This is a genomic window from Glutamicibacter halophytocola, assembly GCF_001302565.1.
GTDB classification, from domain to species: Bacteria; Actinomycetota; Actinomycetes; order Actinomycetales; family Micrococcaceae; genus Glutamicibacter; species Glutamicibacter halophytocola.
Genome location: NZ_CP012750.1, coordinates 3,709,880 through 3,767,186, shown reverse-complemented (window position 1 = coordinate 3,767,186; position 57,307 = coordinate 3,709,880). Strand labels below are relative to the sequence as shown.

The following is a 57,307-nucleotide window of genomic DNA, read 5'->3' as shown; positions in this document are numbered from 1 at the left end:
TGCCGATCACCGAACCGGCCCGGGGGCACGCCCTGCACGGGCTGGTGGTCGACACCGATTTCACCCTGGTCCAGCACGGCGATGATTTCGCGGAGTTCCGCACCATCATCACCCCGAGCGAGGGCTACCCCTTCGAGGTGCAGCTGGTGATCAGCTACCAGCTGGAGCCGCAAGGGCTGCGCACCACCGCCACCGCCACCAACCTCGGGGCCGAAGCGGCGCCTTTCGGCTGGGGATCGCACGCCTACCTGGTGGCCCCTGGCGGAAAGGCCGATGCCTGGACGCTGAGCCTGCCGGCGCACGAGGTCCAGCTCACCGAGGGCCAGCGCCTGCTGCCCACGGAGGTTGTCGCGGTGGCCGGCACCGAACTTGATTTCCGCACCCCGCGGACGCTGGGCACCACCTTCATCGACCATGCCTACACCGCCCTGGAATTCGACGGCGAGAAGCTGGCCAGGGCGGTTCTCACCGATGAGCACGGCGTGGGCTCGCAGATCATCTGGGATGGCACCTGCGGCTGGGTGCAAGTGCACACCGCCGACGGCGATGATCCGGCCCTGAACCGCACCGGCCTGGCCGTCGAGCCCATGACCTGCCCGCCGGGGGCCTTCAACTCCGGTGAAGGCGTGATCCGGCTGGAACCGGCCGCCACCCACCAAGCCAGCTGGCTGATTGGCCCGGCGCAGGCGAGCTGAGCTCGCCGGCCTGTTCCACACCACCGAACTGACGAACTATCTGGAGACATTGCCATGCCGCAGGGCAACGCAGCACATGAAGCAACCCACCGGGTCCACCACCTTGCCGATGGCCGCCAGGCAATCTTCTTCGCCGATGGCTCGGGCAGCGTGCCCGAAGAGGTGCATGACACCCGGGCCTTGGACCCGCGCGGCGAGCCAGGTGAACTGCGCTATGACAGGTTGACCGGCGACTGGGTGGCGGTGGCGGCCCACCGCCAGTCGCGCACCTACCTTCCGCCCAAGGACCAGTGCCCGCTGTGCCCGAGCGTTGACGGGCGGCTCAGCGAAATCCCGGCCGAAGATTTTGATGTGGTGGTTTTCGAGAACCGCTTCCCATCCCTCGGCCCGGCACTGGGGAAGATTCCGGAGCATGCCGCGGAACAGGTTCCGCTGCCAGCCTATGGCCGCTGCGAAGTCGTGGTGTTCACCCCCGACCATGCCGGATCCTTCGCCTCGCTGAATGACGAGCGCGCCCGCACCGTCGTGCAAGCGTGGGCCCAGCGCACCGAAGAGCTTTCCGCCATGGAGGGCATCGCCCAGGTCTTCCCATTTGAGAACCGCGGGCAGGATATTGGCGTGACCCTGCATCACCCCCACGGGCAGATCTACGCCTATCCGTACCTGACCCCCACGGCCCGCAAGATGGCTGATCAAGCGGTCAAGCATCTTGAATCCACCGGCCGAACGCTGATGGGCGACATCCTCGAATTCGAGCAGGCCGAAGGCACGCGCATGGTCGTGCAGGGCGAGCACTTCTCCGTTTTTGTTCCCTATGCAGCACGCTGGCCGTTGGAAGCCCACCTCGTCCCGCACCGGCATGTGCCGGATTTTGCGGCCTTGACCGAAGAGGAAAAAGACGAATTGGCGATCATGTATCGGGATCTGCTGCGCCGTTTTGACGCGCTCTATGACACGCCAACCCCATACATCGCAGCCTGGCACCAGGCGCCGCTGGCCGCCAGGGAACGCGCTGCTTCCCGGTTGCACCTTCAGCTGACCAGCCCGCGGCGAGCCGAAGACAAGTTGAAATTCTTGGCTGGATCCGAAGCGGCCATGGGCGCTTTCATCAATGACATTCCAGCCGAGGCAACGGCAGCACGACTGCGCGAGGTGACCCTGTGAGCATTAGCGACAGCAAAGACCACGCAGCGCGCGTCAGCGCACTGCGCGAGAAGTTCACCAAGACCTTTGGCCATCACCCGGAGGGCATCTGGCGTGCGCCGGGACGCGTGAACCTGATCGGCGAGCACACGGACTACAACATGGGCTACGTCCTGCCCTTTGCCATCGACAAGAATGCCCTGGTGGCCATCCGGCGCAAGTCCCAGCTGGAGCCGGAGAACACGTCGCTGGACTTCGCCTCGACCTATGGCGGCGGAGAATCCATTCCCGTCACCTCGATTACCATCGACGAGCTGGTGCCCAAGGCCGTGCCTGGCTGGGCTGCTTATCCTGCGGCGGTGGTGTGGGCGTTGAACCAGCTGGAAGGTGTCGAGCTGGCCGGTTTTGAGTTGCTGGTGGATTCTGATGTTCCGGTGGGTTCGGGGCTGTCTTCTTCCCATGCGCTGGAAGTGGGAACGATTGTTGCGCTCAACGACCTTTATGAGCTGGGGTTGTCGCTCACCCAGATGGCGCAGTTGACTCAGCGGGCTGAGAACGAGTTTGTGGGTGCTCCGACGGGGATCATGGATCAGAGCGCATCGCTGATGTCCCATGCGCAGCATGCATTGTTCCTGGATTGCCGTTCCATGGAAGCACAGGCCGTGCAATTGCCGTTGGCCCAGAATGATGCTGTGGTCTTGGTGATAGATACGCGGGTGGAGCATTCGCATGTTGATGGCGGGTATGCGGCCCGCCGGCGCAGCTGCGAGCAGGCCTGCGAAGTCTTGGGAGTGGATGCGCTTCGGGATGTGGACAGCGTTGAGGCGCTTGAAGCCATCGGAGATCCGGTGATCAAGCGACGCGCAAAGCACATTGTCACCGAGAACCAGCGAGTGCTGGAGACAGTCAAGGTCTTGGGCGAGGGAGACCTTAAGGCGGTCGGCGAGCTCCTGTACCAGTCCCACGTTTCCATGCGTGATGACTACGAGATCTCCAGCGAAGAACTTGATGCCGCGGTGGAAGCGGCGATGGAAGCCGGGGCGATCGGCGCCCGGATGACCGGCGGTGGTTTTGGCGGAAGCGCTATTGCACTGATTCGCCGAGAACAGGTGGAGCCGGTCAGCCAAGCGGTGCTGGCCGCCTTTGAACAGGCAGGTTATGTGCAGCCGAATATCTTCACCGTCGTTGCCGACGAGGGCGCTGGCCGAGCGTAGGCCGGCTGCGTCCTCGGCCAGAACCTCAGAGCAGCAGCTTGAGTCCCACATGGCTCTGCTCGTAGCCCAGGCGCGCATAGAACGCATGGGCTTTGAGCCTCGATGAATCGGTAGTCAGCTGTGCAAGCCGCGCCCCGCGGGCCCGGCCATGCGCATGAGCCCATTCGAGCATCGCCCGGCCGACGCCGTGGGACCTTTCGCTGGCAGCTACGCGCACGCCTTCGATCTGCAAGCGCGTGGTGCCCTTGCGGGACAGCCCAGGGATGATCGATAGCTGCATCGTTCCGATGACGGTGTCTTGTTCATCGCGGACCACCGCAAGATAGTTTGACCAGTCGCGGCTGATCTTGTCGAAGGCCCGTTCGTAGGCCACCAGTTCCTCGCCTTCGCGGGCGGCGCCCAACTCGTCATCGGAAAGCAATGCGACAATGGATGGTACATCGGAGCGCTCGGCACGCTGCACACGGTACCTGCGCTCGCCGAGGCGGAGCAATCCGCCCACCGATGCCCGGGCCTGGGAACGAAGCTTGAGGATCAGCGCATCCAGCCATCCGCCCACGTGCTCACGGCCTTCGGGAGTATCCGGGTAGCGGCACCGCAGGTGCAGTCCGGTGTCATCGAGGATGAACCACAGCATCACCCCGTCGGTGCGGATGCTGGCGCCAATGTACTGGGCTTCTAGGCCGATGGAATCAACTCGAACCGGAAGCCTGCGCAGGTCCAACCAGGAAATGGCGAACATGCCCGGCGCCTCGGGCATCCCGCCCCATGGTTCGAGTATTTCCTCCAATGGCCATGAGCCAAGCCGTACCGCTTCCTTGACTGCGGCTGCGCAGGCGAGCGGGGATGGATCTGCAGATTCGATGACGGCGTTGGTGATGAACCAGCCCACGGAGTTATCCCATTGGTGATCGTAGCGGCTGTGCACGGGGAAGACTGCCCGCAGCGGGGCCTGGGCGAGGTCCAAGGTCACCGAGGTCATCGCAGAGATGACAGCGGTCAGCGTGGAGACAGAATCCTCTTTGGCCTGGGCTGCAAAGGCGGCGCTGTCATCCACGTCCAAAACATCGCGGACCTCTACCCGTTCTGCGTGGGGCACTGGTTCGCCTAGCGGCAGCGGGAAGCGGGGCATGACCGAACCACTGGCATCCAGCACCTCTGCCCACCGCTGGTGGACCTCGCGAGGGGCGCGTTCGCGCTCGGCCAAGGCCCGGGTGTGCTCGGTGAAGCTTGCTGCGGCCAGTGGCTGTGGCACCACATCATCATCGGAGAGCCCCAATGCCCGCAGCAGGTCGCGCACGATGACCAGCATCGACCACATGTCCACATGCGAATGGTCCGAGGCGATGACGACCGTCGACTCCAACGCGGTCTCCAGCAGGCACAACCGATGGGACGGAGCATTAAACGGCGAGCAAGCCTGGTCAAAAACGTCCCGAAGCGCATCGTTCATCGACTGCCCGCTGGCTACCGGGTGCTGTGTCCACGCCCCGGGCGACACGTTGATCTCTTCAAGACGCAGCTCGCCCTGCTCATCCTGGCTGAAGGCAGAGCACAAGGTTCCATGGCGGTTGACGACTTCCAGCCACGCGGCGGCTAGCTCATCCAGCGCCACCTTGGCAGGCAATCGGAAGCTGATGGCCATCCATGATCCCGGGCGCTGGCCAAGCGAGACATGACGCCGCTGGTCAAAGGAAATCGGCAGCTCAACTCCGGTGCGCTGGACAGCGACGTCGTATCCGTGCAACTTTCCAAAGGGCAACCGTAACTGTGCGACGTTCGTCAGTCTCATGGCGTTATCCTATTACCCAAGATTGACTATGACGGAAGCGAACTTGGATTATGGCGACATTTAGTGTTCAAGGCGCTGATCTTGCAGTAGAACTCAGTGATGAAGGCGGGCATCCGGTAGTCCAGCTACATGGCTTGACCTCAAGCCGGGCACGCGACCGCTTGTTGAATTTGGATCTAGGCCGAGGGCTCAGCGGCACTCGGCTGCTTCGCTACGATGCTCGCGGGCACGGTGAATCTACTGGGCGTGCAATGGCTGAGGACTACGAGTGGAAGCACCTCGCCGATGATCTGCTGGATCTGCTGCACGAGTACTTCCCTGGCGAAAAAGTCTACGGGGTGGGCCCATCGATGGGTTGCGCCACCCTGCTATACGCAGCGATCAAGGATCCCGAGCGCTTCTGCGGATTGACGCTTCTGCTTCCGCCCACGGCGTGGGAGTCTCGCAAGGCGAAGTCGCTAGCCTATGCGAACCACGCCCGGGTACTGGAAACCGAGGGCTGGGATGCCTTCATCCAGGCGGATCTCAATCAGCCGGTCCCGCCAGCCACCATCGGGAATCCCGTGACGGTACCGGATAATGCTCCCGAGCTGCTGCCGGCCATTTTCCGAGGTGCTGCCGCCAGCGACTTGCCCCAGCTTGCGGACCTGGCACGCGTCACCGTTCCCACGCATATTCTTGCGTGGACTGAGGACCCCTCCCATCCGGTGGCTACCGCACAAGCCCTGTTGTATGCGCTGCCCCAGGCGAGGCTGCAAGTAGCGAGCACGCGCGGCGAAGTGAATGCCTGGCCGCAGATCTTGATGGATGATGTGGCCAAGCACGGCGCCCCGCATCCAGCGGAGCCGATCCACTAGCCTCTGCGAAGCTCGGCCGCGATGCGGTCCATGGTCTGCGCGATGGCCAGCGATTCATCAAGCGGCATGACAGGGGATTCGAGCAGGCCTTCACCGATGCACCGGGCAACATGGGCGGCTTCCCAGCCAAGGCCAGTAGCAGCAGAGTGCTCGCTGAATTCCTGGCTGTCGGCGATGCTGCCATCGGAGTTGCGCAGCACCAGCCGCGACCCGGAACTAATCGGGCGTTGCACTTCCAAGGTCGCTTCGGTTCCGGCAATCCAGGCACTCTGCGGTGAATCAGTTTCAATGCTGCTGAACACGCTAGTCGTAGACCCGTCCTCGTTGGCAAGCACTGCCGTGAACGATGCGTCGACACCCGTCTCGGTCATTCGCCCAGAAGCATGAAGCAGCTGCCGAACCGGGGAAACCATGGCACTGAAAGCGATCGGGTAGATGCCAAGATCCAGCAAGGCGCCACCGCCCAGGGCAGGGTCATAGATCCGTGAAGCGGGATCAACCTCAAACTTCGCTCCGAAGTCGGCGTTAATGGAAAGAACCTGGCCGAGCAGCCCGGACTCGATGACCTGCGCGATCACGTTGCCGACGGGCAAAAGGCGCGACCACATGGCTTCCATGGCAAAGACGCCTGCAGCCCTGGCCGCGGTGATCACCTGCTGGGTTTGCCCGGCGTTCAAGGTCATCGGCTTCTCCACCAGAAGATGTTTTCCGGCGTTGATGGCCTTGATGGCGAGTTCAGCGTGGCCGCTATGGGGGACGGCAATGTAGACAACATCTACCGATGGGTCGTTGAGCACCTGGTCGTAGGAATCGTAGGCGCGCGTATTGCTGTCGCCATGCCTCTGGGCGAACAGCGTGGAGCGCTCCTGGCTGCGCGAACCAACCGCTGCAATACGGCTCTGGGTCAGCGAATTCAGGGAGGTGGCAAATTGCTCGGCAATCCACCCGGGCCCCAAAATTCCCCAATTCAGTGCTGGTGCCGACGAGGGATGCTGCAGGGCAGGCTGGGGAAGTGCTAGGGACACGGAAACTCCTAAATATAGTCAGTGGGGCCGGATAGTATTCGCACTATCTCGGCCGGAGGCAAGGCAGCCCGAGCTGCCCCCGGGGGGATTGCTTGTATCTGCCGATGGCGGCGTCTCCAGGGACAGGGCATCCAGCTGTGGTTCGCGTGCTAAAGATCGACCGAATTGGCCAGCACCGGCAGTTGCCTGCGTGCTTCCTCGACCAACGCCAGATCCAGGTCGACCACGAGCAATTCGGGTTCGGCGCCAGCTTGCGCAATGATCTGCCCCAGCGGATTAACTACCACCGAGTACCCCACGCCCAGCGGCGCGGTGCCCGACAGCTGTTGCCCAACGCTCTGCGGGTCGGCCTGGTCAACGGCTACAACGAAGGTGGTTGAATCCAAGGCACGGGCCTTGGCGAGCGTTGTCCACTGTTCGGCCTTGCCTTCGCCTTGGCCCCAGGACGCGCAGACGACGTTCACGGTTGCTCCGGAATTGGCATGGTGGATGAACAGCTGCGGGAATCGCAGGTCATAGCAGGTGGCAACGCCCAGGATCTGCCCCTCGTGCTCAAAGCGCACTGGAGTGTTTCCGGGGGTCACCGCGTCGGATTCGGCATAGCCGAAAGCGTCGTACAGGTGGATCTTGTCGTAGTGGGTATCTGCCTCGGCACCGGCAATCAATAGGGTATTGCGGACCCGGCCCTCTACTCCGGGGGTAAACATTCCGGCGATGATGGTGATCCCGATTTCCCGTGCTTGCTGGCGGATCAGTGTCGCCCACGGTCCATCCAGCGACTGGGCGTTCCTGGCCAGGTCATTGCCAAATGCAACTTGCATCGCTTCCGGGAAGACCACCAGGGAAGCGCCGGCCTCCTTGGCCCGCTTCGCGTGATCCCGCACGATCACCAGATTGCGTTGCGGATCTGAGGTGCTGAGCACCTGAGCGAGAGCAATTTTCATGAGGCGGCTCCTTCCGAAGCTTTGATCACCAGAGTCACTAACAGCGTAAACCCTATGTTGTTTCCGGCTGCCCGAATGGAAACGGCCCGGGCCTACTGCGCGGGCCGTTCCAGCGTCACCAGATCTGATCGATCTTTACGGTCTTGCCCGTAGCGGCAGATTCTACTGCGGCATTAGCCAGCACCAAGGCGGCGAGCCCATCGGCAAAATCGGGCGTAGGAGACGATTCTCCACGGATGGCTGCGGTGAATGCCTGCAGCTCCAAACGGTATGCATCAGCGTAGCGTTCCAGGAAGAAGTTATAGATGGGATCTTTCAGCTCTGTTCCGGAAGCCGCGTGTTTTCTGACTGCAGTAGGTGTCAGATTTCGCGCTTCCAGCATGCCTTGTGCACCGAAGGCTTCCAACCGTTGATCGTAGCCATAGGAGCAGTGCCGCGAGTTCGTGATGGAGATCAGTTCTCCGCCGCGGCCTCGAAGCGTAAGGACCGCAGAATCGTAATCCCCGAGCTCTCGAATATCATCACTGAATTGGTTTGCGCCCACGGCGGTCACTTCGACAATATCGGGGACGAAGAACCGGGCCATGTCCAGATCGTGAATGGTCATGTCGCGGAAGATTCCACCGGAAGTCTCCAGATAACCGCGGGGTGCCGGAGCCGGATCCCGGCTGATGATGGTGAGTTGTTCCAATTTGCCGATCTCTCCGGAAGCCACGCGCGCATTAACGGCCGCGAACCCCGGGTCGAAACGGCGGTTGAAACCCAGCATGATTGGACTCGTCGAGTCCTTGATGTGGTCGCGGCAAGCCAGAACTGTAGACAGGTCCAGATCGATGGGCTTTTCGCACAGCACGGCGAGACCCTGCTTGACTGCCCTGGTCATCAATTCAACGTGGGTGTTGGTTGGCGAACCGATGATGACGCCATCCAGAGACGCATCGGCGAATACTTCATCAGGGTCTTGAACGGCCCGCGAGCCAGTGGCCGAGGCAAGTGCTGCAGCGCCGTCGATGAAGGGGTCGGCGATCATGACCAGATTGACGGATGGATCTGCGGCCAGGTTGCGAGCGTGGACTTGGCCGATGCGGCCGGAGCCGAAGAGCGCAAGGCGCAGGGGGCGAGTCGCCATGATAGTTAGGCCTTTCGGGAAGATGTTGCCAGTGAATGCGGAAAACTTGCTATGGCCGTGTCGAAGGCGTGCTGAAGGCCTTCGCGTACCGGAGTATTGCGGTGCACTTCGGAAATGACTTCAACACCCCACGGTCCCTGGTAGCCGGCCTCGATGGCACGGGCTATGAATTCTGCCGTATTGAACTCGCCTTCGCCGCAGTAGGTCCGGCGATTGATCGTATCTTCAAAAACGGTGCCTAGGGTCTGGAAATACCCATCGTCGATTTCTACCGCCGCGACCCGTTCCAGAGGCAGCATCCGCCAGAGTTCCTCATGGGAGAGCCCGGATTTTGCGGTGTGCCAAATATCGATCATGAGGCCGGCGGAGGGGCTGCCGCTGGCCATGACGACTTTGATTGCCTCCTCGGTTGTTCGAAGATTGGAGAACGGGGTGGCTTCAAGTGCCAGCTGGATTCCGTGCATGGCTGCGTCGTCTGCCAGTTCACCGAAAGCATCGGAGAGCAACTGGATCGGCAGCGGATGATCGGCATTGCCCGCGCCGACCTTGATGTGGCGTGCCTTGAGGGCGACAGCAGCTTCAAACAGGTCTGCACGGATCTGATCGGAGACCCGACGCTGTTGGCCTGTAGCCCACCAATCGTTGAGAAACTCCACTTCGATATGTTTCAAACCGGCTGAGCGGATCATTTCGCCCAGTGCTTGATAGCCAAGTGTTTCCTTGGCAATGACGAGATCTGCGTGAACCAGGCCGATTCCCGCGAAGCCGCTATCGGCTACCGCGCTAATGCGCTCAGCGATCTCGATGGGACTGGCTTCGCTGGGGCGCAATGGCGCGGCATCACCTGCACTAAGCCAGCAGGTGGCGATCAGCTCAGGGGTAGTGCGATGTGTTGTCATCTGTTCATTCCTATTTGCTGTAATCGACAACGGACAAGGCTGCGCAAGCCCCTTGATTCTTGCTTGATTCGTAGCAAGCTGCAACGATTCGGGCGACGTCTAGGGCATCCTGGACCGGGGCAAGGATCGGAGCTCCATTGCGGATTGAATCGACCCATCCCTGCATTTCGGTGTGGAAATTTGAGATGTTTTCAAGTTCGGGCAGTTCGGAGAACTTGTTCGATTCAGTTCGAGCGAAGGGTGGAGTGAAACGAGATTCAATCCATTCATTCCAACCTGGCATGAATCCGTCACGAGCCTGGTCAACGTGCACTCTCAGGGTTTGAGGCAGAACGCCGATCTCAAGCATGCCCTTGGTGCCGTAAACAAATATTCTTGAGCTTTCGAACCACTCCAGAGAGTCGTGCCCGTCGAAGCTGAAGGTAATTGATAGGTCCTCGTAGTTCAGCAAAGCCGAGGCTGAATCTTCACGGCTGCTCTCGTCGGAGAGCCGGGGAGATTTGTGGACGCGTGCATTAACGGACTGGGGCGTGCCGAAGATGCTGACCAGCGAGTCGAGCATGTGGCATCCCAGGATCCACAGTACGCCGCCCATGTCAGCTGGTTGCTTGAGATGTTCGGTGAGGTGTTCGCCGACCATGGCCGAACCACGTGCTGCTACGGTGACCACTTCACCGATCGTTCCCTGCGCGAGGAGCTGTTTTGCTCGTTCGATGCTCGGGGCAAGGCGAACGTTGTACCCTACCTGGATGACCTGATTAGCACCAGCAGCGGCTTCGGCCTGGAGGAGCTGTTCGAGATCCTCGACGGTTCCACCTCCGGGTTTTTCTACGACAACCGATTTCCCTGCCGCAATGGCACGTTTGGCATGTGCCAGCATGTCCTTGCTCTTCGAATGCACCATGACTGCGTTAATGCGCTCATCGTTGAGCAACTCATCAACACTGCAAGGGGCAACGTCATACTTGTCGGTGAAGTACGTCAAGCGCGGGTCGGTGTCAGCGGCTGCAACCACTTCCACTCCCTCAATGGCGCGCAGCGCGCGCACTCTGGCTGAAGCGTGCGGATGGGTGATACCCAGCAAGCCAACGACAATTTTTTCCATGTGCTGTCTCCCATAGATTTGTTGCGTGGGACGGTCTCGATGCGACCGGTGGTGGCAAGTTCTCTTGCCGAAATGCGGTGGTGAAATGTCGACTGTAATTTTCATACATTGGACAACCTGTCCAAAGTATTTCACGTCACACTAGTCCGGTCAAGTGCCTTGCTGGGAATCAAGAGTTCCGCGCTACCGAGGAAGCTGGCCTAGCATTCGAGGCGCGCGCCCAGGCGGCTGGAGAGCTCCCGCGCACCCTGGATCACTAGTTGTGCGGCGCTGGAATCCTCGCTCGGCGAGGCGAGGATCCCCTCGCGCAAGCCGCTGATCGATAGTGATGCAACCACGTGGTTGCGGTGATCGTAGATGGGGGCGCCAACGGCGGCGATGCCCGGGGTAAGCTCGTCGTCGCTCACCACATATCCTGCATCGCGGATGTCCTGGAGTTCAGCTAGGAGTTTGCTCTTCGAGCGCGCGCTGAAGCGTTCGTCGGGGCTCTGTGATAGGAGTGCCGCGTAGTCTTCCCACGCGGGGCGTTCTTCAAACGCAAGCAATGCCCGTGGCGCAGCGCCGACATGGAGCGGCAGAGAACTTCCTAGTGAGAGCAGGCGACTATTGACCCGCTTTCCTTCGATGCGCTCAATGCACACGGCTCGGGAATTGCGCCGTACGCACAGGAATACAGTCTCTCCCGTGGCATCGTGAATCGAGCGAAGAATCGGCAAGGAGGCCCTTCGCACGTCTAGGGAATTGAGCATATTGCCGGCCAGCGAGATCATTTTGCTGCCAATCCGGAAAGCGCCTCGATTGGCGAGTTGTTCGATCCAGCCAATATCCTGCAGCGTTCCGAGCATTCGGTAAACCGAGCTCGCTGGCTCATTGATCAACTCTGTCAGCCTGCTCGATGTGGCCACTCGCTCTGACGCCAAGGCGCTGATCAACGTGCCTGCCTTGGCTAGCACCGATCCCTGAGAATCCGGGGCATCGAATACGGCGCCCGTGGGTGCAGGGGAGAAGTCCTGGCGCGCCTCGCCCAGCTCCATGGCTGCCGCTTCCATTGCCTTTCGGACTTCTTGCTCAGTGGCCCTGACGTGATCAACTAGTCCGGCTACGGTGAGGGCTCCAAACAAGGTTCCATCAGGGTTGAATACGGGGAAGCCTATGGCGGCGATGCCATTGACGACTTCATTGACTTCCAAGCGCCATCCGTCATTTCGTGTCTTCTCGACCAGCTTCACAAGATCTTTGGCTCCTGTGGGCGTGTGAGGCGCAAGGGCGGGGAACGGCGCGCTCTTGATGAGGGAATCCAGTATTTCCGGCGTGCTGAAAGCCAGGATCACATGCGAGGCGGCGCCTGCGTGCAAGGGAAGGATTCTGCCGGAGGAAAGCGCATGCAGATCCACGTCGGTAGCGTCGACCTGATCCAAGCAGACAGCGGTGTTGTTTCGATAGATCCAAAACGCTGAGGTCAAGCCCAGTCTCGATTGCATGTCTTCGAGAACTGTAGTGAGCGTGTTTCTGTCGATCAGCGCGTCGCTTGCCGCTTCGCCAAGCCTTAGAATTCCAGTTCCGAGTTCGACAAGCGAGTTCTCGCTCCGTCTAACGAGGCCAGACTTTTCAAGCGTGGAAAGTATGCGGTAGACCGAGGGTCTTGGTTCATCGGTGGCCTTAGCTAGATCAGCTGGCGTGGAAGGGCCAAGAGCGGAGAGCTCATCGACAAGCAGGCCTGCTTTCAGAACCAGCTGAATCGGAGAGACCTTTTTCGTCCGTTCACTACTCATCTGGTGGCTCCTTCGATCGGGAAAGCGGTGTGGCTCCAGTCCGCCTTGTCAGCGTCTTGGGCAGTTAATTTATTCTGCCGTGGATTATTGCCTGGTTGGGGGAGGTGGAACCAAGAAAACGAAATATCGCTCGCGGTAAGTGCCGACCTATGATAGTTTTTGAACACCTTGTCCATTCTATAAGAGTATTGCAATGAATGAGATTCAACCAGAGGCAGCTGATGACTTCAGGAATCAAATCGCAATGGCTGTCACCTAACGGGAGCTGAATGCGACGGAGCAATCTCGATCGCGAGGATGAGAGCAAGCCAACCAAATATCTGGGAAACCTCCCCGAACTATAGGAAAATCCGCCAAGCCCGGCGCAGAGGGCGGGCGCGGCGGTACGTTAAACACGACAAAGAGGACTAAGCAGATGACTAATCTGAACACGGAGCAGGGTCTTGAATTTAGCTACCAGGCTTTGCCGATGAGAGTTAAGTTCGGTGTCGGATCCTTGCAGGAGCTTCCCGCAGAGCTGGACGCGTTGGGCTTAAAGCGCGTGCTGGTAATCTGTTCGCCAGAGCAGCAGGCAACGGGGCAGATGGTGGCCGACGCGCTAGGCGATCGAGCCGCCGGAATCCTCCCGGAAGCAGTGATGCATGTTCCGGAAGAAGCTGCGCTTTCTGCCAGCCAGAAGGCTACTGAACTCGGCGCTGACGGTTGCGTAACCGTCGGGGGAGGTTCTGCCATAGGACTGGGCAAGGCTATTGCGCTTAAGCACAGCCTGCCGATTATCGCCGTTCCGACAACTTACGCAGGTTCCGAGATGACTCCGGTCTGGGGGCTGACCAGCAACGGCCGCAAGCAAACTGGCAAAGACCCTCGAGTGCTGCCAACGAGTGTTGTGTATGATCCGTCCTTGACGGCCACCTTGCCGGTGGGAATGTCCGTGACGAGCGCAATCAACGCCATCGCACATGCGGTTGAAGCGCTGTACGCTCCGGATGCCACTCCGATCATTTCATTGATGGCTGAAGAAGGCGTAAAGGCTCTAACGCAAGCATTGCCACTGATTGTGGATGATCCAAGCAACCTGGAAAACCGGGCGCAAGCCTTGTACGGATCCTGGCTTTGCGGCGCTACGCTGGGTGCCACCACGATGTCGTTGCATCACAAACTGTGCCATGCGCTAGGAGGAACGCTTAACCTTCCGCACGCTCAGACGCACACCGTGGTCCTTCCCTACGCTTTGGCGTTCAACCAGGTTGCTGCACCCGGCGCCAAGGCAGCCTTGTCGCGGGCATTGGGCGGAGCAGACGATCCGGCACTTGAACTGTGGAACCTCGCAGAAAGGCTGGGCGCCCCTCGTTCCCTATCCGAGCTGGGCATGGAAGAGAGCGACATTCAGCGGATTGCTGAAGAGGTTGTCGGGTACTCCTATGGGAATCCACGCGCCATAGACCTGGAATCTATTCAGGGATTGCTTAGCGACGCTTGGCGAGGTAGCCAGCCACAAGCCAACCCCGGACTTTGACCAGCAATTCTCCGTTCTCCGATTTAGAAACACGCACAAGAAGTGGGGTAAGCGCATGACCGCAACTGCTACTACAGCCAGCGGAGCTGAAGCTTGTCGACTGGTTCTCGGCACCAATGTTTTCGGCTGGACTGCTGGCCAGGAAGCGTCGCACGAAATCTTGTCTTCGTATGTAGATGGTGGGGGCAACTTCATTGATACTGCGGATTCGTATTCCTTCTGGGCGGAAGGGAACGCTGGTGGGGAGTCTGAACGCATCATTGGCTCGTGGCTCTCGGGCCGCAGCGATAGAGACCAATTGATCGTCGCGACTAAGGTCAGCCATCATCCGGAATTCTCCGGCATGTCCCCGGAGAATATTCGAGTCGCCGTCGAGGAATCGCTTCGCCGGCTAGGAACCGAATGCATCGACCTCTACTACGCGCACTTTGATGATCCTTCTGTCCCTTTGGAACAAAGCGTCCAGGCTATGTCGGAATTAGTGGATCAAGGAAAAATCAGGTCGATTGGGGTGTCCAATTATTCGTCCCAGCGGATTGAAGAATGGATCAGCATAGCCAAAAGCGCGGGGTACCACGTGCCAATCGCCATCGAGCCCCAATACAACCTGATGGAACGCGCAGTTGAAACCGACATTCTTCCGCTAGCGTCCAAACACGGACTTGATGTATACCCTTACTATTCCTTGGCTCACGGTTTCCTTTCCGGAAAATACCGGCCAGGGAATCTTCCCCAGGGTGCAAGAACGTCTGACGCATCGCAATATATGGATGCCAGAGGGCTTTCAGTGCTGGCCGTTCTGGACGAGATCGCCAAGCGTCGTCAGGTGCAGCCAGCTGCCATCGCTGTGGCATGGATTCGCGGCAAAAACGACGTGACAGCGCCGATTGCCAGTGCACGCAACCTTGACCAGTTATCGCCTTTGCTCAGCACGATGAACCTGGTTCTCGATGAAGGCGAAGTGCAGCTTCTTGATGAGGCCTCCCGAATATAGGTATTGCGCAGACAAACTATTTGTTAGGAACGAAGATGACCAAGCAAAACCATAATGTAGCCAACGAGCAAGCTGCAGTTGAAGAACAGCTGATCCAGACGGTCGTTGACTCATTCGACAACTGTACGGATCCTCGACTCAAAGAGTTGATGCAGTCCTTGACCAAGCATCTCCATGCCTTCATCCGAGACGTGCGGTTGACTGAACCCGAATGGAACGCGGCGATCGAGTTCCTGACCGCAGCAGGCCATATCACCGATGATAAGCGCCAGGAATTCATTCTGCTTTCAGACGTTTTCGGTGCTTCGATGCAGACCATCAACGTCAATAACGAAGTGCACGACAACGCTACGGAAGCGACCGTATTTGGCCCGTTCTTTGTTGACGATGCCCCTCGGATCGAGAACGGCGGAGATATCTCCGGCGGAGCTCCCGGACAGCCATGCTGGGTTGAAGGTACTGTGAAAGACACTGAGGGCAATCCCCTTCCCGGGGCACGCATCGAAGTCTGGGAGGCTGATGAAGAAGGCTTCTACGACGTGCAACACAGCGATGGGCGAGTATACGGGCGTGCGCATCTGTACAGCGACGAAAATGGCGCTTACAGTTTCTGGGGGCTGACTCCAACTCCATATCCGATCCCCCATGACGGTCCGGTTGGGCGCTTGCTGGAGAATGCCGGGCGCTCGCCAATGCGCGCTAGTCATTTGCACTTCATGGTCTCGTCAGCTGGTCACCGGACATTAGTGACCCACATTTTTGTTACTGGCGATGAGTTGCTGACCCAAGATTCCGTGTTCGGGGTTAAGCAGTCCCTGATCAAGGACTTTGTGCAGCAGCCACTCGGTACGCCGACACCAGATGGCCGAGTGCTTGATGAAGGTAGCTGGGCACGGGCCCAATTTGATATCGTGCTTCCGCCAGAGGGCGGATAAAGACCGAACGAATTGCCATTTAGGTGAGTAGCTTGGACCCGACGATCACCGGGTCCGGCGCCTGAAAGCCCAAGAGCATGGTTCCGAAACTACATCGGAACCATGCTCTTGGGCTTTGTTCTTGAACAGGGAAATATTGCAGCCAAGGTCCTTAGGGATCCTCAGGCCAGGAAAAGTGTGGCTGTCCCGGTTGTGGCGACGGCTTTCAATTCTTTTCCGAGTGGACTTTGCCGCTCGCGACGAACGGATATTTGGCTGGGAGCACTCGGTCCCCTTGCGCCTGCCCTAGGAGTCGAGAAGCTGGCTTCAGCATGCTTCGGGTGCCCGAAGCGACTCTTGATCAACATGACTAATGCTGGCCCGGTGTTCGAGACCAGAGCCAGCACTAGTTGAAAGGATATTTAGAATGTACGCGGGGGATGGACGCCTTATCTATTCCGCTGCCGGAACGCTGTCGTTGGCGCGCACGGCGTAAATAGCTCCTGTGGAGACATCCTCTTCCAAGGACTCCAGCGAACGGCCGCGAGTTTCGGGCACCTGCGTGATCACGAAGATCAGAGCCAGGACCCCGATGCCCGCGAAAATGAAGAATGAGCTGGTGATGCCAATACCTGATACCAGCGACGGGAACAGCAAAGTAAGAACACCATTTGTGCCCCAGCCGAAGAATACCGAGATTCCGATGCCTAGTCCGCGCATGTGGAGCGGGAATATTTCTGCCAGCCACACCCAGACCGCTACATTCAAGAATGATTGCATGGACAGCACGAAAGCGACGACTAGAACCATGATGATTATCGGGCGAAGAGCGGTGCCTTCTGGGAGGAACATTCCAGCGAGCGCAATCAGAATATGGCACACGGTGGTCAACGACAGGCCGATGGTGAATGTGGTCCGCCGGTCAATGCGGTCCATGTTGCGCAGTGCGAATACTCCGCCGATGACGGCCACAACGCCGAAGGCGATATTTGCCAAGACGGCTTGCTGAGCGGTCATTCCGGACTCTTCAAGAACTCGTGTGCCGTAGTACATGATCGAGTTGATGCCGGTAAGTTGCTGGGCCATTGCTACGCCGATCCCCACCAGAACGATGCGGATGAGCCACTTGTTGGACAACAAGGCACGCAGACCAGTGTGCCCTTGACCGCGTTCTTCGTCGGCGATGCGTTCGACGTCATTGATCTCGGCGAGTGCGCGATCTGAAGAACGAACAGTCTTAAGGACTTTCAGGGCTTCTGCGTAACGCCGCTTTTCAACCAGCCAGCGCGGGGATTCTGGCATGCGGAGCATTCCGAGGAACAAAGCCAGGGCTGGCAAGGCGCAGACCGCAAACATGATGCGCCAGATGCCGTCGACGGTTCCACCTAGAGTGCTGGCAATAATCGCATTGACTACGAAGGCAGCTAGTTGCCCACTCACAATGGCCAACTCGTTTCGCCCGGTTATGGAACCGCGGATTTCATACGGAGCAAGTTCTGCCAGGTAGACAGGGACGACGGTGGAGGCGCCTCCAACTGCAAGTCCAAGCATGATGCGTCCTGCCACAAGTATCGCAAAGCCAGCGGGGGAGAACGTGCCGTGCTCGGCTCCACCAGGTGAGAAGACCACGAGCATGGTGCCAAAAAAGAACAGAACGGCTAACAGTAGTATGCTCTTGCGCCGACCCCATGCGTCGGATATCTGCCCGCCTACGAGGGCTCCGACAGCTGCTGCGAATACCAGTGAACTGATGACAACACCGATCTGAATGAGATTCAGTCCCAGCTCTTCAGCCATGGGCCCCTCGGCACCATTGGCGACACCGGTGTCGTATCCGAAGAGCAATCCTCCAAAGCAAGCCACCAGGGAAATGAGCCCTAGACGCTTGTCATGGGGACCAGATTTGAGTGGCGGTAGCGCTGTTTGGCTTGTGACGTGATGATGTTTGGACATTGGAACTCCTCTGTGAACTGCACAAAATTTGATTCGCCGTTGCGGTGCATCGGCGAATCTCCTCGACCTGATGGCTCCTTTGCCATCGGCATGGCCAATGAAGGTCAACCTTGAAACGGACAGGGCAACTCCTGAGAAGTGCGGGAGATGTCGTGCTGTGCGGAAAACTGATCAACAGCCATAATTCTCACTAGCTGGACACCCTGTTCAATTTACTGACACTAATAATAGCAAATGTGCTCTAGATTACAACGTTCCACTGAGGGGTGCTCGGGCGGAGGATCTTGTGGCTGCGATCGTCCGCGGTGAGCGGGTTGGACTCACTTCCATGGTGACCTGTGCGAGTGCAGTCGCGATCAATCCATGAAAGTGGGGTTGCGACCCTTGCGGGACTTGAACTCTTCATGTGAAACTGGACAAGGTGTCCGATGGGCAATATCCATTAACGAAGAAGTCGGTTGAATGCTATAGCGACATGGCCCCGAATTGGGGTGACCGGCCGCGTGCCCGCTGCCCGCAGGTTATCAATTCTCACGGGTGGACAGCAGAGGCCAAAGGGTAGAACCACTCAGCTTTCAACGATGAAAGCGACTATTTCTGAGAATTCCTGAAGGGAGTCAAGAGTTGAAAACATTAAAACTTGGTCTGGTTGGAGCTGGGCGAATCGGTCAAATGCACGCGAAGAATCTAGTGACGGTCAAGGAGAAAATGGCGCAACGCGGCGTTGAAATTCAGATACTCCTCGCAGACGCCAACGCTGAGGTAGCGCGGCGGGTTGCTGCGGAGCTTCACGTTGATTCGCGCGAATCCGTGGCAGACCTCTTGGAATCGGGGTTGGATGGCTTTGTCATTACTTCCAATACCGCCTCTCACCCTGAGCTTCTCCGTTTGGGCTTCAAGTATGGCGTACCGATGTTCTGCGAGAAGCCGGTCTCCAGCAGTGTCTCCGACGCGCTTCCTCTGCTCGAAGAGATCCGTGCTGCAGGGGCAATAGTCCAGGTTGGCCACCAGCGTCGATTTGATGCGGGGTATGCGGAAGCTAAGAGCCGTTTCGCCGCCGGGGAGCTGGGTTGGTTGCATTCCTTGCGGGCGGTAACTGGTGATGCGTTTCCGCCGTCCGTTGATTACATCAGAACATCGGGTGGAATCTTCCGGGACGTGTCCGTCCATGATTTTGACATCATTCAATGGCTCACGGGCAAGAGGATCGTCGAAGTGTGCTCGTGGGGATCAAATAAGGGTGACGAGGAAATTGGGAAGGCCGGTGATGTTGATACCTCGTGCGCCATGTTGAAGCTTGAGGACGGCACTCTGGCATCGGTAACGGGAACCCGGTATAACGGCTCAGGCCATGATGTTCGACTGGATGTCCATGGATCGCTGGCTACCGCAGTGGTCGGACTTGATGAGCGGTCTGCTTTCCGGTCCGCGGAAGCCGGAATAGAATTCCCTGGTGGTACCCCGCACGAGACTTTCGCGCAGCGTTTCCATGAAGCCTATGTAGACGAGCTTGCGGGATTTGTTGAATTGATTCTGGGCGAGCGGGAGAACCCCTGCACGCCATTTGAGGCAGTGACAGCGGCGCTGGTCGCCGATGCGGCGCAGTTGTCTTTGCACAAGGGGCAAAGCGTGAAAATTCCGGCACTTCAGGATCTCCTTGACGGCAAGGCCGAGCCACTTGAAGTTGCCTAGTCGGTTCATCTGAATGATTGGCACCGGAATCATGGGTGTCGTGCGGTGCTGTTGCATTCCCGCACGACACTCCTGGATTGGCAGGGCCTAATTGGCACCCAGCATCTGTTCTTCTTCGCGACCCTTGGACACCGACATGATGTCAGCCTGGCGCTCGCCGTCGACTTGATCAGCCAACGCGTTCAGCGAGGCCATTGAGTCTGCTGAAAGCCGGACATCCAAGGACCGCAGATTGTCATCGAAGTGGGCGGAGTAGCGGGTTCCCGGGATCGGCGAGACCTCGACGTTCTGGGCCCGGGCCTGCTCATAAACCCAAGCCAGCGAGAGCTGCGCGGTGGTAATTCCTTCACGCCGCGCAGTTTCCCCGATGATTGCGCGTAGCGGGAGATTATTCTTCATTCGGGCGTCTTCGAACCGCGGGAAGTTCCGGCGGACGTCGGTCGCATCCAGCTGATCCAATGAATCAACTTCTCCGGTGAAGTAGCCGCGGCCCAGGGATGCGTAGCTGACCAGGCCCACGCCGAGCTCGCTGGCGGCCGGCAGCAACCAGCGTTCAATGTCGCGGCTGAAAATGGAGTACTCCATTTGAATGGCGGTGATCGGGTGCACTTTGTGCGCGCGGCGCAATTCATCGGCGGTCACTTCGGACAATCCGATATGGCTTACTTTGCCGGCGTCGACCAGTTCCTTGTAGGCGCCGACGGTATCTTCAATCGGCACCCTGCTATCGACTCGGTGGTAGTAGTACAGGTCGATATGTTCCACGCCCAGGCGCTTCAGACTTTCGTCGAGGCATTCCTTGATGAAGGCGGGGGAGCCGTTGGCGCGCGGGTCACCCGGATTTTTGGGGCGGACTATCCCGGCTTTGGTTGCAAGCGTGACTTCGTTGCGGCGGGTCTTGAGTACTTCGGCGAGCAGGCTTTCGTTGTGTCCGGCGCCGTAGATGTTCGCGGTATCCAGGAAGGTGACTCCGGAATCGATCACATGGTTCACGGTGCGCAGGGATTCTGCATCATCAGCAGCTCCATAGGCGCTGCTCAAGGACATGCATCCAAACCCCTGTTCGGTGACCTTTAGCCCTTGGCCAAGTTCGATGCTGTTTACGCTTCCTTGCTGTCCCATGTCCGTCCTTCGTATCGGATTTACTGCCCGCTCTTGAGCCTACCGAAGTGGTGGGAGGTGGACATCAATATCGGGCAATTATTGAGTATCGTGAATCGGCAACCATGCGACACGCCTGCTGGTTTCATGGCTTGATCAGTGCAAAGAGACGGAGTCTCATTAATGGATGGTGATCTCAGAGTAAAATTCTTGCCATGGGCAGCGTAGTGCGCGATCGGGTGCGCGAGAAGATGAAAACCGAGCTGGCGCAGCAGGTGTATGCCGTTTTTGCCGAGCGCGGGTTGGAGAACGTCACGGCCCAGCAGGCGGCCCAGGCTGTTGGCATTTCCCGTGCGACATTCTTCAGGTATTTCTCTTTAAAAGAAGACGCCGTGGTGACTGCATTGCGGTCGATGAATATGCATTTCTCCCAGATGCTCGAATCCATGGCATCAAATCCCAGCGAGAGTTTGCTCGAGCTTTTGCGCCGAAGCTTCGAGCCAACCGTTGTGGCCGCCGACCAGGACCCCGGCACTATGCGCTCGCGAGTTCAATTGGTATGGAGCACTCCTGCGCTGCGGGCCAGCTGGCAGGATTCACGCAGGGAGCAACAGGCTGCGCTGGCGCACGCGCTGCAGCCCTTTTGCGCCAATCCCCGATTGGCTGACACCTCCGCGTTGCTGGCGCTGACCCTCTATGACCACGCCCTGGTCAGATGGATCGAATCGCAGGATGAGACCCTGCGTGAAATCCTCGATGAGGTTTTCGACTTTGCGGCCATGATTGATGACCGCTGGACCGCAGGCACTTCCTAGTCGAGCCCCTGTGGCGTCTGGAGGACCTGTACGGCGTTAGCCAGAAAAGGCGCTGGATCCGGCTGGGTGGACTGCGCCCAGCGGACGCATGCAGTGAAAAGAACTGCGCCGAAAGCTATGGTCAGGTATTCGGCTTGCTCTTCGTTCACTCCATGTTCCATGAAGAACCGCGTGGTTCGTTCCCGATCCGGAGACATGCGCAGTGACGCTTGCGAGAGCAATTCAGGCTGCTCTGCGATCAAGCGCAATCGTCCCCGCGCAACTTCCAAGTCAGGCAAGGACTGCAGGGCGGCCAGCGTGGCCTTGTGCAGGGACTCGATCAGGCCCAGCCCGGTTTGCCGCCCTGTGTTCAGAGCGGCTTCGGAAACCGAAATTGCCTCAAGCGCCCCGCCCCACACGAGATCAGCTTTCGATGAGAAATACCGGTACAGGCTCTTGCGCCCAATTCCAGAGGCTTCCGCAATCTGGGCCATTGAAACTTGGGCATAGCCATGTTGGTCAAACAACTCCAAGGCAATCCGGGCCACGCCATCCGGGTCGATGGATTGCGGCCGCCCGGAGAGGCGCTGGGAAGTGGAACTGTTGCTGTCCGGCATATCTCAAGTATGGGCCATTGAATTATGACACTGTGAGTCATAAGCTGTTCGGGACAGCTGGCGTAGCAGATGGGGGAGTGCAATGAGCACGGAAAACACTTGGCAGGAACGGATCGCAGCAGGCCGGTTCACCGGCAAAACGATCGTCGTGACCGGAGCTGGATCTGGAATTGGCAAGGCCACGGCACTGCGCGTGGCCAAAGAGGGCGGCAAGGTTATTGCCGCAGACATCAGCGCTGGCAGGCTTGAAGAGCTGGTGGCTGGGAATCCCGAGTTGGACTTTGTTGTTGTGGCCGGCGATATCACCGAGCAAGAGATCGCTGACCGCGTTGTTGCCGCTGGCGAAGGAAGAATCGACGGCTTGGCAAACGTCGCGGGCATCATGGACAAGTTCGAGCCCATCCATGAAGTTGAGGATGCGACCTGGGAGCGGGTCTTCAACGTGAACGTCAATTCCATCTTGAAGCTAACTCGCGGTGTCCTGCCGCTGATGCTCGACGCAGGCCATGGAGCTGTAGTCAACGTTGCCTCCGAGGCTGGACTGCGCGGATCGGCTGCGGGAGTCGCCTACACGGCGTCCAAGCACGCGGTGATCGGAATGACGAAGAACTCGGCAGTCATGTATGCCAAGAAGGGGATACGGTTCAACGCTGTTGCCCCGGGAGCCGTGCAGACGAATATCGAGGCGCCGATGGATTCGGTGTTCGCCCAAGAAGCCATTGGCCCGCTCATGAGCATCATTCCAGGGCTGGCCACCGCTAGCCAGCTGGCCGCGTCCATAACCTTCCTGCTCAGTGAGGACAGTACCAACATCAATGGCGTAGTGGTGGCTTCCGACGGCGGGTGGAGCGCAATCTAGCCGCACTCGCGACAGCTGCGGCCACTGAAAACAGCCAGGTCGAGGCAGCGTCAAAAAGGCTGGTCGGCCAGCGGAAAGGGATAACCTTTCACCGCTGGCCGACCAGCCTCTCTCATTTATGAAGTCTTGTCACAATCCGTTGAGGATCATGACTTCGACTGTGCTGCGACCTGTGGTGAATCTTCGTCCGGTGTTGCCGAAGCCGCTTCAGCTGCCGGTTGCATGTCGATTCGTGGCAAGGCGTCCGGGGTCGGGCCTCCGCCGAACTTCGGCGATGGAGCGTTGCCGCTAGCCAGGCGTTCGGCTTCCATCTCTTCCCACTCTTCATCTCGTCCCAGCATTCGGGCGGTGTCTTCGTTGGTGATCTCACCTGCGAAGGCACGCTTCATCGTCTCGCGGTCGAACTGCCCTTCCCACTTGGCAACTACGAACGTTGCCACGCAGTTGCCGAGCAGGTTCACGGCGACGCGCATGGAATCCATGATGCGGTCCGCGCCCAGCAGCAATGCGACGCCGGCAACCGGGAAGATGCCCAGGGCGGCTGCGGTGGCCGACAATGCCAGGAAGGACGAGCCGGGAACGCCTGCCATGCCCTTGGAAGTCAGCAGCAGGACACCGAGTGCTGCCAGCTGCTGGCCGAAGCTCAGGTCATGTCCAAAAGCCTGGGCCAGGAAGAGCAGGGAAATCGACAGGTAGATCGCTGCGCCATCAAGGTTGAAGGAATATCCGGTGGGTACAACCAGCCCGGTTGTGGCACGCGAGCAACCTGCATTGGTCAGCTTGGTCATGATGCGAGGCATCACGGATTCAGTTGACGCGGTGCCCAGCGCGAGGAGGAATTCTTCGCGGGTGTATTTGATGAATTGCCACAGCGGGACTCGGGCGAAGATCCATGCCACCAGGAACAGGATGCCGATGAACAAAAGTGCTGCGGTGTAGCAGGCGAGAATCAGCTTTGCGTAGGTGCCCAGGGTTTCGATGCCGTACTGGCCGATGATGAATCCCATGGCGCCGAATGCGCCCAAAGGAGCGACGCGCATAACCCAGCTCATGACCTTGAAGATCAGCTCCAGGATGTTTTCGAATACTGCCAGCAATGGCGCGCAGCGTTCTTGGCCGACCACGACAATGGCGGAACCGAAGAAGACCGAGAAGAACAAGACCTGCAACAGGTTGTTTTCGGCAAAGGCGCCAATGACGCTTACCGGGATGATGCCCAGGATGAAGTCGGCGGCGTTCTTTGCCTCGCCGGACTTTTCTTCCAGGGTGGTGGTGTCCAAGGTGGAAGGGTCGATGTTCAGTCCAGCCCCGGGCTGAGCGAGGTTGGCGACGATCAGGCCGAAGATCAATGCAAAGACGGTTGCGCAGGTGAAGTACAGCAGGGCTTTGACGCCCACTCGGCCTACGGCTTTCACGTCGCCTACGGCGGCGATGCCGGTAACGATAACGAGGAAGATCAGTGGGGCGATGATCATCTTGATCAACATGATGAACCCGTCACCCAATGGGCGAAGTTCTGATCCTACTTTTGGAAGGAAATGCCCAATCAATACGCCAGCTGCAATAGCAATGCCGAGTTGGAAAAACAACGACGTGTAGAAGGGTTTTTTAGCTGACGGTTCTTGGAAGGTCAAGTCGTCGGGCGATTTCATTTTCATGGCTGCTCCTGAGGGAAGTCTCACTCCGAGGTATGTGCCTGAGTGGTGGATGCTGTCAACTGTAAGTCAGATCACAAGATTCCGCAATGAAAAATTGTAATTCCATAATTCGGAATGAATCGCTACTGGATCGTGGAAGCAAAAGAGGCGGAATGTGGCCAGGGCTGCATGAAATGATCTGTGGGATGACTGCTGAGCCCTTCCCTGCCTGCCGCATAAAAATAAGCTGACCCTACCTAGAAGTTGCAGAAGGGTTGCTGGGAAACTAGGCAAGGTGGAACCCACCGAATCCCCGAGCAGGATTGCGAGCAAAAATTCATGAGCATGGAAAGTGCCGCTTGGCATTCGCTATGGAAACTATCTGGTGACAAAGGGAAGGCCTACGCCGCAACTACGCCCAAGCGGGTCCTGAAATTTGCGGCGGAATATAAAACCCGGCTCCTGATCTTCGTGCTCTTCTCGGTGGTCGCCGCCGTGCTTGCTGTCGTGACCCCGGTTCTGGCCGGACGGGTGGTTGACGAGATCGTGGCGCAGTCCGGAGTGCGCACCATCGCCAACCTGGCGATCATCATGGCAGTGATTGCAGTGTTGGACGCCATTACTTCCGTGATCGTTCGCTGGTTCTCCTCGCGGCTTGGCGAAGGGATCATCTACGACTTGCGCACTGCGGTCTTCGACCATGTTCAGAAAATGCCTGTTGCCTTCTTTGCGCGCACCAGAACCGGCGCCCTGGTCAGCCGGCTGAACAACGATGTCATTGGCGCCCAATCGGCTTTCGCAGGAACGCTTTCTGGATTGGTCTCCAATACCGTGGCCTTGATCCTCACTGCCGCCGTCATGTTCACCACCTCATGGCAGGTGACGCTCATTGCGCTGGTGCTTTTGCCGATTTTCCTTTTGCCTGCCCGCCACTTCGGCAAGTCTGTGGCATTGATGCGCCGTGAATCCGCGGAATTGAACGCGAGCATGGGCAATCAGATGACCGAGCGTTTCTCGGCACCGGGCGCTACCCTGATCAAGCTCTTCGGCAGCCCCAAGGATGAGTCAAGGCAATTCGCCATGCATGCTGGCAGGGTCCGGGATATTGGCGTGAAGATGACCATGCGCCAGTTCTACTTCGTCACCGCACTGACCCTGGTTGCCGCGCTGGCCCTCGCGCTGGTCTATGGCTTGGGCGGAATGTATGCGGTTCGCGGCGAACTGGCTGCCGGTGACGTGGTCACCCTTGGCATGCTGCTCACCAGGCTCTACACGCCGCTGACTGCACTAGCTAATGCCCGCGTGGAAATCACCAGCGCCCTGGTCAGCTTCGACCGGGTCTTCGAGGTCCTGGACCTGGAGCCGCTCATTACCGATGCTCCCGGCGCGCGTCGCCTGGAGGTCGGAGCGCCCATTCCGGTGAAATTTGATCACGTGGATTTCTCCTACCCGAGCGCGGACAAGGTCTCGCTGGCCTCGCTGGAGGAAGTGGCCATTCTGGATACTCGTGGTGGCGAAGAAGTCCTGCACGATATCAACTTCGAAATCCCGGCTGGCCAGACCTTCGCGCTGGTTGGCTCATCCGGTGCGGGCAAGTCCACCGTGGCTTCGCTGCTGGCCCGGCTTTATGACGTGGACTCGGGAAGCGTTCAGCTGGCGGGCGAGGATATCCGCCAGCTCAAGCTGGATTCCCTGCGCACCTCGGTCTCCATGGTGACCCAGGACGGGCACCTGTTCCATGAAACCATCCGATCCAACTTGACCCTGGCTCGGCCGGAAGCCACCGACGAGCAAATTTGGGAAGCATTGGAGCGTGCCCGCCTCAAGCCGGTCATCCAGTCTTTGCCCGATGGGCTGGAAACGGTGGTGGGGGAGCGCGGCTACCGGCTCTCTGGTGGCGAACGCCAGCGCATGACCATCGCGCGATTGCTCTTGGCAGCTCCCCAGGTGGTCATCCTGGATGAGGCCACCGCAGCACTGGATTCGGCCAATGAAGCAGCGGTGCAGGCGGCCTTGGCCGAGGCCTTGGAGAACCGCACTGCGCTGATCATTGCCCACCGGCTCTCCACCATCCGCTCAGCTGACCAGATCCTGGTGGTGGAAGCCGGCCGGATCATTGAACGCGGAACGCATACCGAATTGCTTGCACTGGGTGGGCGCTACACGCAGTTGTACGAAACCCAGTTCGCCCAGTAGCAAGGCCTTGCGAGGCGAGTGTTCACGTAGTCTTGAGACACCGCGATGCACAAAACGCGGCCTGCTTAGCTTATGAGGAGAACCCCACTAGTGGTGCCCACCGAAGAACCCAGTGCGTCCGAGAGAGCCTATCGGCTGATCCGTGATGGAGTCCTGCGCGGCACCTATGCGCCCGGCTCGATGATTGGCGAAGCTTCGCTGGCCAAGCAATTCGAATTGAGCCGCACTCCGGTTCGCTTGGCCCTGGGGCGACTGCAGCAAGAGGGATGGATCGAGATCTTCCCCAAGCGCGGGGCAGTGGTCCGTGGACTGAGCGAGCGCCAAGTGGCAGAGCTGGCTGGCACGCGCCTGCTTCTTGAGTCGGTCTCGGTTCTCGAGGCTCCGGCCAAGCAGCGTGAATTGATTGCCGAGCGCCAATACCTGTCCATTGAAGAGCAGGACGATGCCCTGGCGGCCGGCGAGCTGGGCCAATTTGTGGAACTGACCATTGCCTTCCACCGCGGTTTTGTTGAAGCTGGTGGCAACAGCATTCGAGTCGAGCTTTACGACCACTTGGCCGACCGGCACCGGTTCGCTCTTTTTGCTACCTCCCAAGATTTGATCACGCGCCGCGAAGAGATCATCGCCGAGCATCGGCAACTGGTTCGGCTCATGGTCGAAGGCGACTCCGATGAATTCAGGGCGAGCCTGGGCAAGCATGTTTCCGATAACGGAAATGCTCCGTAAGGGACGTCCTGATCCCAGCGTGGCAACCCTCTGGTGTCATGAATTCGATCTGGGATACACCTTGTATCCCAGCTTGAACTACACTGTTCCTGGGTGATGGACGATTCCCCAGGGCAATTGGAAGGGCACGGGCCATGAACGAACTGACGCGAAGCAGGGTGCAACAACGTACGTTGTGGATCCTTGCCGTCTCCCAGATCTTTGGCACCATCGGAGTAGGCGTCGCCCCGTCCATCGGTATCCTGCTAGCCGAAGAGGTCACCTCCAGCGAAGCCTGGGCGGGCCTGGCCCGCACAGCCAGCACCCTTGGCGCGGCTCTGCTGGGGCTGCCTCTAGGCAACCTGGCCGCGCGCTTCGGCCGTCGCGTTGCCCTGGCTAGCGGTTGGTGGCTGGCGGCTCTCGGCGCCTTGCTGCTAGTTCCTGCGGCCCAGTACCAGTTGGTGATTCCGCTTTTTGCTGGTTTGCTGTTGATTGGTTCCGGTTCGGCGATCAGCTTGCAGGCACGCTTTGCCGCGACGGATCTGGCTGCCGATGACCATAAGGGGCGCAGCCTGGCCCTGATCGTATGGGTGGGAACCATTGGCACGGTCCTGGGCCCAAATCTAGGAATTCCTGCGCAGCGGATCAGCGACGCGACCGGACTGCACGTCTACGCCGGGGCGTTCCTCATTGCAGGTGTCGCCATGCTGGTTGCGGGCCTCCTGGTATTCCTCCTGATGCGCCCGGATCCCCTATTGCTCAACCGCGAGACTGACCAATTGGCGGGACCAGCGCTGCCTGTTCGCCACAGGGGCGGCCTCAAGCGCTTTGCCGCCGAGCTGCGCAACAACCCGCGCGCACGCTATGCAGTAGTGGCGATCCTCAGCGCGCAAATGGTGATGGTGGCCATCATGACGATGACGCCGATTCACGTTACCCATCATGGCGGCTCGGTTTCGCTGGTCGGTGTGACCATCTCGCTGCATATTCTTGGCATGTATGCGCTGGCGCCTTTGGTGGGCTACGTGGCAGACCGCTGGGGCTATCGCTTCTCCATTGCCGTAGGACTGGCGATTTTTGCCGGCTCGCTTCTGGCCGGAGGGTTGCACCCGCAGAACATGGGATGGATCATGACCAGCCTGATTCTGCTTGGTGTGGGCTGGTCCTTTATCAACGTGGCCGGATCCGCCTTGTTTGCCACAGTGATCAGCAAGCAAGACCGCGCCTCGGTGCAGGGCGGCGTCGACGCGCTCTCCAACCTCTGTGGCGCGACAGCTGCTTTTGCAGCCGGCCCTTTGATGGCGGTGAGTTCCTTTTCGGCGCTGGCGGCCATCGCGGGCATCGTGCTGATTCCCCTGGTGCTGATGACAACGGTGACACCGAAGACTGCTGCCCTGAAAAGCTAGTCGGCAGCGGCAACCAGTTGCACGCCGAGTTCCTTGGCTGCCTCTTGCAACACCGGCACCGCGGACTTGATGAAAGCCTCATCCACGCGGGTGACTGGCCCGGAGACAGAAATGGCCATCGGGGTCGGGGCCCCGGGAACCGGGACGGCGATGCATCGCACGCCCAATTCCTGCTCTTCCTCGTCGATGGAGTAGCCGCGTTCGCGGGTGGCCTCGACATCGGTGAACAGCTTGCCCAGCGTCGTGATGGTGTTGGCGGTCTTCGGCGGCATGCCCGCTTGGGAAACGAGGCGCTGCACGCGTTCATCGTCAAGCACCGAGAGCACGGCCTTGCCGACCCCGGAGTTGTGCAGCATGGCGCGGCGTCCTACTTCGGTGATCATGCGCATCGAGTGCGCAGACTGCACCTGGGCGATGTAGGTGACCATATCGCCATCCAGTACGGCGATGTTGGCTGATTCGCCAAGCTTGGAGACCAGATCCTTGAGTACCGGGGAAGCCAATGCGCCGAGCTGCCGGTTGGCGACTTCACCCAGGCGAATCAAGCGCGGGCCCAGGGAATAGCGGCGGTTGGGCAGCTGGCGGACATAGCCGACTCCCACCAAGGTACGCAGCAGGCGGTGGATGGTCGGCAGCGGCAGGGGAGTGTCGGCGGCCAATTCGCTCAGCGCCGCCTCGCCGCCGGCGCGGGCGATGACTTCAAGAAGCTCAAATGCGCGTTCAACGGACTGGACGCCGCCAGTGGTGGACTTGCTGGAAGTCTGCGTCATCTTTTGCTCCTTAGTTAAGGCACTCATTTTGGAAGTAGCTTACGTGTAAGTTCTACGATGCGAAATCCTCGTCTCAACAATAGCCTAAAAACCGGCATTTCTTCCACGATCCGATAATTCATCGACAAAAATCCGTGCATGAGGTTGCAAATACCCCTTGCATTTTCATTTTGAGGATAATAGTATCCACTATACGGAAATCTTTTGGATCGCCGAGATCATGAACTGGCAGCCAATGCCGTCACGGCAGAGCAGGTTGCAGCAAGACAATTGGGTGCATGTCAAAGCATCCATACATGGAACAGAGCAGTGCAAAAGAGCACAAGAGGTTAAGGAACAACTCATGAGTATTTCAATTACCAGCATCCCTGATGTCGCTGATGCCCAGCAGATCCTCTCCGATGACGCCCTAGCTTTCATCCAGAAGCTGCACCAGAAATTCGCCGGAACTCGCGATGAACTGCTGGCCGCCCGCGCGGTGCGCCGCAAGGAATTCTCCGATGCCAAGGGCATCGACTTCGACCCGCAGACCGAATCGGTGCGCACCGGCGACTGGAAGGTCGCCGAAGCGCCAGAAGCGCTGCGCGACCGCCGAGTGGAAATCACCGGCCCGGCCTCCCCGGCCAAGATGGCCATCAACGCCCTGAACTCCGGCGCCAAGGTCTGGCTGGCCGACCTGGAAGACGCCTCCACCCCGAGCTGGTTCAACGTCATCGACGCCATCTCGAACCTTTCGGCCGCCGCCCGCGGAACCCTGGCCTTCTCTGACGCCAAGACCGGCAAGTCCTATGAGCTGCGCACCGATGCACCACGCGCAGTGGTCGTGGTTCGTCCGCGCGGCTGGCACATGACGGAAAACAACGTCCTCGTGGACGGCAAGCCTGCCGTCGGCGCCTTGGTGGACTTCGGCCTGCACTTCTTCCACAATGCCAAGGTGCTCACCGAGTCGGGCCAGGGCCCGTTCTACTACCTGCCGAAAATGGAGCACTACCTCGAAGCCCGCCTGTGGAACGAGATCTTCACCTTCGCCCAGGCCGAGCTGGGCATCGCCCATGGCACCGTGCGCGCCACCATGCTCATCGAAACCATTCCGGCCGCTTTCCAGATGGAAGAATTCCTCTACGAGCTGCGCGAGCACGCCTCGGGCCTGAACGCCGGCCGCTGGGACTACCTGTTCTCCATCATCAAGACCTTCCGCGAAGCCGGAGCCGGATTCATCATGCCGGACCGCTCCGCAGTCTCGATGACCGCACCGATGATGCGCGCCTACACCGAACTGCTGGTCAAGACCTGCCACAAGCGCGGAGCCTTCGCCATGGGCGGCATGGCCGCCGTCATCCCGAACCGCCGCGAACCAGAAGTCACCGCGGCCGCCTTCGGGAAGGTCCGAGATGACAAGACCCGCGAAGCCAACGACGGATTCGACGGCTCCTGGGTAGCCCACCCGGATCTGGTGAACATCTGCAAGGAAATCTTCGACGCCAAGCTCGGCGAGAAGCCAAACCAGATCGACCGCCAGCGTCCAGAGGTTGAGGTCACCGCAGCCCAGCTGCTCGACGTCGCCAGCGCCCCGGGTGATGTCACCGAAGCCGGCGTGCGCGCCAACCTCTACGTGGCCGTGGCATACACCGCAGTGTGGCTTTCGGGCAACGGCGCGGTGGCCATCCACAACCTGATGGAAGATGCCGCCACCGCTGAAATCTCCCGTTCGCAGATCTGGCAGCAGATCCGCAACGAGGTGGTGGCTGCCGACACCGGCAACACCATCACCGCAGAATTGGTGTCAACCATTCTGGGCGAAGAGGTGGAACGCCTGCGCGGCGAGGTCAATAATGAAGAGCACTTCAAGGCCTACTACGAGCCAGCTGCACAGCTGATCGCCACCCTGACCAGCGGCAAGGATGAGGACTTCGCAGACTTCCTCACCACTGGCGCATATGAACTGTTGGAAAAGGAGTACGTGAGCAAGTCATGATCAACCCCTTCGATGAGTCCACGCTGGACAGCGTAGAAGCGCTGCTAGCCGGCACAGACCAGCTGCTGGAACAGTCCTACCCGGGCGATTCCGGGGCACGCCAGCCCATCCATACCGTGTATGTTCCGGGCGACAAGTACACCCCCGATCTGCCCGCGGCCTGGGGCCGGAACGCCATTGCGGCTGCCGGCGGCCTCATGGGCCTGTCCGCCCTGGCAGCCAAGCTGAACCTGGCCGAGCCGCAGCGCCTGGCCGAGCTGGTGGCCGACAAGCTGGCCAGCGAACCCATCGAAGACTTGCGCATTGACTTTGAAGACGGCTTCGGCAATCGCAGCGATGCCGAGGAGGACGCAGCCGTGCTGGCCGCGGCCGACTCGCTCGCTGCGGCCGTGGCCGCCAACAAGGCTCCCTCCTTCATCGGCATCCGCTTCAAATGCTTCGAAGCCCCGACCCGCGCCCGCGGCATCCGCACCCTGGGGCTGTTCATTTCGCAGCTGCTTTCCCATGGGGAACTGCCTGCTGGCTTGCGCCTGACCCTGCCCAAGGTCACCACCGTGGACCAGGTCAAGGCCATGGTGCTGCTCGCCGAGCAGCTGGAGCAGGCCCACGGCCTTGAAGCGGGCAAGATCCGCTTCGAAGTCCAAGTCGAAACCCCGCAGGTGATCATCGCCGCCGACGGCACCCATCCCGTGGCCCAGCTGATCCACGCAGGCCAAGGCCGGGTATCTTCCCTGCACTACGGCACCTACGACTACTCGGCCTCGCTGGGCGTGGCCGCCGGCTACCAGTCCATGGAACACCCGGTGGCTGACTACGCCAAGGATGTCATGCAGGTGGCCGTGGCCGGGACCGGCGTCGAGCTGTCCGATGGCTCGACCAATATCATCCCTGCCGGCGACCCGGAAAATATGGCAGAAGCCTGGGCCCTGCACGCCCGATTGGTCTCCCGCCACCTGGCCCGCGGCATCTACCAGGGCTGGGACCTGCACGAAAACCAGCTGCCCACCCGCTACCTGGCCACCTTCGCATTCTTCCGCGAAGGCCTGCAGGCGGCCGGCACCCGCCTGCGCAACTACGTCCACCAGATCAGCTCCACGATCATGGATGAGCCCGCCACCGCACGGGCCCTCGCCCGCTACATCCACCGCGGGGTCACCTGCGGTGCGGTGAGCGCCGAGGAAGTCGCCGAACTAGCCCAGATCACCCTGTCCGAACTCGAAGCGATCGCGCTGAATCGCTCCCACGCCTAAGGATCCTGTCATGACTGTTCCAGCAATCCAGAACTCTTCATCCTATTTCGCGAACTTCGGCGGGCACCCGCCGCAGAGCGATCTGCTCACCGACCGCGCCATCGTCACCGAGGCCTACACGGTCATCCCCAAGGGCGTGCTGCGCGACATCGTGACCAGCGTCTTCCCCGAGTGGACCAATACCCGCGCCTGGGTTTTGAACCGCCCGGTCGCCGGTGGCGCCACCACCTTCGCCCAGTCCATCGTGGAAGTTGCCCCAGGCGGCGGATCCACCAAGCCGGAGCCGCAGGCAGAAGTCCAGGGCTTCATCTTCGTGCTCACCGGCCAGCTGACCGTGGTCATCGAAGGCACCGAGCATGTGCTCGAAGACGGCGGCTTCGCCTACCTGCCAGCAGGGGCCACCTGGTCGGCACGCAATGACGGCACCGAGCTCACCAGCTTCCACTGGCTGCGCAAGCGCTACGAGCCGCTGGCCGGCGTGGACGCTCCGGGCCCAGTGGTTGGCAACGAGCGCGACGTCGAGCCCGGCGCCATGCCAGGCACCGATGGGAAATGGCGCACCACCCGCATGCTCGACCCGAACGATGCGGCCTTCGACTTCGGCGTGAACATCGTGACCTTCGAGCCGGGCGCATCCATCCCATTCGCCGAAACCCACGTCATGGAGCACGGCTTGTACGTGCTGGAGGGCAAGGGCGTGTACCGCCTGAACGGCGACTGGGTCGAGGTTGAGGCCGGGGACTACATGTCCCTGCGTGCCTTCTGCCCGCAGGCTTGCTACGCCGGTGGCCCGGACAACTTCCGCTACCTGCTCTACAAGGATCAGAACCGCCAGATCGCGTTGTAAGCCAGCGCGTCCATAATCTTCCGGGGCCAGTGCCCGCGCAACCCGCCGCATTGCCGGCACGCCGTATCCGACTCACTGTCCGAGTGATGTTTCATCTTTACCAGGACATGGCGGGCCGGTGCAACGGGTATTGCGCAGGTGCTGGCCCCGGTTTTATTTGCCCACAATTACAATCAGCCCGAATCATTGCCGGTAAGCACTCGGTTTCTGAAATCGTCGGCTGCTCATCAACTACAATTCCGCGCTCAACTAGTCACAGATTCGTCGTCGTCGATCAGCACGTCTTGATGCTGTTCAGCGGGTGAACTGAGGATCAAGCGATGCTCAAGACGCGTGAGACTTTGCGAGGACGGTTCAGCGGTGGAAGCTTGCAACGAAGTGCGCAAGCGATCACCGACCCGTTGCTCATCCAGCTCGACTCCGACTGCGACTAAGGCGTCATCGGCAGGGTCAGAACCTGGTGTGGCTACCTGAAGATGTGGTTGCCTTCCGACCATGTTGACCAGAAAGCGTTGCGTGCCGCGACCGGTCCGTAATTTCACGTGGCCCTTGAGCCGGTAAGCGTCTGCCGGAGGGTTCTCGAGAAGATCCAGCAGAGCTCCCGGATCTGCCGGCTCGGGGCAGGGCACGGTGACTGCGTGGGCATGCGGCGCATGGCTGTGGTCATGTTCGGCCCGTGAAGCAGCGGCCAGCGGAAGCTCATCCGACGGATCTTCATTCATGGCGATATCAAAGATCAGCTGAGGATCTATGGCGGCGTGCGAAGCGGGAACGATGGCCACCTGCGGGTTCGCCTCGCGGACCCTGTCGCTGATCCGCGCGAAGGCCGCGTCCCTCGCCTTTTCCGGGAGCATATCCAGCTTGTTGACCACCACGAGGCTGGCCGCGGTGAAGCGGGCAGGCGCCATGGCTGCGGTGTCCACCGTATGTTCATGCTGCACCGCGTCGATGACATCGATGATGCCTCCAGGGCGCACCCCGGGCGCGTTTCCGTAGCGCAGGAGCCGATCCACATTGATCGGATCGGCGGCGCCGCTGGCTTCAACGATGATTGCGTCCAAGCGGAGCTTTGGCTGGGCCAGCTTTTCCAGCAGCTCGTCCAGCCCGCCACTGTCCGGAAGGCAGCACACGCAGCCGCCGGCAATGGATTCGGCGGCATCGATCTGCCCGGTGATCAGGCCGGTATCAACATTGATCTTGCCGATATCGTTGATGATTACGCCAACTCGGGTTCCCGGACGGGTCAACAAGCCATTGAGCAGACTGGTTTTGCCCGCGCCGAGATATCCGGTGAGCACAATAACGGGGATCAAGACCGGTTCCTTTTCAGCTGGACGAGCGGGCCATGCCCATTCTCCCGGTTAGCCAAGGCAAAATCACGGGTGGGCACACGTGGGCGAGGCGGCTACCAGGTCGGAAGGCCGGGAATCGGTCCGTCGGCTTTGATGTTGCGGGTATTGCCCCGGGCCAGCCATTCAACCAAGCCTGCGCGGTTGGCGCGGACGGTCAGCGAGCCATCGCCGACGACCCATGTGTCGCCTTCTTCGCTGAGAAGTGTCATGCCTGGAGCATTTTTGGCGCGCATGGTGCGCACCGCAGCCTGGATGGCATCTTTTTGGGAAGCCGGATCGGCTTCCCCAATGGTCCAGGCGGTATCGAGATCGTGATGGTGGATGGCCACTTCAGTGATTCGCAGAGCCACGATGTCAGCGGCCGGGATGATCTTGCCGTGCAGGTCGACTTCTTCCACCGCTAGCTCACCAGCCAGGCGCTCGCACTGCTGGGCGAAGTAGGTGGCAGATTCCCCAAAAGCGGAAAGCAGTTCCTCGCGGGGCAGTGCGGCCAGCTGGTCGATTTCCGCGTTGCGGGCTTCCTGTGATGCGTATAGTTTCTGGGGTTCGCCGCTGATAGCCCAGTCAATAAGCTTCACCAGGGTGCGGCCGTTGGAGGCCAAGTGCGCGATGACGTGGGCGCGGCTCCAGCCCTCGCACAAGGATCCGGCAGCCAATTCTTCGGCGGACAAGGCCTGCACCGTAGCGGACATCATCGCAGTTTCGCGAGCAAGCCGGGCGAGATCCGAGTGCAATTGCGCAGTATTGATCATGTTGCCACCCTACCAACGCGGGCCTTGGCGCAATAAAGATTTCGTCATAGACATCCAAGTGGTCTGGATTCAGATCTGCACAGTCGTATTCGCCGTGGCTATTCCAGAATTCCATTGAATCGCGTCCTCCCAAATGTTGGGCAGGAGCACGGGATGGCACGTAGCCTTGAAAGTAAGCGAAGCAACGATGGGAAGCAGCTCAGTGGCGAAGAAAAAGAAGAAGCAGAAGCCCAAGCAGGGGCACCCGGCGCGCCTGCAAGGAGACGTCATCTCCATTGAACGGGCGAAGGTCAAGCGCGGTTTGGATGCGCTAGCCCCTCAATTCACCCGGTGGCTCGAAGCCCAGCATGGAGATAGCGAGCTGGCACCCATGGTTTTGGCCGCAGTGGGTGAGACCTTGAGCTACTACGCTGAAGTGATCGAGCTTCGCGGCGTCACCGACTTCGATCCGCCGCAGCTTTTCACGGTGCTGAATGCAACCATCGAATTTGAAGAGGCCGAAGACCCTGATGACGGCTCCGGAGAGCTTCGCGAGATGGTCTTCACCGCATGGACCGTCTACCTGGATTTCCTGCGTGAAAATGATCTGTGGCGGGGTGACCCAGCGGGTCTCGAATGGCTGCTTGAGACGATCAACTCGGACGATCCCTTCAGCGAGCACAGTGACGCGCAGTTGCTGGATGTTCCGGAGTCTGCAGAGGACGCCGTGGCTGAAATCGGCCAAATGCAGGTCTTGGAGATGGGACGGGTTCTCCTTGCCTGGGCCACCACCAAAGGCCATGAGCACTGGAACGCTGGCCCGGGCCCGAAGTATATTTCCCAAGCCGCTGAAACGGCCCGCGGGCTATTTTCAAAGGACATTGATACTTCAAGCCGTCAGCATGCTGCTTCTGTTGTGCTCTCCGCCCTCGAATCGGTCGGCGCGCTGGACACCGCAACCGGTGCTGTTCCGGAGCGCGGCAACAATGCCGAAGATCTCATGGCCCCCGGCGACGTAGCCAACTACGAGAGCAAGTACAGCTACCTCAAAGCCGTCCTTGATCTGCTGCTGGCCCAGCCTGAGCAGAGTGCCGGCGAAAGCCTTGAGGCCTGGGGCTTGTCCAACCTCTGGCTGCTCCAAGCCATTGATGGCCAGGCGCAGCCGGTGGCTGAAGATCGCAGCGAGGCGTTCTCCGAAGCAGGGTGGGCCGGGGCCCATCATCGCATGGAATTGCTGCGTTCGCTTGGCCTAGTGAGCCAGGGGCGGGCCTACGATATTCCGGGAATTGTCCGGCTAGCACTGACCGATCTGGATGCAGACGCCCAAGAACAAGCGCTGGGACAAGCGCCGGGAGACCAGTCAGTGGCCGATCCCTTCGGATTCTCGCTTGACGAGGAAGAGGAGCCCAAGCGCCTGAAGCGCACTGAACCGTATAAGGGCAAGGTGCTGCAGCTGAAGCTCACCCTGCGCGAAGCCAAGCCGCCGATCTGGCGCCGCGTTATGGTGCCCGCTGACTTGAACCTTGGCGATCTGCACGACATTATCCAGATCAGCTTCGACTGGTCCGATTCGCACCTGCACCAGTTCTACGGGAAGAACTACAAGGTCAGCTACGGTCCGCAGAACCCATATATGAAGAGCGATATCGACGAGTCGACGGTGCTGCTCTCCAAGCTCTTCAAACAGCCCAAGGACCGCCTGGCCTACGCTTACGACTTTGGCGATGATTGGCGGATCGGTATCGAGGTCGAGGACGTTCTCAAGTCCGATGACGGCCAGCTGCCGAGGTGCATCGGCGGACGCCGGATGGGCCCGCTGGAAGACACTGGCGGACCGTGGCGCTGGAATGAGATGGTCGAGGAGCTGAAGAATGACCAGCCATTGACCATGATGGAGGACGTGCTCCCTGAAGAATTCGCCGCGGTTCCGGGCGAGGATTTCGACCCTGCGGTGTTCAGCATCGAGGAAATCAACGAGAACTTGGACGCGGAGTTCTAGAACCGAACGGTTAGCCGCACAGGCTTTGGCTGGCTTTGCGATTGGTGGTTTTCACCGGTGACTTTTCCGGTTTCTCTACGCTCTGGTAGTCCTGGCCCAGGTGCAGCTGGACTCCGTCGATGGCGGCGGTTTCCGGCTTGAGATCCAGATTCAAGTCCTTGGCCAGGGCCACGGCGGTTTGCTGCGCCTGGTCGGTGTCGGCTGCCAGCAAGGTGGTAGCGCCCTGCACGCTGGCGGCATTGCCGACACCGGACACCGTGAACCCTTGTTCGCTGGCCTTCTTGGCGTAGTCGCCGGCGAGATTCGCGACCCGGGCAGCATTGGTGATGTGCACGGCTGCCGCACGGTCATTAATTTCCGACGCGGCATCAGCATCGGATTTCTTGCCGGACTTTGTGCCTGCGAGGGCGACCGGCGAGTCTTCCCGGAGGCTGGCAAAAAGTGATTCTGCGTCTGCGGAGGGGACTACGCGATTGCGGTTCTGCGGTGCCGGCGACCAGGGCATGGTCATGAAGGTGATGTCATCGGAAGGGACCGCTTGGGCCCGGGCTGCCAGGGCCGTGAGATCCGAGAGCGAGCTCAAGCCGGGGTCGACCGTCAGGGACGAGGTCGCAGCGTCCAGGAACGAGTACAACCGATCCGGACGGGCCAGCGTTTCACGGCTGGTCGCCTGCTGGACGATCGCAGACATGACCATTTGCTGGTGGCCCAGCCGGGCGATGTCGCTGCCATCGCCCACCGCGTGGCGGGTCCGGGCCAGAGCCAGGGCATCGGTGCCATTAACCTTCTGGTCGCCAGCTGGCAGGTCGAGCTTGGCCTTGGGGTCCTTCATGGGCTGCGGCAGGCAGACATCGACTCCGCCCAGGGCATCGACAATGGAGATGAAGCCTTCGAAATTGATCTCGATGAAGTGGTTCAGCTGCACCCCGGTCAGCGACTCAACGGCGGCCACCGAGCAGGCCGGGCCGTAATTCAGCGCCGAGTTGATCATTGCCACGCCGCCGGAAAAGGACCCATGCCCGGTGTCATCGCAGGCTGGCATGTCAACCAGGGTGTCACGCGGAATCTGCACCGCGTCGATGCGCTTGTTGCCTGCGGCCACGTGGACCAGCACCATGGAGTCGCTGCGGGCACCGCTGCCCTTGCCGAATCCGGAGGCTTCAAGGTCGCGGGTGTCAGAGCCAAGCAGCAGCAGATTGAGCCCGTGGCTGGAGTCGGGAGCGGCGGATTCGGCGCTGCGCATGGATGCTGTGGAGATGTTGCCCTGCAGCTTGAACCAGAGCCCGCTTGCGGCGACAACCAGGGCAATGACCAGTGCAAAGACGAGCAGAAGCGTGATGCGCCGGCGGTGAGGTCGGATTCGAAGCTCGGTCATCTAGGGGCCTCCTGCGTTCTTCATCTGGTCATGGGTCAACCTCCAGACGATCACGAGAGCCATGCACTGCGCCAATAGATTTGGCGATCGGATCCATGCATCGAAGCTATGGCAGGTCGCGCAGGCCCATCACTGCGCGGATACCCCCGTGCCGGTGCAATGGCTCACAAGAAGTGCAAGAACTCTGCCAGCGCAGGATTCTGGAACGGGTCGCGCCGGTAGATCACGCCGATGGCCCGGCCGGTTCCAGCTGGCAGCGGCAACTGCTTTCCGCCATAGACTTCCGCCGTGCTGGCCATGGTGCGGGGGATCATGGTGATCCCGCCGCTGGCAATGCTCAGCGGCACCAGGGCATCGCGCTGCACCGTGGTGATGACCCGCGGCGGGGTGCAGCCAAGCGAACGGTAAACCTCATCGGTCACCTTGCGGATGGAGGTGGGCTGGGGCAGGCTGACCAAGGTCAAATTACTTAGCAGCTGCGCGTTGAGCTCGTTGGCGCCGTCCAGGCCTGCGGGGAGCACTGCCGAGAATTCCTGGTGGCAGACCAGTTGGGTTTCCAGGTCTGCGGGGACTGCGTGGCTGACACCGAAGGCCGCGTCGGCGCTGCCCAGGCGAATCGCCTCCACCAGTTCATCGTGGTCCTGGACGCTGAGGATTTCCAAATGCACGCCGGGATGCTTCTGATGGAATTTGCCTGCATACTCCGGCAGTACACTGCCAATGAGCGACGGCAGGCCTGCGATGCGCAGGGAACCGGTTTTCAGTTCCCTGGTCGAAGCACCCAGGGCGTTGATCGAGGCCAGCTCGTCGAGGATCCGGCGCGCCGCCGGCACGATGGCGCGGCCGGCCTCGGTCAACTGCATGGTGCGCCCCGCGGCCCGGAAAATTGGCAGGCCCAGGCCCTGTTCGAGGGACTGGATCCGGCGGGAGAGCGAGGGCTGCGAGATGCCGAGGATGTCTGCGGCTGCGGTGAACGATCCGTAGTCGACCACGGTGATCACAGCTGCGATCTGAGGCAGGGAGACAGCACTGAGGTCTGGTTGATTGGCCATAGCGTGAAGGTCCCCTGGAAGATGCGGCAGCAGCAGTACTACCGGAAAACGCTAGCATGGCCGCCTGTGGCCACCGGCTGGCGTGCGTCGCGGCAATGGGGCTCGCGGGTATTCAGTCGTCGGTGCCGTCGATGGCAGCGCCATCGGGAGTTGCCCCGCCCTCGTCGGTCCAGTCCTGGCCGACCTCATCATTGCGCGCAGGGTCGGAGATGGCGTCCGGCACTTCGGCTTCGTCCTTGTCCAGGAATACTTCCGGATTATTTGCAGTCATGCTTCCGTTCCTTTCGTTGGCTGGACGGCCAACCTAGCATCAGATGCGCGGTGGATGCATCTTCACCGGGCCCGCTTTGAGGAAGCAATCAGCAAGCCATCAGCCCGCGGTGCCTGCACCCGCAGTCGATTCGCGGATGACAAGCTTCGGAGTGAAAACGAACTGTTCGCGCACTGCGTCTGCGCCTGCCTCCGACTCGCGCAACAGCACGTCAACGGCGGTGCGCCCGATTTCCTCGGCCGGCTGGCGCACTGTGGTGATGGGGACAACCGCTGATTCGGCGAAGTCGATGTTGTCGTAGCCCACCAGTGCGATGTCTTGGGGGACACGGAGCGAACCGGACATCACGAGCGCTTGCAGGATGCCCAGGGCCAGCAGGTCATTGGCGGCAAAAACGCCATCGGGACGTTCAGCTGGATCCATGGCCAGGATGCGCTCGCCGGCGGCCCGCCCTTCCAGCACTGTCAATTGCCTGGTTGGCATATGCTGGAGGACGGTTCCGGCGGTGCCGGCGATGACCGACTGGGCTCCTTCGAGGCGGTGCTGGACCTGCACGATGCTTTGCGGTCCGCCGACAAACGCGATCTTCTTGCGGCCAAGATCAACCAGATGCTGCACCGCGATGCGGCCGCCTTCAACGTCGTTGACCGACACGGAGGAGAAACTGCGGTCTCCGCTGCCTCGGTCAACCAGGACCACCGGGGTGCCAGCCTCGCGAATTTTCCAGAGGCGGCTCAGGTCGCTGTGCATGGGGGAGATGAGCACCCCGGCCACGCGCTGCTCGTCAAAGAGATCCAGCAGCTGCTGCTCGGTGGTGAGCGAGTTGTCGCTGGAACCCATCAGCACCGTGTAGCCGTTTTCCAGGGCCCGGTGCTGCGCGCCCTGGGTGACATCCATGAAGAAGGGGTTGCGCCCGTCGAGGACCACGAGCCCAAAGTTCCGGCTGTGTCCTGCGCGCAATTGCCGGGCGGCATCGTTGCGGACAAAACCGAGCCTTTCAATGGCTGCGGTCACCTTGGCCACGGTGCGTTCCGAGACCACCTCGGGGCGATTGAGCACATTGGAAACGGTGCCCACGGAAACTCCGGCTTCGGCGGCGACTTCCTTAACGCTGACGGCCACAGAGAATTCCTGTTCTGATCGAAGGTGCTGCTCTTGCGAGTATATCCCGGGCTGTGGCAGCCGGCTTAATGCAGGACCCAATTGAAAGGTTTCAAATCTTTTCAATGGTGATGGCAAATCCCGCTTGATCTTCCAGAGTGAAGTGCCTTACACTCAATATGCCGGGTAATTGAAACGATTCATTTTTTGAATTAGGGAATCGCCGGCACCACTAACATTGACGTTTGGCGCAGATAAGGAAAACCCGTGCGAGTTTGCTTCCAGCTACAAGTTCTTCCCGAGCTGATGGATCAATACATCGAACGCCACCGGGAAGTCTGGCCACAGATGCTCCAGGCCATCGAGGAGGCCGGGCGCCGGAACTACTCGCTCTTCCTGCGTGGTGACGGGCTGCTTATCGGCTACTACGAAACCGACGATGATCACGCGGCCCAAGCGGCCCTCGACGTCGATCCGCGCACCGCGGCATGGGAGGCGCAAATGTCGCAATTCTTCGTCAGCCTCGACGGGCGCGCAGACCAGCAGGCCCAACGGCTCACTGAAGTATTCAACCTCGAAGACCAGCTGGCAAGCCTTCCAGCAACCAAGAACTAGTTCACCGCATTGACAGAAATGGAGAGGTCTATGGGCGCAACGCTGAGCCCCGAGAACCTGCAAACCCTCAACCGGCTGGCCATCGAGGTCCCTTCGTGGGCCTACGGCAACTCCGGCACCCGCTTCAAGGTCTACTCCACCGCGGGCACGCCACGAGACCCCTTTGAAAAGATTGCCGATGCCGCCGAAGTGCACCGGCTCACCGGCCTCGCGCCCTCGGTGGCCCTGCACATTCCATGGGACAAGGTCGAGGACTTCACCGCGCTGCGCACCCATGCCGAAAATCTGGGCGTGCGCCTGGGAACCATCAACTCCAATACCTTCCAGGATGATGACTACAAGTTCGGTGCGCTGACCCACGAGGATCCAAAGATCCGCCGCAAAGCCATTGACCACCACCTCGAATGCATTGACGTCATGGATGCAACGGGCAGCCAGGACCTGAAGATCTGGCTGGCGGAAGGCTCCAACTACCCCGGGCAGGCCGATATGCGCGGGCGCCAGGATCGCCTCGCGGATTCGCTGGCAGAAATCTACGCCCGGCTCACCGGCGAGCAGCGCCTGGTGCTGGAGTACAAGTTCTTCGAGCCGGCTTTCTACCACACCGATGTTCCCGACTGGGGCACCTCCTACGCCCAGGTCGCGGCCTTGGGGGAGCGCGCGATGGTCTGCCTCGACACCGGGCACCACGCACCGGGCACCAACATCGAATTCATCGTGATGCAGCTGCTGCGCCTGGGCAAGCTGGGCTCCTTCGACTTCAACTCGCGCTTCTACGCCGACGACGACCTCATCGTCGGATCCGCGGATCCATACCAGCTCTTCCGCATTATGGCCGAGGTGATTCGCGGTGGCGGGCTGGAGGAGCAGAGCACCATTTCCTTCATGCTCGACCAGTGCCACAATGTCGAGAACAAGATCCAGGGACAGATCCGCAGCGTGCTCAACGTCCAGGAAATGACCGCCCGTGCCCTGCTGATCGACCGTGTCGCACTGACCGAGGCGCAGATTTCCGGGGACGTGCTGGCCGCCAACGAGATCTTCATGAACGCCTTCTACACCGATATCCGTTCGGAACTTGAAGCCTGGCGAGCCGAACGCGGCCTGCCAGCAGACCCGATGGCGGCCTTCCGCTCATCGGACTACCAAAACCGCATTGAAGCCGAACGCGTCGGCGGAGTCCAAGCAGGATGGGGAGCATAAATGCGTACCGCAGCAACGAAGCGCGGCATCTCCGGATGGAAAGCCACCATCGCGGTGGCGATGAGCAACTACATCGAGGCCGGCGCCATTATCGCCCTGGCCACCAGCCTGAGCCTGTGGCAGTCGGCATTCGGATTCGATGACGCGCTGGTCGGGGTGATCGCCGCGGTGTCCGCCAACGCCTTTGGCGCGGCGCTGGGCGCCATGATCGGCGGCCCATTGTGCGACCGCCTGGGCCGCAAATTCATCTACACCTATGACCTGATGGTCTTCATGATCGGTGCCTTGCTGATCACCTTCACCTTCAACACCACGCTGCTGGTGGTGGGCGTGGTGCTCATGGGCATCGCTGTGGGCGCTGGCGTCCCGGCTTCCTGGACCTACATCGCCGAAGAGGCGCCCGAGGAATCACGCGCAGCCCATGTGGGCACCGCTCAGCTGGCCTGGTCCTTTGGCCCGGCCGTGGGCTTTGCCCTGGCCATCATGGTCGAGCCGATGGGCGTGAGCGGATCGCGGCTGATCTTCTTCCATCTGTTCATCGTCGCCGCGGTCACCTGGTGGGTCCGTCGAGGCCTGCCGGAATCCACCCGCTGGAAAGAGCAGCGGGCCGCCGAGCTGGCCAATGGAACCAAATTGTCCTTCTTCTCCGGCATCCGCGGATTGCTGGCCGAACGCAAGAACTGGTCGGCACTGCTGTTCCTGATCGGTGTCTACGGACTGTGGAATACCGTGGCAGGCCAGGCCGGAATCTTCCAGCCGCGCGTCTATGAAGCGGCCGGCGTTGAATCGGCCACCCAGCAGAACCTGCTCCAGGTCCTGGTCTGGATGCTGACCGCCGCGGCCACCTACTTCGGCTTCATGAAATATGGCGACCGGGTTTCGCGCCGCTGGCTCTACTTCGCCGGGGCCTTGCTTGGCATCGTGGCCTGGGCGGTGCTGATCTTCGTTCCGCCCGGAGCGTTCTCGCTGTTGTTCTACGCGTTGGCCTGGGGCATTTCAGCAGGCATCGGCGCGCAGGCCTTCTATGGACTGTGGACCGCAGAGCTGTTCGCCACCACGTACCGCGCCAGCGCCCAGGGCATGTTGTTCATGCTCGCCCGCGTCATGGTCGGCCTGCTCTCGCTGGTCTTCCCGGTGCTGCTCACCAGCATGGGCCTGGAAAAGCTCGGCCTGCTGATCCTGGGCCTGCTGGCCGCAGCCCTGCTGATCGGAACCATCTGGGCTCCCGAAACCCGCGGCAAGTCCCTGGAAGAAATTGAAGTAGCACGCTACGGCAAGCTGGTCGCACCCCACAAGGTCGACGCGTAAGCGCCTGCGTGGATCCCCGAGAAGAACTACCGAGAGAATCATGACACAAAGCATCGCATCAACGGGCACCAGCACGGCAGCTCAGCTCATCGAGCGCTCCAACCGTTTGGGCCAAGACAAGAAGAACACCAATTACGCCGGCGGCAACACCTCGGCCAAGGGCAGCGCCGTCGACCCGGTCACCGGGGAGAGCGTCGAATTGCTGTGGGTCAAGGGATCCGGTGGCGATCTGGGAACGCTGACCGAAAAGGGCCTGTCCACGCTGCGCTTGGACCGGATGCGTTCGCTGGTTGAGGTGTACCCCGGCGTGGACCGCGAAGACGAAATGGTGGCAGCATTCGACTACTGCCTGCACGGCAAGGGCGGCGCAGCCCCCTCCATCGACACCGCCATGCACGGACTGGTCAATGCCAACCACGTCGACCACCTGCATCCTGACTCCGGCATCGCCATTGCCACCGCCAAGGATGGCCGGGAACTTACGGCCAAGATTTTCGGCGGCAAGGTGGCTTGGGTGGATTGGCGGCGTCCAGGCTTCCAGCTCGGGTTGGATATCGCGCGGATCAAGGAAGAGAATCCACAAGCTATCGGCTGCATTCTGGGCGGCCACGGAATCACGGCCTGGGGCGATACCAGCGACGAGTCCGAAGCTAATTCGCTGTGGATCATAGACACCGCTGCCGCATACATCCAGGAACATGGGGCGCCTGAGCCATTTGGAGCAGTCGTTCCAGGCTTCGAGGCCATGCCTGACTCCGAGCGCCGAACCCGCGCCGCGGCACTGGCCCCGACCATCCGCTCCCTGGCCAGCGCCGACAAGCCAATGGTCGGCCACTATTGCGATGATCAGCGGGTCCTGGACTTCCTTTCCCGCCAGAAGCTGGCGCAGCTCGCGGAACTGGGCACCAGCTGCCCAGATCATTTCCTGCGGACCAAAATCAAGCCATTGGTCCTGGATCTGCCGGCTTCGGCCAGCATCGAAGAGCAGCTGGAGCGGCTCAACGAATTGCACGTGGAGTACCGCGAGGACTACCGGCGCTACTACGAGACCCACAAGGACGAGAACTCCCCGGCCATGCGTGGCGCGGACCCATTGATCGTTCTGGTTCCCGGCGTGGGCATGTTCTCCTACGGTGCCAACAAGCAAACCGCGCGGGTAGCCGGCGAGTTCTACCTCAACGCCGTTAACGTCATGCGCGGCGCCGAAGCGCTGTCGAGCTACACCCCGATTTCGGATGCGGAAAAATTCCGCATTGAATACTGGGCGCTGGAAGAGGCCAAGCTGCAGCGCATGCCCCAGCCCAAGTCCCATGCCGGGCGCATCGCACTGGTGACCGGGGCCGCTTCGGGGATCGGCAAGGCCGTGGCCAAGCGGCTTGCTGCCGAAGGCGCCTGCGTGGTGATCGCCGATCTCGACTTGGCCAAGGCGCAAGCTGCGGCCGCTGAATTGGGCGATGCGGATGTTGCCGTCGGCGTGGCCGCCAATGTGGCCGATGCCGGCGCCGTGCAGGCGGCTATCGATGAAGCCGTTTTGGCCTTTGGCGGACTGGATCTGGTGGTCAACAACGCCGGCCTGTCACTGTCGAAGCCGCTGCTGGAGACCACGGAAGCTGACTGGGATTTGCAGCATGACGTCATGGCCAAGGGCTCGTTCCTCGTCTCCAAGGCCGCCGCCAAGGTGCTGATTGAGCAGAAGCTCGGCGGGGACATCATCTACATCTCGTCCAAGAATTCAGTTTTTGCCGGCCCGAACAATATCGCGTACTCCGCGACCAAGGCGGACCAGGCGCACCAGGTGCGATTGCTGGCCGTTGAACTGGGCGAGCATGGTGTCCGGGTGAATGGCATCAATCCAGATGGCGTCGTTCGCGGTTCAGGGATCTTCTCCTCGGGATGGGGCGCCCAGCGCGCCGCGACCTATGGCGTAGCCGAAGAAGACCTGGGCCAGTTCTACGCAAACCGCACGATCCTCAAGCGCGAGGTCATCCCGGAAAATATTGCCGATGCGGTATATGTACTGACCGGACCCGAATTAACCCGCACCACAGGGTTGCACATTCCAGTGGATTCTGGGGTTGCTGCAGCGTTCCTGCGATGAGCCAGAAAGAAACGGGAACCCCGGTCGCAGCCATTGACCTGGGCGCCACCAGCGGCCGGGTCATGATTGGCGAGCTGGTGGACGGGAAGGTCCAGCTGACCCTCGTCCACCGATTCGCCAACGGGCCGGTGCCCTTGGCCCGGCTGCAGGACGATGCCCCGGCGCAGGCATTGGCCTGGGATATCGATGAGTTGTGGTCGCAGATCCGCCAGGGGCTCAAGAAGGCCTTTGAACTGCGCCCGGACATTTCCAGCATCGGGGTCGACTCCTGGGCTGTGGACTATGCGCTGCTCAAGGATGGGCAGCGCCTGGGGCAAGTGCGCCACTACCGGGATCCGCGCAATGAGCTCGCCGTTCCCGACCTGGAACGCAAGTTCAGCCGGGTCGAGCTTTTCGAACGCAATGGGCTGCAATTCCTGCCGTTCAACACCGTGTACCAGCTGCAGGCCGAGCAGCAGGATAGCCGGTTGGAATCGGCAGACCAGCTGCTTCTCGTGCCCGACTACGTCAACTGGCTGCTGACCGGCCAGGCTCGCTGCGAGTGGACCAATGCTTCCACTACGGGGCTGCTTAACCAGCGCACCGGTTCCTGGGATGAGCCACTGGCGCAGGCGCTCGGGGTTGCCGGCAAGGTTGCCCCGATGGTGCATCCGGGAGAGGAGGTCGGTGCCTTGCGCCCCGAGCTGGCCCGGGAATTCGGCGCCGCAGGCTCTGTGCAGGTGGTGGCCGTTGCTTCGCACGACACCGCCAGTGCCGTCGCGGCGACCCCGCTAACGGGGGAAAAGTCAGCGTACATCTCCTGCGGGACCTGGGGACTAGTCGGTGTGGAACTGGCCGATCCGGTGCTCACGGCCCAAGCCCAGGCAGCCGGATTCACCAACGAGCTGGGCCTGGATGGTTCGGTGCGGTTCCTCAAGAACGTCACCGGAACCTTCTTGCTCAGCGAATCGGTGAGCTACTGGAACCAGCAAGCCGAGCTGGCCGGCCAGCCGGAAATTCACCTGGCCGACCTGCTCAGCCAGGCCGCGGCGCTGCCTGTGCCGCAGGTGCTGATCGATCCGCAGAATGAGCAGTTTCTTGCCCCGGGGCAGATGCCGGCACGCATCAGCGACGCGATCGCCCTTGCTGGCGGATCAGCGCCAGAAACTCCTGCCGGGCTGATCCGCGTGGTTCTCGAATCGTTGGCCGCCAGCTTTGCCGCCCAAGCCCATGAAGCGGCCCGGCTGGGCGGATTCGAGCTGGAGGAGATCCATATTGTCGGCGGCGGGTCGCAGGGTGAACTGCTCTGCCAGCGCACCGCTGACCTCGCTCGGGTGCCGGTCATTGCCGGGCCTGTGGAATGCACCGCGTTGGGAAATGTGCTGGTGCAGCTGCGAGCGATGCCGCAGGGTGGCGAGAGGGTCGAAGATTTGCGTGCGATGGTTCGCAAGTCTGTAGTTTTGCGTGACTATCAACCAGTTAGCGCGCTCAAGCAGGCATAGATCCGTGTGGGAATCTATGCCACCAGTGATCCTCCAGCTGCGCAGGCTGGGGGATCACTTCTTTTCAGGCCTTGCGCTGGACGAACACCACGGAATCTTCCATAACCGCCGGTTCGCCGGTCGGAGCGATGATGCTGCGCTCTACGATCTCGGCCTGCACGATGTTCCACTGGTCCAGATCCAGCGATAGAGCTTCGAGTTCTTCGGCCGGAGTCGGGAATGCAGGAAGTTCGTGATCCACCGGCGGAGCCCATGAAGGGCGCGCAGCGTGCGAAAGCGCAAGCAGGTGGCCGCCAGGGGCCACGAAGCTGGCGGCCTTGCGCAGGAAATCTGCGCGGGGGAACTCGAAAGGTGCCTGGAAGAAGCTCAGGGTGACCAGATCAAAAACCTTGTCGGTGTCCCATTGGCCGAGGTCGGAAGCGACAAACTGTGCGGCAGGTTCGGCAATCCCGTGTTTCTTGGCTTCTTCGCGGGCGCGGCTGATGGCGGTGGGCGAGATGTCCAGCCCCGTGGCCTGCCACCCGTGCGTAGCGAGCCACAGGACATCGCCGCCTTCTCCGCAGCCAATGTCCAATGAGGTTCCCGGCGTCAGTGGCGACACGAGATTTTCAATGACCTGGTTGACCTTGCCGGACCATATGCGCTCGGATTGCCCGTAGTGGTTTTCCCAGAAAGCAACGCCGTCTAATTCTTCGGCGCTGTGGTGGTGGTGGCCCATGCTTTTGCTCCTCTGGTTGCGTGGCAAGTGTACTGAAGCGACCTTATCCGTCTTCTAGCTCCTCGCGCGAGGGAATTTGCGCCAGAAGCAAGTTTTGGTTCGGCTATCGGGAACTGACCTTTCCGAAGAAGCGCGCAATGGAGGCAAGAACCACCGGCTTGCAAGCAATCCATGCACCGGTGATGACCAGCAGCGAAAGGGCAAAGTAGAGCAATCCTGCCCAGTTGCCCGCGTACTGCGTCGGATCTGCAGAACCCTGAGCGGCGTACATGTGGTTCAAGTTGCGCAAGGCACCGGTGGAGAACACCAGAATCACATGGACAAGGATGAATACGACGAAGTAGAGCATGGTGGGGAAGTGCAAGGCGCGTGCTGCCTCGATGGGGTATTTCTTGCCCAGCGCCGGGTTTTTGGGCCAGAAAGCGCTTAAGCGGAATCCGGTGACCGCTGCCAGCGGTGCTGCAAGAAATACGGTGATGAAGTAGGCCAGCTGCTGCAGCGAGTTGTAGTTCACCCAGCCGTTTTCCGTGGGCCAATCCAACGTCAGATACTGCAGGGCCGCCGATAGCGCGTTCGGGAACACCTCCCAGGAGGTCGGGACAATCCTCATCCAATGTCCCGAGGCGAAGAGCACGGCGATGAACACCAGGCCGTTGATAATCCACAGCAGATCCAGGCTCAGGTGCAGCCAGAGATTGATGCTGATTTTGGGGCTGCGCTTGGAGGACCAGTAGGCCGGCGGCTTTTTCTGGTGCCGCACCAGCAACCCGGAACGGATGATCAGGACCATCAGGAAAAAGTTGAAGAAGTGGTTCCACGCGAGCCATGCGGGCACTCCCACGGGCGCCGACTCGGGCAAATGGTATTCGCCGGGGTAGCGCTGGATAAAGGCCGCGACCGATTCGATACTGGTGATGCCGCGAGCTACCAGAACCACCGCGGTAGCCATGCCCAAGGCACAGTATGCACCGAGAACACCTGCGAGCACCCACTGTTTGCTGGTCAGCGGGCCATGGCGTTTCGGCTCTGCCTTGGCTGGCTTGGTCGACGTTGGCGTGGTTGGCGCGGGCGCGGGTGCCTGGGTCGGCGCCGTGGCAGGAGGCTGAACTGCCGCAGGCTTAACAGGCGGCGCTGCCTCCTGTTGCGTCATGGCCGCAGGCTCTGCAACAACCCGTGCCGCGGCTGGAGCCTCCTCGGCATCCGGAGGGACAGCCGTGGTTGGAGGGGCAGGCGTGGTTAGCGGCGCTGCGATGAAGCTGCTTGGCGGCCAGGGCTGGCCATCGGCCACCCGGGGCAGGCCCCGCCGAATCACGGGGGAATCCGGGCTGGCCGCAACCGCACTGGAAACTTCGAGTCGGGCAGGTTCTGCGGCGGGTTCAGGTACCGCCGCCGGGGTTGGATCTGGCGTTGGTTTTTGCATCGTTGCTGGCGGTGAAGGCTGGGCCTTGGGCGCGCTTGTTGCTGTACTCGCCGGTGTGCCGGACGGCGGCCAAGGATCTGCTCCAGCAACTCGCGGCAGTCCCTGGCGCAGCGCTTGCTTGGGTGCTGCTGCAGCTGGTGCCGCCGCAGCCGGTGCCGGCGCGGCAATAACTTCCGCGACCTCCGGGGCAGCTGTGCCCTGAACTTGTACCGGTGGCCACGGATCGCCGCCGGGAATCCGGGGTAGCCCCTGTCTCAGGCTCTTGGATGCTGGACTCATGGCTACTGCGCCTTGCGTGCTTCCAGCGCGGAAATCACCTGGGGAACCACCTTGAAGACGTCGCCAACAATGCCGAAGTCGGCGATTTCAAAGATGGGCGCATCGCCATCCTTGTTGATGGCGACAATGGTCTTGGCGGTCTGCATTCCGGCCTTATGCTGGATGGCTCCGGAAATGCCCAGTGCCACGTAGAGCTGCGGGGAAACCGCAACGCCGGTCTGGCCAACCTGCGCTCCATGCTCGATGAACCCGGCATCCACCGCGGCGCGCGATGCCCCCACACCGGCTCCCAGGGCGTCGGCCAGCTGGTACACCAGCTCAAACTGCTCGGCGCTGCCCAGACCGCGTCCGCCGGAAACCACCCGGGTGGCCGTGCGCAATTCGGGGCGAGCCGAATCGGCCTCGGCCTTGCTGACCTCCTGCACCTGGATCTCAGGGCTATTGCTCCCGGGCACCTGCAAGGCGGTGAGCGCCAGATCCTGGGCTTGGGCACGGGCCTCGATGCTGCCCACGCGCACAGTGATCACCGGGGCGCCGAAGGTCGGGGCGCTGCTCGTCGAGTAGGCCCCGCCATAGATTGAGTGGCTGGCGATAACACCCTGGTCGTCACGCTGGACTCCGAGCGCATCCACGCTCAAGGCCAATTTATTGCGCACCGCGAAACGGGCCGCCACCTCGCGCGAAGCCAGGCTATGGCCCAGGAGCACCGCCTGCGGCTGCACCACTTCGTAGGCCTGCTGCAAAACATCGGCCAGCGGGGAAGTGGGCACCGCGGACTCGACGCTCGCGGTCAGTACCGCCGCGGCACCGGCCTCAGCGGCCTCAGCGGCCTGGGCGGCAAGGGCTTCGGGGTTCTCGCCGGCCGCGGCAATGACCGCCACCGGGGTGCCAACGCCGCCGGCCGCGCCAAGCAGCTCGGCACTATTTTTCGCCAGCTCGCCAGCGGCAGTGGTCTCCAGGAATACCAGGATGGAATCCGGGGCAAAACTCGTCATGGTCATCTTTCCGTTCACACCAGATTGTTCTTCGCAAGGAATTCGACCAGTGCCGCACCGGCCTGCCCGTCATCATTCATGATGGTGCCGGCCTCGCGGGGCGGCCGCTGGCTCACCGAGAGCATGATCGACCGGGCGGTATCTGCCGGCAGCGCTTCAACTCCCAGATCGGCCAGGGATAGGACCTCGATCGGCTTCTTCTTGGCGGCCATGATGCCCTTGAAGTTCGGGAAGCGGGCATCGGGCAGGGCCTCGGTGATCGAGGCGATCGCCGGCAGCGGGGTGCTGACCTTGGCGGTGGCTGCCTCCAGCTCCCGGGTGCCGGAGAGCACCCCGTCGGCGATGGAGATCTCGGACAGCGAGGTGGCGGCGGGCAGGGACAGCAGCTCGGCCAGCATCACCGGCAGCATTCCCGCCGAGCCATCGGTGGACATGTTCCCGGCGAGGACCAGATCGTACTCGTGTCGGCGCAGGGCCGCGGCCAGCACCTGCGCGGTGAGCACCAGATCGGCGCCGAGCAGCTGTTCGTCGGTGATCTGCACGGCGTCGGCGGCCCCCATGGCCAGGGCCTTCCGGAGGGTGGGCTGGATGGAATCCGGTCCCATGCTCAGCACCGTGATCTGGGTATCCGGATCTGCGTCCAGCACCTTCAGCGCAACTTCCAGCGTGCGCTCGCCGATTTCATCAAGCACCGCTTCCGAGGCGGCCCGATCGGCCAGGCCGGTCTGTTGATCCAGCGTACGGTCCGCCCCGGTATCCGGGACCTCCTTGATTAGAACGGCGATCTTCATTCGGTTCTCCCTCGTACCGCAGGTGCTAGGACTTCCAAGTTCCTCTGTTGCTCATCTTGTCCGATTCGCACCGATAGGTCAATGGATTCTCCCCGGACACCGTAGGCTTGAAGCACAGCGCACCATCGAGAACCCAAAGGATCGCCCATGGCCAGCAAAAAGCGTCAAAGCAAGAAGAACTCCGGCGCGGGAAATCCAGCAAAATCCGCCCAGCGCGGACGCAGCGTGTACCGCATCCAGGTAGAGCAGCATGTTGATTCGCTGCGCGAGGACTACGCCGCCTGGGTCGCGACCACGGTCCCGGCCTTCTCCCCGGAAGATGCCGCCGCAGCGGCGAGTATGCAGCTGTTTGTGATCGGGGCAGTCGGCACCGAATACGCGCAAAAGGCCAGCAGCTCCAACCTGCGCGATATCGACATCGACCTCTTCGGCGAAGCCCTGGCCGAGCACCTGATGAGCATTCCCGAGACCATGGCTCCGGAACCGATCTTCAGCTCGTGGCTGGACTACCTCAGCTTCCTGGAGGAGAACAAGCTCTGGGAGGGGGCGCCGGAGAACTTCGAGGCGCTGCGCGAAATGCTCGAGGACACCCTCGACGGCTTTGCCGAGGGCGACGCGGAAATCTGCGAACTGCTGCGCGGCACCGAGCTGTTCACCAAGGTCAAGGCCTTCGCCCTGGCACTGGGCGACGGCGTGGACATGTCCGATGACAGCGAAGCCGGCATCCAGGCCCGCACCCGGGTGCTGCTCGCACTGGGCCTGGATCCGCAGTCCTTCGACACCGAAGGCCCGGCACCGCTGGTCTTCACCTACATCTGGGGCGCCGCCCGGCTGTCCGTGGTGGACTTCGATGGCCCGACCATGAACCTGGACGAAGAATCCTATGACCTCATGGTGGATGGCGATCAGGCCGCCAGCGCCCAGATCCTCTTCGAAATGGCCGTCGGCTGCGTCCAAGCCCACCTGAATCCGGCCTTCGACGTCACCCTGCGCGACGAGGCCCACTACCTGGTGCTGCGCAACCTGCTGGTCACCGCCTCTACCGGACGCGATGGCGATCTGGAAGGGTTGCGCCGCAATGTCGGGCCGAAGAACTACGACGCCGTGCTGCCCGAGGCCCAGGCCGCCATGGAATCTCTGGTCCACTACGGCCTGCTCGCCAAGGACGGGGAAACCTACAGCATCGACGAACGCCTGGTGCCGGTCATCTCTGCGGGCATCACCGAGGTCGAGACCTTCTTCGAAGAAGCCGAATAAGTCAGCGGTTGATACCCGCAGCAGCACCATTCTGCGGGTATCAACCCATGTAGGATCCCATTTTCTACAAACAGACGGGTGGTCAATGGGCACTATGGCAATGCGCCGGTATACGGCTTGGCTGCCGACGGCAAGCGGAATTCTCTTCGCCGTATTGCTGTTCGTTGTTGATCCCTTGATGGGCGCAACTCCTTGGTGGACCATGCCCGATCTCTGGCTGCCTTTGGCCTTCCCGCTGCTAGTGTGGCTTGTGATCGCCGGCGTAATGGCATGGCTGGGAAGTGCTACTAGGAGTTGGCTCCATGCCCTGCATTTCAGCTTCATATCCTTCGGCGCAGGTGTGATTCCTGCTCTGCTCTGGACGCTGTTGTTGTTTGATGCCTTCCCAGATTCCGCCAGCCCTCAACTGTCGCTGACTCTCTCACTCGTCGCCTGCGCGGCAGTGATGCTTTTGGGACTTTGTGCATTAGTGGCCGCGATTTTCGGTCGGAAAAGCGATCCTTGGGCCAGCGGCTTGGGCAGGAGCGAGTAGGGCTCATTCGCACTCTTGAGTCCTATGAAAGACTATTTTGCCCGCTCTCGGTAATCATGTTGTTTGCCATAAAGATTGGTCCCAACGATGCACAGGCCGGTGATAGCGCCGTGCCGTCGTCATTGAAGTCAATAGACTTGAATGGTGGCTAGTACTCCTCTTCGATTATTTTATGTGGACGATTCAGGTGCGGAAATTACGGGATTCGCGACCTTTAGCTGGATTGAGCTTCGAATCGATGACTGGAAGCTTGGACTGCGACAAGTATTGAATTGGCGCAAAGGGCTTATGTCTGCACATCGAATTCCGCCACTTTACGAGTTGCATGCGACCAAATTTGCAAACGGACGCGGCAATCCGTCCTTGGACGAAGAATGGAATCGGAAGAAATCTAACCGGTCTGTTGTCATGGATGAGTGTGTTAATTTTTTGGCTGAGCGCTCGTGGGTAGGTATGGGTACCGTCTATTCCAAGACGACATTTCGTGGAGTGCCGTTTGCAAAAGAACGCGCGCGTGTTTATCAAGAGCTGGTCAAACTGATTGATGGCCGACTTCTGAGTGCCGGAGAGTTTGGTCTTTTGGTCATGGATGGTGACGGCACCGACGATTCGTACATTTCAGCTCATCGCAGCTTGCCATTGCAGACTCGTTGCCTAATTGAAGATCCAATTTTTCAAAACTCCCACAGGAGTCAGTGGGTGCAATTGGCAGATATTACCGCGTATTCGGCTTACCAACATTTGCTACAGCATGAGAGCAAAAGGTTCGCGTGGCCCTGGTATCCGCGGTTGTCAGTCCAAGATGTTCTTGGTGAGCCGCAGGAAGTTTAGCTCCAAAAAGGCAATTTTAAAAGAAGCTAGACCCGTTGGCCTGCGTTCACAGGGCGGGTCCGCATCTTCAATCTTACCTAACAAACTATTTAGCCGCATCTCGATGTGATCTTCAATATTTGAAGGGTACGGGCCCCGGATATTGACTCCGGAGCTCCGCGGATCGGGCAGAAGCTCGCCCCTTGACTACCCGCGGGGATCATCCTGCCGTGAATTGCCGATCGCAATCAGCTCACGCAGCACCTCAAGGTCGATATCCTCGAGTTTGCGCACATATACGCAGCCAGAGCCTTCGGTGTACTTGCCCAGCTGGGGCAGCAGTGCTGCCCCCTCGGGAAGATCCTTCAACCCATAGATCGAGAGCTGGGCCTTGCGCGGCGAGAAGCCTGTCTTGGGCCAGATGCCGGTATTTTTGGGATTGCTTGGTGAAACGTAGGTGTAGGTACCGTAACCTACGATGCTCGGCCCCCACATCACCGGCTTCTCTCCGGTGACTTCGCTGAAAATCTTTTCCAGCGCTTCGCCATCCACCCGGCGCTTTTCTGGCGTGGCGGCCGCGATGAACTCGTGCGGATCAACGTTGGTGGGTAGGGTCTTCTGGGTTGCTGCCAAGTGCTTGCTCCTGAGGTGTTGCGGGTTCTTCTGCTTGGAAAATCGTGGAGAGCTTGCGGTATTGCTTGCTGCTCATGGCCAGCAGTGCCACCAGGATCATGATCAGCCCGCCCACCAGGAAGATCAGCGCGATGCCGCGGGCCTGTCCCGACCCCAGCAGCCAGCCAAACTGCTCATCGCCCTGCTCGCTGCGCATGAAGGGGATGATCCAGTACTGGGCGATCGGGGCAATCAAGAACGCGGTGATCGGCGCCGCCGCGGCCTCCATCATTTGCGCAAAGCCAAAGACCCTGCCCTGGCGGCGGAAGGGCACCACCTTCTGGATGACGGTTTGCTCGGAGGCCTCAACCGCCGGAATCAGCGTCATGTACAGCCAGATGCCAGCGATATACAGCCATGTCCATTCGCGGATGGTGAAGATCGCGCCGAGCAGGCCCATGGCCGCCACCAGCCACAGCATCGTGCGGATCGGGTTTTTGCCCAGCCCGAATTTGGCGATCAGCAAGCCGCCCACGATAAAGCCGGTGGATGCCAATCCGAAGGTCAGCCCCCAGGCTTGCACGGACATGATGGTCAGCCCGTAGGGATCCATCAGCGCCATGTAGGTTCCGCCGATGAAGTTGTTGAACATCGAGAAGATGATCAGCGCGAACAATCCCGGTATAGCCATCACGGTGCTGAAGCCCAGGCGCAGATCGCTGGTTTTCGTCCGCCCTTCCTCGCGCACCGGTTCTTCCTCCGGAATCTTGATCTGCAGCAAATGCAGCATGGTCAGCACCACCATCACGATCGAAATCGCCAGGGTCCAGCCCATGCCCAGCCAGCCGATGGCCAAGCCGCTGAAAACGCTGGTAATGATGAAGGCGATGCCCTGGACCGTGCCCACCAGGCCATTGGCATTGGCGTGGCGCTCTTGCGGAATCAGCAGGGTGACCGTGGTGGACAGGGCGATGCCGCGCATCTGTTCAACGATCGAGCCAAAGAGGATCACCAGGCAGAAGAGCCAGAACTGCCAGCCGCCCACATTCAGGATGTCCTTGGTGGGCAGCCACAGATAGATCAGCCCGGCCAAGCTGAAGGCGACCGCGGTGATCATCGCGGAAAACAGGAACACCGACTTTTTGCGGTGGTTGTCCACGATGGTTCCGAAAATCATGGAGAACACCGAGATCAGCAGCATGAAAGCACCGCCGATGATGCCGGTGGCCATCACGTTCTGGGTTTCCAGATACACCCAGAAGGTCAGTGCGAACCACAGGAAGCTGGTGGTGAAGTTCGCGACGGCGGTATTGATGAGAACATGCACAAAGCTGCGTTGCCCATCAGCAGGTGCCACGCGGTCTTCGGGCGTGGACGGCGCAGTGTTTTCGGTGTGCTCTTCACTCATGGGGCGACCTGCTTTAAATGGTGCCGGTGGTTGTAGGAACAGAATACTCTGCGAACAGGCGGGCCGGCAGGTGCCCAATGGCCTCGAACTGAGGGATT

At 60.5% G+C, this 57,307-nt stretch carries 50 protein-coding genes and 1 pseudogene (1 of these 51 only partly in view); 27 read left to right on the top strand and 24 right to left on the bottom strand.

The window, feature by feature from the left end; translation table 11 throughout:
- The 3 genes in view from AOZ07_RS17325 to galK are tightly spaced (at most 54 nt apart) and all read left to right on the top strand, a layout consistent with a single transcriptional unit that may run on beyond the window.
- Nucleotides 1–695 carry the 3' portion of an aldose 1-epimerase family protein gene (locus AOZ07_RS17325; RefSeq protein WP_060703122.1) on the top strand. 241 nt of this gene lie to the left of the window's left edge, so only the last 695 of its 936 coding nucleotides appear in the window; the start codon falls outside the window, past its left edge; the stop codon is at nt 693–695.
- Between the two features lie 54 nt (nt 696–749).
- A complete protein-coding gene (galT, locus tag AOZ07_RS17320; RefSeq protein ID WP_060703121.1) occupies nt 750–1,859 on the top strand; it encodes a galactose-1-phosphate uridylyltransferase in 1,110 nt (369 codons plus the stop codon).
- On the top strand, nt 1,856–3,052 hold the full coding sequence (gene galK, locus AOZ07_RS17315; protein ID WP_060703120.1) for a galactokinase: 1,197 nt from the start codon (nt 1,856–1,858) through the stop codon (nt 3,050–3,052). The genes galT and galK overlap by 4 nt, the downstream gene beginning before the upstream one ends.
- Nucleotides 3,053–3,077: 25 nt before the next feature.
- Here galK and AOZ07_RS19200 read toward each other — a convergent pair whose 3' ends face one another.
- Nucleotides 3,078–4,844 (bottom strand): GNAT family N-acetyltransferase, encoded by a 1,767-nt coding sequence (locus AOZ07_RS19200; RefSeq protein WP_060703119.1) that lies wholly within the window; start codon nt 4,842–4,844, stop codon nt 3,078–3,080.
- Between the two features lie 50 nt (nt 4,845–4,894).
- On the opposite strand from AOZ07_RS19200, the gene AOZ07_RS17305 reads away from it, so the two are divergent.
- A complete protein-coding gene (locus AOZ07_RS17305; protein WP_060703118.1) occupies nt 4,895–5,701 on the top strand; it encodes an alpha/beta fold hydrolase in 807 nt (268 codons plus the stop codon).
- Here the strand turns inward: AOZ07_RS17305 and AOZ07_RS17300 are convergent.
- From AOZ07_RS17300 to AOZ07_RS17275, 6 genes are all read right to left on the bottom strand, one after another.
- On the bottom strand, nt 5,698–6,726 hold the full coding sequence (locus tag AOZ07_RS17300; protein ID WP_060703117.1) for a Gfo/Idh/MocA family protein: 1,029 nt from the start codon (nt 6,724–6,726) through the stop codon (nt 5,698–5,700). The genes AOZ07_RS17305 and AOZ07_RS17300 overlap by 4 nt on opposite strands.
- A 149-nt stretch (nt 6,727–6,875) precedes the next feature.
- Nucleotides 6,876–7,670 carry a carbon-nitrogen hydrolase family protein gene (locus tag AOZ07_RS17295; RefSeq protein ID WP_060703116.1) on the bottom strand — a complete coding sequence of 265 codons (795 nt, stop codon included), beginning with the start codon at nt 7,668–7,670 and terminating at the stop codon, nt 6,876–6,878.
- A gap of 115 nt (nt 7,671–7,785) precedes the next feature.
- Nucleotides 7,786–8,799 carry an inositol 2-dehydrogenase gene (iolG, locus tag AOZ07_RS17290; RefSeq protein ID WP_060703115.1) on the bottom strand — a complete coding sequence of 338 codons (1,014 nt, stop codon included), beginning with the start codon at nt 8,797–8,799 and terminating at the stop codon, nt 7,786–7,788.
- 5 nt (nt 8,800–8,804) lie between these two features.
- Nucleotides 8,805–9,698, bottom strand: a complete 894-nt coding sequence (locus tag AOZ07_RS17285) for a sugar phosphate isomerase/epimerase family protein (protein WP_060703114.1) — start codon at nt 9,696–9,698, stop codon at nt 8,805–8,807.
- Between the two features lie 10 nt (nt 9,699–9,708).
- Nucleotides 9,709–10,803, bottom strand: coding sequence for a Gfo/Idh/MocA family protein (locus tag AOZ07_RS17280; protein WP_060703113.1), 1,095 nt, complete (start codon nt 10,801–10,803; stop codon nt 9,709–9,711).
- Nucleotides 10,804–11,003: 200 nt separating this feature from the next.
- Nucleotides 11,004–12,575, bottom strand: a complete 1,572-nt coding sequence (locus AOZ07_RS17275; RefSeq protein ID WP_060703112.1) for an IclR family transcriptional regulator — start codon at nt 12,573–12,575, stop codon at nt 11,004–11,006.
- Between the two features lie 415 nt (nt 12,576–12,990).
- Between AOZ07_RS17275 and AOZ07_RS17270 the strand changes: the two genes are divergently transcribed.
- The 3 genes from AOZ07_RS17270 to AOZ07_RS17260 are packed head-to-tail and all read left to right on the top strand — an operon-like array spanning nt 12,991 to nt 16,020.
- A complete protein-coding gene (locus AOZ07_RS17270; RefSeq protein WP_060703111.1) occupies nt 12,991–14,091 on the top strand; it encodes a maleylacetate reductase in 1,101 nt (366 codons plus the stop codon).
- A gap of 55 nt (nt 14,092–14,146) precedes the next feature.
- Entirely contained in the window at nt 14,147–15,085 is a 939-nt protein-coding gene (locus tag AOZ07_RS17265) for an aldo/keto reductase (protein WP_060703110.1), read from the top strand.
- A 35-nt stretch (nt 15,086–15,120) separates the two neighbouring features.
- Nucleotides 15,121–16,020: a dioxygenase family protein gene (locus AOZ07_RS17260; protein ID WP_060703109.1), complete on the top strand. Its 900-nt coding sequence runs from the start codon at nt 15,121–15,123 to the stop codon at nt 16,018–16,020.
- 432 nt (nt 16,021–16,452) lie between these two features.
- Here AOZ07_RS17260 and AOZ07_RS17255 read toward each other — a convergent pair whose 3' ends face one another.
- Nucleotides 16,453–17,952, bottom strand: coding sequence for a sugar porter family MFS transporter (locus AOZ07_RS17255; RefSeq protein ID WP_060703108.1), 1,500 nt, complete (start codon nt 17,950–17,952; stop codon nt 16,453–16,455).
- 624 nt (nt 17,953–18,576) lie between these two features.
- Between AOZ07_RS17255 and AOZ07_RS17250 the strand changes: the two genes are divergently transcribed.
- Entirely contained in the window at nt 18,577–19,644 is a 1,068-nt protein-coding gene (locus tag AOZ07_RS17250) for a Gfo/Idh/MocA family protein (RefSeq protein WP_060703107.1), read from the top strand.
- Between the two features lie 87 nt (nt 19,645–19,731).
- Here AOZ07_RS17250 and AOZ07_RS17245 read toward each other — a convergent pair whose 3' ends face one another.
- Entirely contained in the window at nt 19,732–20,766 is a 1,035-nt protein-coding gene (locus AOZ07_RS17245) for an aldo/keto reductase (RefSeq protein WP_060703106.1), read from the bottom strand.
- Between the two features lie 194 nt (nt 20,767–20,960).
- Between AOZ07_RS17245 and AOZ07_RS19270 the strand changes: the two are divergent.
- Nucleotides 20,961–21,083: pseudogene (locus tag AOZ07_RS19270) on the top strand (hypothetical protein); the annotation flags it as partial.
- Between the two features lie 75 nt (nt 21,084–21,158).
- Nucleotides 21,159–21,560, top strand: coding sequence for an acyl-CoA-like ligand-binding transcription factor (locus AOZ07_RS19290; protein WP_470303235.1), 402 nt, complete (start codon nt 21,159–21,161; stop codon nt 21,558–21,560).
- On the opposite strand, the gene AOZ07_RS17235 is transcribed toward AOZ07_RS19290, so the two are convergent.
- Nucleotides 21,557–22,156: a TetR family transcriptional regulator gene (locus tag AOZ07_RS17235; protein ID WP_060703104.1), complete on the bottom strand. Its 600-nt coding sequence runs from the start codon at nt 22,154–22,156 to the stop codon at nt 21,557–21,559. The genes AOZ07_RS19290 and AOZ07_RS17235 overlap by 4 nt on opposite strands.
- Before the next feature lie 82 nt (nt 22,157–22,238).
- On the opposite strand from AOZ07_RS17235, the gene AOZ07_RS17230 reads away from it, so the two are divergent.
- Nucleotides 22,239–23,015 (top strand): SDR family NAD(P)-dependent oxidoreductase, encoded by a 777-nt coding sequence (locus AOZ07_RS17230; RefSeq protein WP_060703103.1) that lies wholly within the window; start codon nt 22,239–22,241, stop codon nt 23,013–23,015.
- Nucleotides 23,016–23,161: 146 nt separating this feature from the next.
- Here the strand turns inward: AOZ07_RS17230 and AOZ07_RS17225 are convergent, their stop codons facing one another.
- A complete protein-coding gene (locus AOZ07_RS17225) occupies nt 23,162–24,673 on the bottom strand; it encodes a cation:dicarboxylate symporter family transporter (RefSeq protein WP_098945526.1) in 1,512 nt (503 codons plus the stop codon).
- A gap of 318 nt (nt 24,674–24,991) precedes the next feature.
- Here AOZ07_RS17225 and AOZ07_RS17220 point away from each other — a divergent pair, with 318 nt between their 5' ends.
- From AOZ07_RS17220 to AOZ07_RS17210, 3 genes are all read left to right on the top strand, one after another.
- Nucleotides 24,992–26,848: an ABC transporter ATP-binding protein gene (locus AOZ07_RS17220; protein WP_060703101.1), complete on the top strand. Its 1,857-nt coding sequence runs from the start codon at nt 24,992–24,994 to the stop codon at nt 26,846–26,848.
- A 90-nt stretch (nt 26,849–26,938) separates the two neighbouring features.
- On the top strand, nt 26,939–27,574 hold the full coding sequence (locus AOZ07_RS17215) for a GntR family transcriptional regulator (protein WP_236995219.1): 636 nt from the start codon (nt 26,939–26,941) through the stop codon (nt 27,572–27,574).
- Nucleotides 27,575–27,708: 134 nt separating this feature from the next.
- Nucleotides 27,709–28,959 carry an MFS transporter gene (locus AOZ07_RS17210; protein ID WP_060703099.1) on the top strand — a complete coding sequence of 417 codons (1,251 nt, stop codon included), beginning with the start codon at nt 27,709–27,711 and terminating at the stop codon, nt 28,957–28,959.
- Here AOZ07_RS17210 and AOZ07_RS17205 read toward each other — a convergent pair.
- Nucleotides 28,956–29,729, bottom strand: a complete 774-nt coding sequence (locus AOZ07_RS17205) for an IclR family transcriptional regulator (protein WP_060703098.1) — start codon at nt 29,727–29,729, stop codon at nt 28,956–28,958. The genes AOZ07_RS17210 and AOZ07_RS17205 overlap by 4 nt on opposite strands.
- 343 nt (nt 29,730–30,072) lie before the next feature.
- Here AOZ07_RS17205 and aceB point away from each other — a divergent pair, with 343 nt between their 5' ends.
- The 3 genes from aceB to AOZ07_RS17190 are packed head-to-tail and all read left to right on the top strand — an operon-like array spanning nt 30,073 to nt 33,801.
- Nucleotides 30,073–31,704, top strand: coding sequence for a malate synthase A (aceB, locus tag AOZ07_RS17200; RefSeq protein ID WP_060703097.1), 1,632 nt, complete (start codon nt 30,073–30,075; stop codon nt 31,702–31,704).
- The gene (locus AOZ07_RS17195) at nt 31,701–32,954 is read left to right on the top strand and encodes a DUF6986 family protein (protein ID WP_060703096.1); all 1,254 of its coding nucleotides are present in this window, start codon (nt 31,701–31,703) and stop codon (nt 32,952–32,954) included. Before aceB ends, AOZ07_RS17195 begins: the two co-directional genes overlap by 4 nt.
- A gap of 10 nt (nt 32,955–32,964) precedes the next feature.
- On the top strand, nt 32,965–33,801 hold the full coding sequence (locus AOZ07_RS17190) for a bifunctional allantoicase/(S)-ureidoglycine aminohydrolase (RefSeq protein WP_060703095.1): 837 nt from the start codon (nt 32,965–32,967) through the stop codon (nt 33,799–33,801).
- Nucleotides 33,802–34,046: 245 nt separating this feature from the next.
- Here the strand turns inward: AOZ07_RS17190 and AOZ07_RS17185 are convergent, their stop codons facing one another.
- Nucleotides 34,047–35,114 carry a CobW family GTP-binding protein gene (locus AOZ07_RS17185; protein ID WP_060703094.1) on the bottom strand — a complete coding sequence of 356 codons (1,068 nt, stop codon included), beginning with the start codon at nt 35,112–35,114 and terminating at the stop codon, nt 34,047–34,049.
- Nucleotides 35,115–35,206: 92 nt separating this feature from the next.
- Nucleotides 35,207–35,905 (bottom strand): maleylpyruvate isomerase family mycothiol-dependent enzyme, encoded by a 699-nt coding sequence (locus tag AOZ07_RS17180; protein ID WP_060703093.1) that lies wholly within the window; start codon nt 35,903–35,905, stop codon nt 35,207–35,209.
- Nucleotides 35,906–36,107: 202 nt separating this feature from the next.
- On the opposite strand from AOZ07_RS17180, the gene AOZ07_RS17175 reads away from it, so the two are divergent.
- Complete coding sequence (locus AOZ07_RS17175) at nt 36,108–37,883, top strand: plasmid pRiA4b ORF-3 family protein (protein ID WP_171918757.1); 1,776 nt, start codon at nt 36,108–36,110, stop codon at nt 37,881–37,883.
- 10 nt (nt 37,884–37,893) lie between these two features.
- Here the strand turns inward: AOZ07_RS17175 and AOZ07_RS17170 are convergent, their stop codons facing one another.
- From AOZ07_RS17170 to AOZ07_RS17160, 4 genes are all read right to left on the bottom strand, one after another.
- Nucleotides 37,894–39,258: an LCP family protein gene (locus tag AOZ07_RS17170; RefSeq protein WP_075972532.1), complete on the bottom strand. Its 1,365-nt coding sequence runs from the start codon at nt 39,256–39,258 to the stop codon at nt 37,894–37,896.
- Nucleotides 39,259–39,422: 164 nt separating this feature from the next.
- Nucleotides 39,423–40,310 carry a LysR family transcriptional regulator gene (locus AOZ07_RS17165; RefSeq protein WP_060703091.1) on the bottom strand — a complete coding sequence of 296 codons (888 nt, stop codon included), beginning with the start codon at nt 40,308–40,310 and terminating at the stop codon, nt 39,423–39,425.
- A 112-nt stretch (nt 40,311–40,422) separates the two neighbouring features.
- A complete protein-coding gene (locus AOZ07_RS18905; protein WP_171918759.1) occupies nt 40,423–40,581 on the bottom strand; it encodes a hypothetical protein in 159 nt (52 codons plus the stop codon).
- Nucleotides 40,582–40,680: 99 nt separating this feature from the next.
- Complete coding sequence (locus AOZ07_RS17160; protein WP_060703090.1) at nt 40,681–41,703, bottom strand: LacI family DNA-binding transcriptional regulator; 1,023 nt, start codon at nt 41,701–41,703, stop codon at nt 40,681–40,683.
- A gap of 246 nt (nt 41,704–41,949) precedes the next feature.
- On the opposite strand from AOZ07_RS17160, the gene AOZ07_RS17155 reads away from it, so the two are divergent.
- From AOZ07_RS17155 to AOZ07_RS17135, 5 genes are read left to right on the top strand one after another with little or no spacing between them, the layout of a single operon-like run.
- Nucleotides 41,950–42,297 carry an L-rhamnose mutarotase gene (locus AOZ07_RS17155; protein WP_075972531.1) on the top strand — a complete coding sequence of 116 codons (348 nt, stop codon included), beginning with the start codon at nt 41,950–41,952 and terminating at the stop codon, nt 42,295–42,297.
- Between the two features lie 30 nt (nt 42,298–42,327).
- Nucleotides 42,328–43,500: an L-rhamnose isomerase gene (gene rhaI, locus AOZ07_RS17150; RefSeq protein ID WP_060703089.1), complete on the top strand. Its 1,173-nt coding sequence runs from the start codon at nt 42,328–42,330 to the stop codon at nt 43,498–43,500.
- A complete protein-coding gene (locus AOZ07_RS17145) occupies nt 43,501–44,808 on the top strand; it encodes an MFS transporter (RefSeq protein WP_060703088.1) in 1,308 nt (435 codons plus the stop codon). It abuts the gene before it with no gap.
- 40 nt (nt 44,809–44,848) lie between these two features.
- Nucleotides 44,849–46,906 (top strand): bifunctional rhamnulose-1-phosphate aldolase/short-chain dehydrogenase, encoded by a 2,058-nt coding sequence (locus AOZ07_RS17140; protein ID WP_060703087.1) that lies wholly within the window; start codon nt 44,849–44,851, stop codon nt 46,904–46,906.
- On the top strand, nt 46,903–48,387 hold the full coding sequence (locus AOZ07_RS17135) for a rhamnulokinase (protein WP_060703086.1): 1,485 nt from the start codon (nt 46,903–46,905) through the stop codon (nt 48,385–48,387). The genes AOZ07_RS17140 and AOZ07_RS17135 overlap by 4 nt, the downstream gene beginning before the upstream one ends.
- Before the next feature lie 64 nt (nt 48,388–48,451).
- On the opposite strand, the gene AOZ07_RS17130 is transcribed toward AOZ07_RS17135, so the two are convergent.
- Both AOZ07_RS17130 and AOZ07_RS17125 read right to left on the bottom strand, forming a co-directional pair.
- Nucleotides 48,452–49,105, bottom strand: coding sequence for a class I SAM-dependent methyltransferase (locus AOZ07_RS17130; RefSeq protein ID WP_060703085.1), 654 nt, complete (start codon nt 49,103–49,105; stop codon nt 48,452–48,454).
- 103 nt (nt 49,106–49,208) lie between these two features.
- Nucleotides 49,209–50,255 carry a cytochrome b/b6 domain-containing protein gene (locus tag AOZ07_RS17125; protein WP_236995218.1) on the bottom strand — a complete coding sequence of 349 codons (1,047 nt, stop codon included), beginning with the start codon at nt 50,253–50,255 and terminating at the stop codon, nt 49,209–49,211.
- Here AOZ07_RS17125 and AOZ07_RS19135 point away from each other — a divergent pair.
- A complete protein-coding gene (locus tag AOZ07_RS19135) occupies nt 50,254–50,727 on the top strand; it encodes a hypothetical protein (RefSeq protein WP_216661316.1) in 474 nt (157 codons plus the stop codon). The two genes, AOZ07_RS17125 and AOZ07_RS19135, sit on opposite strands and share 2 nt — an antisense overlap.
- Nucleotides 50,728–50,806: 79 nt before the next feature.
- Here AOZ07_RS19135 and AOZ07_RS17120 read toward each other — a convergent pair whose 3' ends face one another.
- Nucleotides 50,807–51,799, bottom strand: a complete 993-nt coding sequence (locus AOZ07_RS17120; RefSeq protein ID WP_060703550.1) for an electron transfer flavoprotein subunit alpha/FixB family protein — start codon at nt 51,797–51,799, stop codon at nt 50,807–50,809.
- 14 nt (nt 51,800–51,813) lie between these two features.
- Entirely contained in the window at nt 51,814–52,590 is a 777-nt protein-coding gene (locus AOZ07_RS17115; RefSeq protein WP_060703083.1) for an electron transfer flavoprotein subunit beta/FixA family protein, read from the bottom strand.
- Between the two features lie 147 nt (nt 52,591–52,737).
- Here AOZ07_RS17115 and AOZ07_RS17110 point away from each other — a divergent pair, with 147 nt between their 5' ends.
- The 3 genes from AOZ07_RS17110 (at nt 52,738) to AOZ07_RS17100 (ending at nt 55,210) form a co-directional block, all read left to right on the top strand.
- A complete protein-coding gene (locus AOZ07_RS17110) occupies nt 52,738–53,847 on the top strand; it encodes a hypothetical protein (protein WP_060703082.1) in 1,110 nt (369 codons plus the stop codon).
- Nucleotides 53,848–53,932: 85 nt separating this feature from the next.
- Nucleotides 53,933–54,379, top strand: coding sequence for a hypothetical protein (locus tag AOZ07_RS17105; protein WP_060703081.1), 447 nt, complete (start codon nt 53,933–53,935; stop codon nt 54,377–54,379).
- Nucleotides 54,380–54,523: 144 nt separating this feature from the next.
- Nucleotides 54,524–55,210: a DUF3800 domain-containing protein gene (locus AOZ07_RS17100; protein ID WP_236995217.1), complete on the top strand. Its 687-nt coding sequence runs from the start codon at nt 54,524–54,526 to the stop codon at nt 55,208–55,210.
- Nucleotides 55,211–55,396: 186 nt separating this feature from the next.
- On the opposite strand, the gene AOZ07_RS17095 is transcribed toward AOZ07_RS17100, so the two are convergent.
- Both AOZ07_RS17095 and AOZ07_RS17090 read right to left on the bottom strand, forming a co-directional pair.
- Entirely contained in the window at nt 55,397–55,822 is a 426-nt protein-coding gene (locus tag AOZ07_RS17095) for a DUF1801 domain-containing protein (RefSeq protein ID WP_060703079.1), read from the bottom strand.
- Complete coding sequence (locus AOZ07_RS17090) at nt 55,785–57,209, bottom strand: MFS transporter (RefSeq protein ID WP_060703078.1); 1,425 nt, start codon at nt 57,207–57,209, stop codon at nt 55,785–55,787. The genes AOZ07_RS17095 and AOZ07_RS17090 overlap by 38 nt, the downstream gene beginning before the upstream one ends.
- Between the last annotated feature and the right edge of the window lie 98 nt (nt 57,210–57,307).

Bases quoted from the DNA above. Each gene is read 5' to 3' on its own strand.
- AOZ07_RS19135 (WP_216661316.1), top strand. From the start codon at position 50,254: ATGGCCGCAGGCTCTGCAACAACCCGTGCCGCGGCTGGAGCCTCCTCG.
- AOZ07_RS17265 (WP_060703110.1), top strand. From the start codon at position 14,147: ATGACCGCAACTGCTACTACAGCCAGCGGAGCTGAAGCTTGTCGACTG.
- rhaI (WP_060703089.1), top strand. From the start codon at position 42,328: ATGGGCGCAACGCTGAGCCCCGAGAACCTGCAAACCCTCAACCGGCTG.
- AOZ07_RS17110 (WP_060703082.1), top strand. From the start codon at position 52,738: ATGGCCAGCAAAAAGCGTCAAAGCAAGAAGAACTCCGGCGCGGGAAAT.
- AOZ07_RS17245 (WP_060703106.1), bottom strand. From the start codon at position 20,766: ATGGGACAGCAAGGAAGCGTAAACAGCATCGAACTTGGCCAAGGGCTA.
- AOZ07_RS17130 (WP_060703085.1), bottom strand. From the start codon at position 49,105: ATGGGCCACCACCACCACAGCGCCGAAGAATTAGACGGCGTTGCTTTC.
- AOZ07_RS17135 (WP_060703086.1), top strand. From the start codon at position 46,903: ATGAGCCAGAAAGAAACGGGAACCCCGGTCGCAGCCATTGACCTGGGC.
- galT (WP_060703121.1), top strand. From the start codon at position 750: ATGCCGCAGGGCAACGCAGCACATGAAGCAACCCACCGGGTCCACCAC.
- AOZ07_RS19200 (WP_060703119.1), bottom strand. From the start codon at position 4,844: ATGAGACTGACGAACGTCGCACAGTTACGGTTGCCCTTTGGAAAGTTG.
- AOZ07_RS17170 (WP_075972532.1), bottom strand. From the start codon at position 39,258: ATGACCGAGCTTCGAATCCGACCTCACCGCCGGCGCATCACGCTTCTG.
- AOZ07_RS17205 (WP_060703098.1), bottom strand. From the start codon at position 29,729: ATGACGCAGACTTCCAGCAAGTCCACCACTGGCGGCGTCCAGTCCGTT.
- AOZ07_RS17120 (WP_060703550.1), bottom strand. From the start codon at position 51,799: ATGACGAGTTTTGCCCCGGATTCCATCCTGGTATTCCTGGAGACCACT.
- AOZ07_RS17190 (WP_060703095.1), top strand. From the start codon at position 32,965: ATGACTGTTCCAGCAATCCAGAACTCTTCATCCTATTTCGCGAACTTC.
- AOZ07_RS17280 (WP_060703113.1), bottom strand. From the start codon at position 10,803: ATGGAAAAAATTGTCGTTGGCTTGCTGGGTATCACCCATCCGCACGCT.
- AOZ07_RS17260 (WP_060703109.1), top strand. From the start codon at position 15,121: ATGACCAAGCAAAACCATAATGTAGCCAACGAGCAAGCTGCAGTTGAA.
- AOZ07_RS18905 (WP_171918759.1), bottom strand. From the start codon at position 40,581: ATGACTGCAAATAATCCGGAAGTATTCCTGGACAAGGACGAAGCCGAA.
- AOZ07_RS17195 (WP_060703096.1), top strand. From the start codon at position 31,701: ATGATCAACCCCTTCGATGAGTCCACGCTGGACAGCGTAGAAGCGCTG.
- AOZ07_RS17090 (WP_060703078.1), bottom strand. From the start codon at position 57,209: ATGAGTGAAGAGCACACCGAAAACACTGCGCCGTCCACGCCCGAAGAC.
- AOZ07_RS17210 (WP_060703099.1), top strand. From the start codon at position 27,709: ATGAACGAACTGACGCGAAGCAGGGTGCAACAACGTACGTTGTGGATC.
- AOZ07_RS17275 (WP_060703112.1), bottom strand. From the start codon at position 12,575: ATGAGTAGTGAACGGACGAAAAAGGTCTCTCCGATTCAGCTGGTTCTG.
- AOZ07_RS17220 (WP_060703101.1), top strand. From the start codon at position 24,992: ATGAGCATGGAAAGTGCCGCTTGGCATTCGCTATGGAAACTATCTGGT.
- AOZ07_RS17165 (WP_060703091.1), bottom strand. From the start codon at position 40,310: ATGGCCAATCAACCAGACCTCAGTGCTGTCTCCCTGCCTCAGATCGCA.
- AOZ07_RS17235 (WP_060703104.1), bottom strand. From the start codon at position 22,156: ATGCCGGACAGCAACAGTTCCACTTCCCAGCGCCTCTCCGGGCGGCCG.
- AOZ07_RS17305 (WP_060703118.1), top strand. From the start codon at position 4,895: ATGGCGACATTTAGTGTTCAAGGCGCTGATCTTGCAGTAGAACTCAGT.
- AOZ07_RS17295 (WP_060703116.1), bottom strand. From the start codon at position 7,670: ATGAAAATTGCTCTCGCTCAGGTGCTCAGCACCTCAGATCCGCAACGC.
- AOZ07_RS17225 (WP_098945526.1), bottom strand. From the start codon at position 24,673: ATGAAAATGAAATCGCCCGACGACTTGACCTTCCAAGAACCGTCAGCT.
- AOZ07_RS17285 (WP_060703114.1), bottom strand. From the start codon at position 9,698: ATGACAACACATCGCACTACCCCTGAGCTGATCGCCACCTGCTGGCTT.
- AOZ07_RS17115 (WP_060703083.1), bottom strand. From the start codon at position 52,590: ATGAAGATCGCCGTTCTAATCAAGGAGGTCCCGGATACCGGGGCGGAC.
- AOZ07_RS17255 (WP_060703108.1), bottom strand. From the start codon at position 17,952: ATGTCCAAACATCATCACGTCACAAGCCAAACAGCGCTACCGCCACTC.
- AOZ07_RS17145 (WP_060703088.1), top strand. From the start codon at position 43,501: ATGCGTACCGCAGCAACGAAGCGCGGCATCTCCGGATGGAAAGCCACC.
- AOZ07_RS17270 (WP_060703111.1), top strand. From the start codon at position 12,991: ATGACTAATCTGAACACGGAGCAGGGTCTTGAATTTAGCTACCAGGCT.
- AOZ07_RS17125 (WP_236995218.1), bottom strand. From the start codon at position 50,255: ATGACGCAACAGGAGGCAGCGCCGCCTGTTAAGCCTGCGGCAGTTCAG.
- AOZ07_RS17140 (WP_060703087.1), top strand. From the start codon at position 44,849: ATGACACAAAGCATCGCATCAACGGGCACCAGCACGGCAGCTCAGCTC.
- AOZ07_RS17180 (WP_060703093.1), bottom strand. From the start codon at position 35,905: ATGATCAATACTGCGCAATTGCACTCGGATCTCGCCCGGCTTGCTCGC.
- aceB (WP_060703097.1), top strand. From the start codon at position 30,073: ATGAGTATTTCAATTACCAGCATCCCTGATGTCGCTGATGCCCAGCAG.
- AOZ07_RS19290 (WP_470303235.1), top strand. From the start codon at position 21,159: ATGAATATGCATTTCTCCCAGATGCTCGAATCCATGGCATCAAATCCC.
- iolG (WP_060703115.1), bottom strand. From the start codon at position 8,799: ATGGCGACTCGCCCCCTGCGCCTTGCGCTCTTCGGCTCCGGCCGCATC.
- AOZ07_RS17105 (WP_060703081.1), top strand. From the start codon at position 53,933: ATGGGCACTATGGCAATGCGCCGGTATACGGCTTGGCTGCCGACGGCA.
- AOZ07_RS17230 (WP_060703103.1), top strand. From the start codon at position 22,239: ATGAGCACGGAAAACACTTGGCAGGAACGGATCGCAGCAGGCCGGTTC.